General features: G+C 28.7%; 50 protein-coding genes and 3 pseudogenes (1 of these 53 running past the window's edge). 19 read left to right on the top strand and 34 right to left on the bottom strand.

Annotated elements, in window-relative coordinates; genetic code table 11:
• The 4 genes in view from BPP43_RS00255 to ftsZ are tightly spaced (at most 13 nt apart) and all read right to left on the bottom strand, a layout consistent with a single transcriptional unit that may run on beyond the window.
• A protein-coding gene (locus BPP43_RS00255) for an SPOR domain-containing protein (RefSeq protein WP_015273826.1) crosses the window boundary here: on the bottom strand, positions 1 to 733 show its 5' portion. 131 nt of this gene lie to the left of the window's left edge; only the first 733 of its 864 coding nucleotides appear in the window; it begins with the start codon at positions 731 to 733; the stop codon falls past the left edge of the window.
• Positions 684 to 1,301, bottom strand: coding sequence for a dephospho-CoA kinase (coaE, locus tag BPP43_RS00250; protein ID WP_015273825.1), 618 nt, complete (start codon positions 1,299 to 1,301; stop codon positions 684 to 686). The genes BPP43_RS00255 and coaE overlap by 50 nt, the downstream gene beginning before the upstream one ends.
• A gap of 9 nt (positions 1,302 to 1,310) precedes the next feature.
• A complete protein-coding gene (locus tag BPP43_RS00245; protein ID WP_015273824.1) occupies positions 1,311 to 3,206 on the bottom strand; it encodes a tetratricopeptide repeat protein in 1,896 nt (631 codons plus the stop codon).
• A gap of 13 nt (positions 3,207 to 3,219) precedes the next feature.
• Positions 3,220 to 5,016 carry a cell division protein FtsZ gene (gene ftsZ / locus BPP43_RS00240; RefSeq protein ID WP_015273823.1) on the bottom strand — a complete coding sequence of 599 codons (1,797 nt, stop codon included), beginning with the start codon at positions 5,014 to 5,016 and terminating at the stop codon, positions 3,220 to 3,222.
• Between the two features lie 183 nt (positions 5,017 to 5,199).
• On the opposite strand from ftsZ, the pseudogene mtaB reads away from it, so the two are divergent.
• A pseudogene (gene mtaB / locus BPP43_RS00235) lies at positions 5,200 to 6,446 on the top strand (tRNA (N(6)-L-threonylcarbamoyladenosine(37)-C(2))-methylthiotransferase MtaB).
• Between the two features lie 18 nt (positions 6,447 to 6,464).
• Here the strand turns inward: mtaB and BPP43_RS00230 are convergent.
• The 10 genes from BPP43_RS00230 to ileS form a co-directional block, all read right to left on the bottom strand.
• Positions 6,465 to 7,271 carry a TP0443 family flagellar-associated protein gene (locus BPP43_RS00230; protein ID WP_013243506.1) on the bottom strand — a complete coding sequence of 269 codons (807 nt, stop codon included), beginning with the start codon at positions 7,269 to 7,271 and terminating at the stop codon, positions 6,465 to 6,467.
• A 35-nt stretch (positions 7,272 to 7,306) separates the two neighbouring features.
• Positions 7,307 to 9,706 carry a GAF domain-containing sensor histidine kinase gene (locus BPP43_RS00225; protein WP_015273821.1) on the bottom strand — a complete coding sequence of 800 codons (2,400 nt, stop codon included), beginning with the start codon at positions 9,704 to 9,706 and terminating at the stop codon, positions 7,307 to 7,309.
• Between the two features lie 6 nt (positions 9,707 to 9,712).
• Positions 9,713 to 11,071, bottom strand: coding sequence for an alpha-amylase family glycosyl hydrolase (locus tag BPP43_RS00220; RefSeq protein WP_041752797.1), 1,359 nt, complete (start codon positions 11,069 to 11,071; stop codon positions 9,713 to 9,715).
• Positions 11,072 to 11,397: 326 nt separating this feature from the next.
• Positions 11,398 to 11,589: a hypothetical protein gene (locus BPP43_RS00215; RefSeq protein ID WP_015273819.1), complete on the bottom strand. Its 192-nt coding sequence runs from the start codon at positions 11,587 to 11,589 to the stop codon at positions 11,398 to 11,400.
• Positions 11,510 to 13,141, bottom strand: a complete 1,632-nt coding sequence (locus BPP43_RS00210) for an RNA-directed DNA polymerase (protein ID WP_015273818.1) — start codon at positions 13,139 to 13,141, stop codon at positions 11,510 to 11,512. Before BPP43_RS00210 ends, BPP43_RS00215 begins: the two co-directional genes overlap by 80 nt.
• Positions 13,141 to 16,179, bottom strand: a complete 3,039-nt coding sequence (locus tag BPP43_RS00205) for an Eco57I restriction-modification methylase domain-containing protein (protein WP_015273817.1) — start codon at positions 16,177 to 16,179, stop codon at positions 13,141 to 13,143. The genes BPP43_RS00210 and BPP43_RS00205 overlap by 1 nt, the downstream gene beginning before the upstream one ends.
• 143 nt (positions 16,180 to 16,322) lie before the next feature.
• Complete coding sequence (locus BPP43_RS11465) at positions 16,323 to 17,288, bottom strand: hypothetical protein (RefSeq protein WP_015273816.1); 966 nt, start codon at positions 17,286 to 17,288, stop codon at positions 16,323 to 16,325.
• A gap of 19 nt (positions 17,289 to 17,307) precedes the next feature.
• The gene (locus BPP43_RS00195; protein WP_015273815.1) at positions 17,308 to 17,640 is read right to left on the bottom strand and encodes a PadR family transcriptional regulator; all 333 of its coding nucleotides are present in this window, start codon (positions 17,638 to 17,640) and stop codon (positions 17,308 to 17,310) included.
• A gap of 280 nt (positions 17,641 to 17,920) precedes the next feature.
• Positions 17,921 to 18,196, bottom strand: a complete 276-nt coding sequence (locus BPP43_RS00190) for a hypothetical protein (RefSeq protein ID WP_115600138.1) — start codon at positions 18,194 to 18,196, stop codon at positions 17,921 to 17,923.
• A 171-nt stretch (positions 18,197 to 18,367) separates the two neighbouring features.
• Positions 18,368 to 21,133: an isoleucine--tRNA ligase gene (ileS, locus tag BPP43_RS00185; protein ID WP_015273813.1), complete on the bottom strand. Its 2,766-nt coding sequence runs from the start codon at positions 21,131 to 21,133 to the stop codon at positions 18,368 to 18,370.
• 271 nt (positions 21,134 to 21,404) lie between these two features.
• On the opposite strand from ileS, the gene BPP43_RS11760 reads away from it, so the two are divergent.
• The 15 genes from BPP43_RS11760 (at position 21,405) to atpG (ending at position 32,996) form a co-directional block, all read left to right on the top strand.
• Positions 21,405 to 21,596 (top strand): hypothetical protein, encoded by a 192-nt coding sequence (locus BPP43_RS11760; protein ID WP_252832336.1) that lies wholly within the window; start codon positions 21,405 to 21,407, stop codon positions 21,594 to 21,596.
• A 2-nt stretch (positions 21,597 to 21,598) separates the two neighbouring features.
• Positions 21,599 to 21,928 (top strand): transcription antitermination factor NusB, encoded by a 330-nt coding sequence (gene nusB, locus BPP43_RS11755; RefSeq protein WP_252832433.1) that lies wholly within the window; start codon positions 21,599 to 21,601, stop codon positions 21,926 to 21,928.
• The gene (locus BPP43_RS11750) at positions 21,900 to 22,130 is read left to right on the top strand and encodes a hypothetical protein (protein ID WP_015273812.1); all 231 of its coding nucleotides are present in this window, start codon (positions 21,900 to 21,902) and stop codon (positions 22,128 to 22,130) included. The genes nusB and BPP43_RS11750 overlap by 29 nt, the downstream gene beginning before the upstream one ends.
• Before the next feature lie 116 nt (positions 22,131 to 22,246).
• Positions 22,247 to 23,791 (top strand): tetratricopeptide repeat protein, encoded by a 1,545-nt coding sequence (locus tag BPP43_RS00175; protein WP_015273811.1) that lies wholly within the window; start codon positions 22,247 to 22,249, stop codon positions 23,789 to 23,791.
• Between the two features lie 63 nt (positions 23,792 to 23,854).
• Positions 23,855 to 25,399 (top strand): bifunctional metallophosphatase/5'-nucleotidase, encoded by a 1,545-nt coding sequence (locus BPP43_RS00170; RefSeq protein ID WP_015273810.1) that lies wholly within the window; start codon positions 23,855 to 23,857, stop codon positions 25,397 to 25,399.
• Between the two features lie 156 nt (positions 25,400 to 25,555).
• The gene (locus BPP43_RS00165) at positions 25,556 to 25,891 is read left to right on the top strand and encodes an STAS domain-containing protein (RefSeq protein ID WP_013243518.1); all 336 of its coding nucleotides are present in this window, start codon (positions 25,556 to 25,558) and stop codon (positions 25,889 to 25,891) included.
• A gap of 103 nt (positions 25,892 to 25,994) precedes the next feature.
• The gene (atpB, locus tag BPP43_RS00160; RefSeq protein ID WP_373271299.1) at positions 25,995 to 26,867 is read left to right on the top strand and encodes a F0F1 ATP synthase subunit A; all 873 of its coding nucleotides are present in this window, start codon (positions 25,995 to 25,997) and stop codon (positions 26,865 to 26,867) included.
• A gap of 42 nt (positions 26,868 to 26,909) precedes the next feature.
• The gene (gene atpE / locus BPP43_RS00155; protein ID WP_013243520.1) at positions 26,910 to 27,131 is read left to right on the top strand and encodes an ATP synthase F0 subunit C; all 222 of its coding nucleotides are present in this window, start codon (positions 26,910 to 26,912) and stop codon (positions 27,129 to 27,131) included.
• Between the two features lie 48 nt (positions 27,132 to 27,179).
• A complete protein-coding gene (gene atpF / locus BPP43_RS00150; RefSeq protein WP_013243521.1) occupies positions 27,180 to 27,680 on the top strand; it encodes a F0F1 ATP synthase subunit B in 501 nt (166 codons plus the stop codon).
• Between the two features lie 39 nt (positions 27,681 to 27,719).
• Complete coding sequence (gene atpH, locus BPP43_RS00145; RefSeq protein ID WP_013243522.1) at positions 27,720 to 28,256, top strand: ATP synthase F1 subunit delta; 537 nt, start codon at positions 27,720 to 27,722, stop codon at positions 28,254 to 28,256.
• Positions 28,257 to 28,281: 25 nt separating this feature from the next.
• On the top strand, positions 28,282 to 28,908 hold the full coding sequence (gene atpH, locus BPP43_RS00140; protein WP_013243523.1) for an ATP synthase F1 subunit delta: 627 nt from the start codon (positions 28,282 to 28,284) through the stop codon (positions 28,906 to 28,908).
• Between the two features lie 31 nt (positions 28,909 to 28,939).
• The gene (gene atpA / locus BPP43_RS00135; protein WP_013243524.1) at positions 28,940 to 30,439 is read left to right on the top strand and encodes a F0F1 ATP synthase subunit alpha; all 1,500 of its coding nucleotides are present in this window, start codon (positions 28,940 to 28,942) and stop codon (positions 30,437 to 30,439) included.
• A 2-nt stretch (positions 30,440 to 30,441) separates the two neighbouring features.
• Positions 30,442 to 31,275, top strand: coding sequence for a beta-1,6-N-acetylglucosaminyltransferase (locus BPP43_RS00130; RefSeq protein WP_015273809.1), 834 nt, complete (start codon positions 30,442 to 30,444; stop codon positions 31,273 to 31,275).
• A complete protein-coding gene (locus BPP43_RS00125) occupies positions 31,268 to 32,113 on the top strand; it encodes a beta-1,6-N-acetylglucosaminyltransferase (RefSeq protein WP_015273808.1) in 846 nt (281 codons plus the stop codon). Before BPP43_RS00130 ends, BPP43_RS00125 begins: the two co-directional genes overlap by 8 nt.
• A 1-nt stretch (position 32,114) precedes the next feature.
• The gene (gene atpG, locus BPP43_RS00120; RefSeq protein ID WP_013243527.1) at positions 32,115 to 32,996 is read left to right on the top strand and encodes an ATP synthase F1 subunit gamma; all 882 of its coding nucleotides are present in this window, start codon (positions 32,115 to 32,117) and stop codon (positions 32,994 to 32,996) included.
• Here the strand turns inward: atpG and BPP43_RS00115 are convergent.
• The 9 genes and pseudogenes from BPP43_RS00115 to BPP43_RS00075 all read right to left on the bottom strand — a co-directional run bounded on the left by BPP43_RS00115 (position 32,989) and on the right by BPP43_RS00075 (position 41,525).
• On the bottom strand, positions 32,989 to 33,969 hold the full coding sequence (locus BPP43_RS00115) for an aminotransferase class I/II-fold pyridoxal phosphate-dependent enzyme (RefSeq protein ID WP_015273807.1): 981 nt from the start codon (positions 33,967 to 33,969) through the stop codon (positions 32,989 to 32,991). The two genes, atpG and BPP43_RS00115, sit on opposite strands and share 8 nt — an antisense overlap.
• A 42-nt stretch (positions 33,970 to 34,011) precedes the next feature.
• Entirely contained in the window at positions 34,012 to 34,626 is a 615-nt protein-coding gene (locus tag BPP43_RS00110; RefSeq protein WP_014935605.1) for an HD domain-containing protein, read from the bottom strand.
• Positions 34,627 to 34,700: 74 nt separating this feature from the next.
• A complete protein-coding gene (floA, locus tag BPP43_RS00105; RefSeq protein ID WP_015273806.1) occupies positions 34,701 to 35,702 on the bottom strand; it encodes a flotillin-like protein FloA in 1,002 nt (333 codons plus the stop codon).
• 35 nt (positions 35,703 to 35,737) lie between these two features.
• On the bottom strand, positions 35,738 to 36,442 hold the full coding sequence (gene pyrH / locus BPP43_RS00100; protein WP_013243531.1) for a UMP kinase: 705 nt from the start codon (positions 36,440 to 36,442) through the stop codon (positions 35,738 to 35,740).
• A 190-nt stretch (positions 36,443 to 36,632) separates the two neighbouring features.
• Entirely contained in the window at positions 36,633 to 36,914 is a 282-nt protein-coding gene (locus BPP43_RS00095) for a hypothetical protein (protein WP_252832335.1), read from the bottom strand.
• A 210-nt stretch (positions 36,915 to 37,124) separates the two neighbouring features.
• Entirely contained in the window at positions 37,125 to 37,439 is a 315-nt protein-coding gene (locus BPP43_RS00090) for a hypothetical protein (RefSeq protein ID WP_015273804.1), read from the bottom strand.
• A 3-nt stretch (positions 37,440 to 37,442) separates the two neighbouring features.
• A pseudogene (locus tag BPP43_RS00085) lies at positions 37,443 to 37,725 on the bottom strand (hypothetical protein).
• 16 nt (positions 37,726 to 37,741) lie between these two features.
• Positions 37,742 to 39,793 carry a ligand-binding sensor domain-containing protein gene (locus tag BPP43_RS00080; RefSeq protein ID WP_015273802.1) on the bottom strand — a complete coding sequence of 684 codons (2,052 nt, stop codon included), beginning with the start codon at positions 39,791 to 39,793 and terminating at the stop codon, positions 37,742 to 37,744.
• Positions 39,780 to 41,525 carry a SpoIVB peptidase S55 domain-containing protein gene (locus BPP43_RS00075; RefSeq protein ID WP_041752849.1) on the bottom strand — a complete coding sequence of 582 codons (1,746 nt, stop codon included), beginning with the start codon at positions 41,523 to 41,525 and terminating at the stop codon, positions 39,780 to 39,782. The genes BPP43_RS00080 and BPP43_RS00075 overlap by 14 nt, the downstream gene beginning before the upstream one ends.
• A 223-nt stretch (positions 41,526 to 41,748) precedes the next feature.
• On the opposite strand from BPP43_RS00075, the gene BPP43_RS00070 reads away from it, so the two are divergent.
• Both BPP43_RS00070 and BPP43_RS00065 read left to right on the top strand, forming a co-directional pair.
• Positions 41,749 to 42,306, top strand: coding sequence for a carboxymuconolactone decarboxylase family protein (locus BPP43_RS00070; protein WP_013243538.1), 558 nt, complete (start codon positions 41,749 to 41,751; stop codon positions 42,304 to 42,306).
• Between the two features lie 328 nt (positions 42,307 to 42,634).
• A complete protein-coding gene (locus tag BPP43_RS00065) occupies positions 42,635 to 43,474 on the top strand; it encodes a glycosyltransferase family 2 protein (protein WP_015273800.1) in 840 nt (279 codons plus the stop codon).
• A gap of 307 nt (positions 43,475 to 43,781) precedes the next feature.
• Here BPP43_RS00065 and BPP43_RS00060 read toward each other — a convergent pair whose 3' ends face one another.
• A complete protein-coding gene (locus BPP43_RS00060) occupies positions 43,782 to 45,479 on the bottom strand; it encodes a DNA repair helicase XPB (RefSeq protein ID WP_013243540.1) in 1,698 nt (565 codons plus the stop codon).
• 27 nt (positions 45,480 to 45,506) lie between these two features.
• Positions 45,507 to 46,202, bottom strand: a complete 696-nt coding sequence (locus BPP43_RS00055; protein ID WP_013243541.1) for a tetratricopeptide repeat protein — start codon at positions 46,200 to 46,202, stop codon at positions 45,507 to 45,509.
• 220 nt (positions 46,203 to 46,422) lie between these two features.
• On the opposite strand from BPP43_RS00055, the pseudogene BPP43_RS00050 reads away from it, so the two are divergent.
• A pseudogene (locus BPP43_RS00050) lies at positions 46,423 to 48,581 on the top strand (PTS sugar transporter subunit IIABC).
• Between the two features lie 284 nt (positions 48,582 to 48,865).
• Here the strand turns inward: BPP43_RS00050 and BPP43_RS00045 are convergent.
• The 9 genes from BPP43_RS00045 to dnaA all read right to left on the bottom strand — a co-directional run bounded on the left by BPP43_RS00045 (position 48,866) and on the right by dnaA (position 57,648).
• The gene (locus BPP43_RS00045) at positions 48,866 to 49,729 is read right to left on the bottom strand and encodes a thermonuclease family protein (protein ID WP_041752796.1); all 864 of its coding nucleotides are present in this window, start codon (positions 49,727 to 49,729) and stop codon (positions 48,866 to 48,868) included.
• Positions 49,696 to 50,385: a thiamine phosphate synthase gene (thiE, locus tag BPP43_RS00040; RefSeq protein ID WP_015273798.1), complete on the bottom strand. Its 690-nt coding sequence runs from the start codon at positions 50,383 to 50,385 to the stop codon at positions 49,696 to 49,698. Before thiE ends, BPP43_RS00045 begins: the two co-directional genes overlap by 34 nt.
• Positions 50,378 to 51,232 (bottom strand): AAA family ATPase, encoded by an 855-nt coding sequence (locus BPP43_RS00035; RefSeq protein ID WP_013243545.1) that lies wholly within the window; start codon positions 51,230 to 51,232, stop codon positions 50,378 to 50,380. The genes thiE and BPP43_RS00035 overlap by 8 nt, the downstream gene beginning before the upstream one ends.
• A 95-nt stretch (positions 51,233 to 51,327) precedes the next feature.
• Positions 51,328 to 51,678, bottom strand: a complete 351-nt coding sequence (locus BPP43_RS00030; RefSeq protein WP_014933545.1) for a tRNA-binding protein — start codon at positions 51,676 to 51,678, stop codon at positions 51,328 to 51,330.
• Between the two features lie 27 nt (positions 51,679 to 51,705).
• A complete protein-coding gene (locus BPP43_RS00025; protein WP_015273797.1) occupies positions 51,706 to 52,590 on the bottom strand; it encodes an Rpn family recombination-promoting nuclease/putative transposase in 885 nt (294 codons plus the stop codon).
• A 378-nt stretch (positions 52,591 to 52,968) separates the two neighbouring features.
• Positions 52,969 to 54,888: a molecular chaperone DnaK gene (gene dnaK / locus BPP43_RS00020; RefSeq protein WP_014933547.1), complete on the bottom strand. Its 1,920-nt coding sequence runs from the start codon at positions 54,886 to 54,888 to the stop codon at positions 52,969 to 52,971.
• A 57-nt stretch (positions 54,889 to 54,945) separates the two neighbouring features.
• The gene (locus BPP43_RS00015; protein ID WP_013243548.1) at positions 54,946 to 55,155 is read right to left on the bottom strand and encodes a hypothetical protein; all 210 of its coding nucleotides are present in this window, start codon (positions 55,153 to 55,155) and stop codon (positions 54,946 to 54,948) included.
• A gap of 23 nt (positions 55,156 to 55,178) precedes the next feature.
• Positions 55,179 to 55,820, bottom strand: coding sequence for a nucleotide exchange factor GrpE (locus BPP43_RS00010; RefSeq protein ID WP_014935591.1), 642 nt, complete (start codon positions 55,818 to 55,820; stop codon positions 55,179 to 55,181).
• Positions 55,821 to 56,289: 469 nt separating this feature from the next.
• Positions 56,290 to 57,648 carry a chromosomal replication initiator protein DnaA gene (gene dnaA, locus BPP43_RS00005; protein ID WP_015273796.1) on the bottom strand — a complete coding sequence of 453 codons (1,359 nt, stop codon included), beginning with the start codon at positions 57,646 to 57,648 and terminating at the stop codon, positions 56,290 to 56,292.
• Positions 57,649 to 57,671: the final 23 nt, after the last annotated feature.

Below are 57,671 nucleotides of genomic sequence, written 5' to 3'. Positions count from 1 at the left end.
CGTCAGAGCCTACTTCTTCTTTTACAAAAGTTTTTGGGTATTTTGCTTTTAATGTATCTCTTACAGAATATGTATTATCTTTATCAAAACCAACTGCTACTTGTATAAAATAAATAGAGTCTTGAGAAGAGCTTCTAGTATATGGTACAGTTGTAGTTACTTCTTTTTTCTCTATAGGTTTTACACTAGCTATCATTTGCTCTGGAGGTGTATATGTTGAATTTGGAGCTTGTTCGCCTTTAATATTTGCATTAATAGCATCAAGTTCTGAAGCTAAATTTTTAGTGTATTCATTATATCTATCTTCTGAAGATACACCCTCTCTAATAATACTGCTGCTGTTTCCGCTTGAAGCATTATTATTATTTAAAGGCTCAATATTATCTATATTTGAATCAACAATACTAGATTCTTGCATAGTGTTTTCTTGAGTATTTAAATCATTAGCCATAGCCAAAGTATCAGTAGTATCTAAATCACCGCTGTTTTCTCTCATAAGTATATCGCTTGAAACTTCTGCACTATTATTAGAAGCATAGCTAGTTTTAGAAGAACCTAAATGAAAACCTATAACAAATATAAATAATACTAAACTAGCGGCACTTACAGAAAATACCAATAGTCTTATAGGTGTAAAATTAACTATATATAATGTTCTTTTGTTTTTTTGATGATTATTGAGATTAGTAGAATAATCTCTTTCTTCCATGTTTTCTTTTTGATTCATTTCCATAATGCCATCCTAATTTTCGAGATATAATTACTAAATGATTATAATCTCTCATATTGTTAACAATAATATCGGCATCAAGTTTCTTATTTTTTACATCTCTTTGCATTTTTAATATCTTTCTTGCATGATGCTCTGATATGTTTCTAGTTTCTTGCATTCTTTTTAAGATACTAGAAGTTTTGGCATTAACAAAAACTAAACTATTACAAAGTTTATAAATATTGCTCCTCATAATTAAAGCAGCTTCTATAACAACATCTTTATCAGTGGAGTTTATCAAATTTTCTGTCTTTTTTTCTATATAAGAATAAGTAATATCCTGAAGTTTTTTAAGCTTGTTTTTATTAGAAAATACAATACTTCCAAGTTTTTTTCTGTCTATATTATTATTGGAATCTAATATACTATCAGAAAACTCTTTTACAATAATATCTTTTTTATTTTCTAAAGCCTCATGACCAAGCTTATCAGCATCTATATAAAACGCATCAAGCTCTTTTGCAAGCATTTTAGAAAAAGAACTCTTACCAGAACAGATAAGACCATATACACCTATAATGTTTCTCATAAATAATTATTAATTAACAGCAGCAATATTTGTATTTACTGTATTAGTAACATAAGGAACTGTTATTTGATTTATATTAAGTTTGCTTAAAGCTCTATTATCTATAAGTTTAATTAAAGATACATTCTCATCAACTGTTATTACTTTAGCCATACCAATACTTTCTGCATTAGTCATATTTAACTCTGCTTTAGTTGTGTTATATATCATCATATTCATATTATTGCTTAAGCCTTGAAGTTTGCCGGCATTAATATATATATTGTCATTATGTATTTTAATTATTTTAGAATAGAAAGGCACTGTATTATTAATAACATTTCCAGCCATAACAGCAGCAGTCATCATTTTATCTCTGCCTCTAGTAGTGATAGTAAAATTAGTAACAACTCTCTCTGTATTAACATCTACTAAGTCAAGCATTAAAGTAATATTGTCATATCCGCTAAATGTAGAGCCTCTTAAATAATAATCAGCATTTCTTCTTTTTAATTCTTGATATAAATCTCTCTCAGAATAATAAGTATTATAAATATCTACAACATTAAATCTGCCGTATTGAGGAAGAACGTATGATAATGTTTGATATAATGCAGTATTTAAAAACATTGGGCTGTCTTTTTGTATATTAATAGTATCAGCTATAGCAACTGTAAAACCCGGTCTTTCTACATTATACTGATTATCTATTCCCCAAGTTCTAGATATTATATTTTTATCTAATTTTCTTTTATAACTATCATATTTATAAACAATAGATTTATTAGTAGGATTAACATTCTTAGCAATCTCTAATTCTTCTAAAGCCTTTTCCTCTAACCCCATTCTTTTATAAACATCAGAAAGCATAAGTCTTGCATAAGTATTAGCAGGATTTAATTTTAACATATGTTTTAAATATGCTTGAGAGCGAACTTTATCAGCAAGTCTTGTATAGTAAGAAGCCTTATTAGCATAATATAAAGCAGCTCTGTCTCTCTCATAATCAGCTTGAGGATTAGTATTAAATAAAACTCTCTCATAAGCTAATCTGCCAAGCTCATCTTCTGGTTTTACTCTTAAATAATTTATATAAGCATTTTTAGCACTAGGAAAATTATTAGCCTTCTCATAAACATTGCCTATATAATAATTTTTAGTATCATCTCTAAAACTTGACTCCGGTAAATATTCCAATATAGCTATAGCATCATTATATCTGTCTAAAGCCATATAAACATTTGCCTGTAATATTTTAGCATCATTATAATTTGTATAATAATACAAAGCATTTTTTATTTCATTTAAAGACGCATTATAATTTCCAGTTATATAATAATAATTAGCCAAGTTATAATAAGACTCAGCCATTCTAGGGTTGTTTTTTACATTAAGATTAAATAAATCTAAAGCAGCATTTCTATCACCATTAGCAAGCTTTAAATATGCAAGTGCTATAGGAGATTCACTTCTAGTTCTGTTTATTATCATAGCCCTTTCATATAAGCTCATAGCAGTTTTATAATAGCCTACTCTTTCGCTTAATACACCTTCAGCATAATTAGCAAGATAATTTTTACTGTCTAATGCTTTAATTTGGTTAATTGTAGTTCTTGCTTCATTGTTTTTATTATTTAAAAGTTCTATAGTTAATTTTCTTTCCAAAACTCTATAATCTTTAGAATGATATCTATAAGCATCATCTATAAGAGTTTGTGCCATGGTATAATTTTGAAGTTTTATATAATTATCTATAAGCAAAAGATATTCATTGATATTACTAGGTTTAATATTTAGAGAATTTAGCACAGAGATAGATGCTTCATAATTTCTATTGTTATAGAGATTTAAAGCATCATCATAACTCTGTGCCAAAGCACTGCATACTGTTAAAACAAATAAACAAAAAATTTTATATATATTCAATGCTGCAACCCTTTTATCTATTAATATTTCTCACCTGCAATTGTCTTCTAAGAAATGCTGGTTTTTCATAATCAGTATCCACACTCTCATCAGCAAACGGCAATTTAGCTCCCAAATTATTATGTTTTTGCATCTCCTCTTCAGGCATAATCTCAAAAGGAGATATAGCTTTTCTCTCTGTATTAACTTCATCTTCTAATACACTGTTAAGCTCTACTGCTGCCATAGGTCTATAATCTTTAGCTTCCTCTTTACTACTCATTTTACTATGCTCTAACTCTTCTTCATACTCCGCAGCAACATCATCATCTCTCAATATGTTATCGCTAGATAAATTAATATCTAAATTATTTGATTTTAATTCATTCTCAAGATTTAATCTGCTAAAACCGCTTTTTACTATTACAGGTTTTTTCATCTCTTCTATTTTATTTTTAAAGTTGATAACATATTTATTGTTTGAAATATCATTATTATTTTCTATTTCTTCTTCTATATTATTGTCTGATTTTTTTATGTTTTTTATATAATTACCTATAATAGCGTCCATTTTGCTGCTTTTTATCTCGTCTAGATTTTCTCTATTTACTTCTATATCAACATTAGCTTTTTCTTCAATATCAACAACATCAGCAACATCAACAACAAAATCGCTTTTTTGAGTTTCTTGAATATTATTAGAATTATTTTCTATATTAGTATTTTTTACTTCATTAGAAACATCATTTACTTTATCATCTTTTATAGTATTAGATTCTTTATCTTCTATTTTTTTATCATCACTATTATTAGAGTTATTATCAAAACCAGTAGCAACTATTGTAACAATAATTTCATCTTTAATATCTTCTTTAGTACAAACACCAATTTTGATATTAGCATTTTCATTAGCATAGTTATTGATAATCTTGCTTGCCTCTCTATATTCTTTCATACCAAAATCTTTAGGACAAACAATATTAGCAAGTATTCCTCTAGCGTTTTTAATACTAGCAACATCTAAAAGCGGATTTTCAAATGCATTAGTAATAGCCTTATGAAGTCTATCATCACCTTTACCAACACCAATACCCAAATGAGCCCTTCCATTAGAAAGAGAAATCATAGTTTTTACATCGGCAAAGTCCACATTTATAAATCCAACCTGAGTAATTATATCAGAAATACCCTGAACACCCTGACGTAGTATATCATCAACAACAGCCAAAGCCTCTTCATATTTATAATTATCCATATCAACCATATCATAAAGGTTTTCATTAGGTATAATGATAAGAGAGTCTACTACTGTAAGCATTTTTTCTATACCAGCCTCAGCACGCTCCATTTTAAGTCTGCCTTCATACTCAAAAGGTTTAGTTACAACACCAATAGTTAAAGCACCAGCCTTTTTAGCAGCCTCTGCAACAACAGGACTAGCACCAGTACCAGTACCGCCTCCAAAACTGCTTGCAATAAATACCAAATTAGCACCGCTTACAATCTCTTCTATTTTAGCAACATCTTCTCTAGCAGCTTCAGCACCCTTCTCTGGGTCTGTACCTGCACCTAAACCTTGTGTAACTCTGTCGCCTAAAACTATTCTAGTAGGAGCATTAGAACGAGATAGTGCCTGTGCATCGGTATTCATAGCTATGAAATCTACATTTTCTAATCCTTCAGCTATCATTCTGTTTATAGCATTACAGCCGCCGTTACCGACACCTATAACTTTGATTACTGTGTCTAATGATGAGAGATTATTATAAGAATTCATTGCCATGCTCCCTTTGGAATTTTCATCTAATTCTATACGATACTTACTATCCATATATACTCCACTGAATATAATTTAATATAAAGATATTATCGGCATTTTACTAAACATAATTATATTAACATAATTAAAATTTTCTGCAAGTAGTAAAAATAAAAAAATATGTTATTATATAATTTGTTATTATTTATAAACAAAAAATAAATATAGTTTTTTTATTAATAAAGAGAGAAATAAATGAATATACACATACACACATTCGGATGCAGACTTAATCAATACGAAAGCGAAAAGATAGCCTACGAATTAAAAAACATGGGAGCAAATATCACAACACTAAAAGAAGCAGATGCTATAGCAATCAATACATGCACTGTAACAAATGACAGCGATAAAAAATTAGTGTCCTACTTAGAAAAATTGGAAGATATAGAACAAAAAAAATATTTTTAATAGGCTGTTATGTTTCAAAAAAAGGCTTTACTACAGAAAATAAAAATATTATCACAATTAATAATGACCATAAAGAAGAAGCAGCACAAATTATATTTAATACTATACAAAAAGATACAAACAAAGAAATAAAATCTCCAATATTTTTCCCGCAGGAGCAAAGCAGAGCATATTTAAAAATACAAGATGGGTGTGAAGTATTTTGCAGTTATTGTATAGTCTCAAGAGTACGCGGCAAACATAAAAGCCTTGAGCCAAATAAAATATATGAAGCTATAAAAATTGCTAATGATTATAATTATAAAGAAATAGTATTAACAGGTCTTAATTTAGGCTCTTACAACTTTAACAACGAAATAAAATTTGCTGATATACTAAAAAACATATTAGAACATTCTTCTAAATACGGCATTAGAATAAGGCTTTCATCTGTTGAGCCAATTTATTTTGACGATGAGCTTATAAACCTTTTTAAAAATAAAGATGTATTATGCCCTCATGCTCATATTCCTTTACAATCTGGAAGCAACAAAATATTAAAATTAATGAACAGAAGATATACAAGAGAAGAATATTTAACTTCCATAGAAAAGCTATATAAAGTTAATCCCAATATGGCAATAAGCACAGATGTAATGGTGGGCTTTCCAGAAGAAGAAAATGATGATTTTAATGATACATACAATTTATGCGAAAAATCAAAGTTTATAAAAATGCATGTGTTTAGATATTCAGACAGAGAAAATACACCATCATCAAAAATGCAAAATAAAATAGGATATAGAAGAAAATTAAAAAGAGCAAAACTTTTAAATGAATTAAACAACAAAATGAAAGATAATTATTATAATAATGCTTTAGGTAGAAAATTAGATGTTATTGTTGAAGAGGTTTTGGAGAATAATTATTATATAGGCACAAGCGGCGAATATTTAAAAGTAAAGTTTAAAAGTGATAAAACTCTAAATAAAAAAGAGCTTATAACTGTAAAATCTTTAAAATATGAAGATGATATTATAATAGCAGAGTAAAAAGAATATAAAAAATATTTAAGATGACATTTTCTTAATGTCGTCGTCCATTTTCTTTTTCCAAAGGTCATAAATCTTTTTCTGTGATTCTGCCTCTTCTGTTTCATTGAGATATACATTTATTCTTCTTAAAGCAGCCATTAAATTTAGAGCTATTTTCATATCGTCTAATCTTCTCTCTTTTAATTCATATTTTGTTCTATGCTGTTCTGCTGCTGCCGATAACAAAGACTTTGATAATCTCATAAGTTTCACCCTGTAAATATATCCTTCAACATCTGGGCTTAACTCTTTTATATAATTTTTGAAATCTATTATATTTTTTGATATTAAAGCAAAACGCCATTCTATCTCATAAAAATTTTGAAGCCATTTTGAGTTTTCACCATAACAGTACTTAAAAAAGTCTATAACATACCCAAAAGAACATATAAACTTATATCTCCATTCATCATTAAGCTTATCTTTTAAGTATTCATGTATATTTTCATTTAATGAAAGCGAATCATCAGAATGATTTCCTAAAGCCTCTTCAAGCAAAATAATAGCCTTGTTAATATATCTTCTTCCATCATTAAGCTGATTTTCTGACCTTACATCTATAGAATCTATTGCCACATAACAAGAAGTTGCTATTAAAGAAGAAGCATTAATATATAAAACTGCTAAATCTATTTTTTTATATGATGCCAATAGTTCATCATCAATAGTAGATATTTCTTTTTCTAATTTATTTAACTTAGACTCTACAACAGAAAGCAAATCTTTATATTTGTTTTGTCTTCTAATACATTCAGCCTTAGCTACTTCACTTATCTTTGCCATAAACTTACTCCAATACTATTATCGGAATACATTTATTAATTATTTAAAACCTCAGGAACTGTAATAGTAAAACTAGTAGCTTCAAATGGATTATTAATACTTTTTACATTCATGCTTCCGCCATGTGCTTCTACTATTCTTTTGGATATAGCCAAACCAATACCAACACCATGACTTTTTGTAGTAAAAAACGGCTTAAAAATATTCTCCATTACTTCATCTGAAATATAAGAATTAGTATTTTCTACTATTATATCTATCATTGAATCATTATATAAATTATTGCTAAACAATACGCTTATAATTGCATATTTTTCATTTGATATAGCATCTATCGCATTAACAACCAAATTAAATATAACCTCATTCATTCTATCATAATCCCAGTATACAGTATCTTTTTTACAGAAATTATGAGCATAAAATTTTATATCTTTGTTGCTCTTTTTTATATATTCTTTGGATATGATAGTAATATATTTAATAATATCTTCTATTTTGATTTTTTCTGTTTCTAGATTAATACTCTTAGCAAATGATAGGTTCTTTCTAATATAATTTTCTAAATTCTCAACCTCATCAGCTATAATCTGAGCATATTTCTTAATATTTTCATCAGTACTTACTCTTACAAGCCTATTAGCAAATCCCGCAATAGGTACAATGAAGTTCCTCAAATTATGTGCCATAGAAGAGCTCATCTCTCCTATAATAGCTAAACTCTTCATATCAAATAAAGTCTTTTGTGCAGTCTTTAAAGCACTATTATTCTTTTCAAGTTCATTATAAAGATATGAATACCCTAAAGCAACAGCAGCCTGCCTTCCAAACATTTTTAAATAATCTAAGTCATCATTAGGTATAGGTTTATTATTAAAAGGATTATCAACTAATATCATACCTATACATTTAGTAGCGTTCATTATTGGTATAATAGCAAAAGGATAATTACCAAATAAATCTGTATATTGCCTTAACTGTTCAACTCTATTATCTTCATTTATATTAGTAATATTAATAGTATCATGAGTATTGAAAACCTCAAAAAACAATTCGCAATTTTCATTATTAGGTATAACTGTATTAATAAATTGCTGATTCAAATCCCAAGAAGCTTTAATACTATTCATATTAAAAGAAAGCATTATCTTCTCTCTTAAAGCATACTTATCAATATTTTTCATATCATTCCATATATAAGCAGCCTCTTCTCCGTCTTTAGGAGCTATACACATACGCCCCCTAAATACATTAAAGCCCTCATCATAAAGAAAAGCAAATGCCCTATTAAAAGCAAAAACATCTCCTATCGTTGTAATAGTTAATAATAAAAATAATATATCCTCTGTCTTTGAACGCTCTACTAAAATATTACTCATATCATATAACGTATTTAAACGTGCCATATGACGCATATTTTTTTCATTAGCTTTGCTCAATTCTACTATGTTAAAATATTCTGATACCCTACTTGAAATGTTTAATAAAAGAGGCTTTAATAATCCAGCATCTTCATTGTCAAAATCACCTAATGGATTAACAGCATCTGGAATTCTATCTATTACTACAATATAAACATCAAAACCCTCTCTAATCATAACCCTATTAAACAACACAGACCTATTAATAATACCTACAAATCTTTCTGCACATTCTGTCTTTGCTATATTATTAATAAAACATTTATCGTCTTTTATACAATTAGATATATGATTTTCTTTCTCAAAAATAGTACAATCAAAATTATCATCAAAACCATATTTAGATATAGTTTCAAATCTAGTATTATTATCATAGCTAAACATCATAAATGCTTTGCGTGAACTGAATATATTTGCTATATCTTCTGAAATGCCTTTTAGATTAGAATCAAATTTGTCTATATCGCTTAATTTTATATAAAGCTCTCTAAGTAATTTTAATTGTTTATCTTTCTCTTTATATGTAACATTCTGTAAAACATTATTGGCATATACTGCAAAATGACCTATTATATTAAGTAAATCTTCTAATATAGTTTTATAATACTCTCTTTTATCCTCTTTATTTCTAAAAGCAATTAAACCTAAAGGATTATTATGCAAATAAATAGGCAAAACCATTAGTGAAGAATAATCATTAAAAACTTCAAACTCACTAATATTCATATTATTGCCGACATATCTCTTTTGCTTATATAAAACCTCTTCTATTCTATTTTTTGCTATAGGGAAATCAACTTTACAAACATAATACCTGTCAATGCCGTATACTCCCCTAAGTATTACATAATCCCCTTTAGAAAAATAAACCTCTCCGCAATCAAATCCATAAAAAGTACAAACCTGTTCCAAAAAAAAATCTACAACCCTATCTATCTCATAGGTGTTTTCCATATAAAGAAGCCCCATAGATAAGTCTCTAAAAAAAGTTTCTATAGATTTATGTTCTGACATAACAAATTAACCTTCTAAATTATAACTAATAGTTTTTACCACTTTAAATATCTTTAATTGATAAGGCAAAAACTCCACTACGCCGCTTTCAAAATTATTTACTCTATTATTAAATGATATATCTTCTATTATATTGTATTTATCTATTTCTAAAGTTTCTTTATCTTCACTTGTGTTAATTACTATTAAAACAACATCTTTTTCATCTAGGCTATATTTATAAAAACGCTTTAGAGGATTTTTTTTCTCTTCTTCTTCATTATCATTATTTATATTATTTTCTTCTTGTGAGTTTTCTAGTTTCTTTTTAAGCTCCTCTATTAGCTTCTTCTCCTGCAAATCAATAGACACTATTTTACCGCAATTAGCAAGTATATCATTATTTTTTATGTAATTACCAATATCTTTTATAAACTCGCTTAAATCATAGCTAATATTCTCAAACTCATTACCTTTTACAACATCGCATCTATTATAAAAGCCGTATTCATCGCCCAAAGTTATCATCCACATATCGCAAACTATAGCAGTAAACAAAAATCTCTGCATAACTTGCCATATATTACCGTTATATTCATTAATAAGTCTCAAAGTATCATGATTACTAGGGAAAGCTATCTGTTTAGATTTTTCTCTAGCCAAATCATACTGCTCTATAAACCATTCAGACTCATAATCCCACCACTTTGCACTGCTTGCCACATAATCAAATCCAGCCTCAATCAAAGACAATGTATCTTCCATAGAACAGCCTAAACTCTCAGCAAAAAACACAGTATCTTTTTTCTTAGTTTTAGCAATGCCAATAAGATATATCCACAAATCTTTATTAACCTTGTAAGCAGCATCACATCTAAACCCGTCAAAACCTAAACTCAAATTATGAAGTATTAACTCTTTCCAATAGCTCCAAATAGAATTATCACCATCTTCAGGCTTTTCATTGTTGAAGCTAGCCAAATCGCCCCATTCAATCCACACACCATTATCCCAAGCACCAGGGGATTTTAATTTACCTTCATCATCTAACAAATACCATTCAAAATGCTCATCAACTAATACACTATCCTTCGAAGAATGATTGATAACTAAATCTATCATAACCTTAATATTATTTTTTTTACAATATTTCAAAAAATCTTTTAATTCTTTTTCAGCAATATTAGCCTCAGCACTTGAAAAGAAGTTTTCATTATATTTGTAATAATCTTTCGCAGCGTACAAACTACCGCTAAAGCCAGGATATGTAATAGGGTTTATATAAATCCATTCAAAACCCATGTATTTAATTCTATCAATATGCTTATACCAGTTGGAGATGTGCCCCAAAAGAGGAGGAAATAGATTGTAAATAGAAGTATTCATGTATATATTATATAAAATTAATACAAAAATACAACTAATAATTATTATTATTAAAGAAAAAAGGAGGCTTTTTGCTTATGTACAATCGTAGGTATTCGCCACTACTAGCTGTAGCACCACTCCGCAGTATTCGCCACTACTAGCTGTAGCACCACTCCGCAGTATTCGCCATACGGGCTTTCCGCACGGCATAGTTTAATATTGTAGAATATGTAACAGTGTGCGGTTCATTATCGCATATTAGAGTAGCATAAGTTTTCGTCAATAGACTATCTAACATAAATTAAATAAAGAACTCAATTAACAATTAATAATTCAATTATTTTTTATTTTATTTTCTTACCAAAAATTGTAACATAATTATATATAAAATCATCGTAATTGGTATCTTTATATATAATTAATCTATCATCTTTATAATCAAATATTGGTTTTTCATTATCTATATATTGTATAAATGGGTCTGTTTTTAATATTTTTTCTAATTCTTTTTCTTTTTGAGTTAATTCTTCTTCCATTAATTTTACTTTTTTCTTCTATTAACTTTTCTTTTAACTCTATTAATTCATCTTTTTTATTTTCAAATTCTTTTTTATTTTCTAATTCTCCTTTACTTTCTAACTCTTTTATTGTATTCTCAAATTCTTTTATTGTCTTCCCAAATTCTTTTATTGTCTGTTCCAATCCTTCTTTTTGTTTTTTTAGTTCTTCCTTTTTTATATTTAACTCCTCATTTATTTCCAATATAATATTATGTTTTTTAGCAAAATAGTATACCCATATAAATCTAAATATGTCTACTTTTTTATTTATAATTATATGATAGTACATTTTATTAATAAATTGTTTTATAAAATTATTAAATTCTTCTGATTTATCATGTAATATTAATAATTCTATAATAGAAAGTAATTGTGGTAAAATTCTTGGAGAATAATCTACTAATAACGATAATAAATTAATTACTTTAATTTTATTCATAAGGGCAAATTTACTAAATATTACATTTCCTTTTTTATCAATAAGACTATCAAAGAATTTAGATAACATAGCTGTACCGGGATATTTTTCTTCTATTTCTATTAAATAATTATAAGCATCTTGAAATTTACTCATAGTTATTTTATTTGATAATACACAATTCGTATTATATTCTTTTTTCCACTTTCTTTCTAAACCTGCAGGCATTTTATAAATATTAGTTTTTTCTTTATTAACCCATAAATTATATTTTTGTAATTCTCTTTCTAATATTTCTAATATATATTCAGCATCTTCTTTTGTATTAACCAAAAATCTATAATCGTCTTTATATCTTATTGAAATAAAATCCATTTTTTTTATTTCTTCATTTTCAGAAAATGATTTATCAACTCCTGCTAAAACAATTTCGGCTATTATATCAGATACAACGGGACCTATAGGTATACCATTAGTCTGTTTATGATTAGCTTTTTGAAACAACATATCTAATTTATTAGGTAAAGCACTTTTATCTTTTCTATTTTCATAAGCTTTTTCTCTATCACCATATAAAGCCCAAGCTATACTATGCGTATATATAGAATGATAAAATTTAGATATATCTGTTATCAAAATATATTTATAATTATAGCTATCGTAAGCTATCTTTTCTTCTAAAGTTAAAAAATTATAAATCATAGTTTTAGACTTTTTGAAATCTATCTTATTTTTATTTGTAATAGTAATTGGAAAACTATAAGAATATACTTTTAAATTATCATTATATATATGGTTTATTATTTTAACCCAATTATTAACAATTTCATCAACAATCTGACAATATATATCTGGGTGAATTAGAGAAAATATTCTCTTTGCAGTTTCTGTATGTCTTACTTCAATATTTAGTAAATCATAATGGTCTATGTTTTCGGTATTAGAATTCAAATTATTTTCGTTATACTTTAATACATTAAATATTGGAGGATATGTATATCTTTCCCCATAATATCCATTATAAAAAAGATAATTATAAATATCTTTTTTTTCCAATTTTAATAATTTTGATTTTTTATCAAAAAATTCTTTTTTGGCATTAGATTCCATTATTCACCCTCAATAATCTTTATTTCCTCATCGTTCAAATTATATAACTTGTACACTAAAGCATCAATCTGCTTGTCAACAGCATTTATTTGCCTGTTGAGCATAGTAATAGAATTAGGATTTTTTTCAGAAGATAATTTTTTATTAAGCTCCATAATATTATCAACGAGTTTAATTAAATTTTCTTCTGTATTTTTATCAATATCTGGAATAGGAAAATCATTTATATATTGAGGTTTAAATCTTGTTGTATTGCCTCTTAATATAGTACCTGTTTTTTTAACATAATAAGTAAATAACTTACTATTAAAAATTCCCATATAAACATTGATGTTATATATAGCTTTTTCATTAAATACAATACTGTAAATTGTAGTTGTATGATACAAATTTTTATCATCAATAACAGCCTGCATTCTCATATTAATATCAGGAAAAGAAATTTTCTTATGCTCAAATTCATTAAGATTTTTAGGATATATATATGCATAAAATTTTTCATTTCGCATTTTACCATTTTCTCTATTTTCTAATGCTTTTTTATTCTCTTTTAAATATTCCCAAGCCTTTGGAAACTGTTCCTTTATTTCTTTTTGAGAATATAATACTGCAGAATCAGATACTAATTTATATGGAAATATAACCCATTTAGTATTTATAGGTGTACAATATCTTTTAATATCTTTACCAAATAAAAATGGTTTTATAAATCCTCTTTCTATCTCAATTTCTCTATCTAATGATTTAGAATAAGTTTTAACAATTCCGTTATTTTCTTCTCCTCCATGTAAAACATAAATAATGTCAGAACTAGTTTGAAGTCCAACAAAAATTTTACGAGATATGTCTTTTAAAACTGTTTTATAATTTTTTAACTTTTCTATTATAGATAAAGTATTATTACTATAGAAATTCCAATTATCTTTTGTTATTATACTAATAGGAAAAGTTTCAAAAGTAGCGTCAATCAATTTTTCTTTTACATCTACATTTTCATCAAATCTCAATAATTTAAAATTATCTTGTTCTTCATTAGATAAAAATAATAAACAAGTATATGTAGTAGCATTATCAAATATTTGGTTTTCTCCAAAATATACAACTTTTTTTAATGCCTTCTTATTAGATATTATTTCTCTTAAATTCTCTCCCATATCTACTTTAAAAAATTTATGCGGCAAAATATAGCCCATTTCACCTGTAGGCTTTAATAACTCAAAAGCTTTTTCAACAAAACATAAATAAATATCTATATTACCGCTGCTTGCACTTTTATAAGTTTGTTTTAATGTTTCAACAGATAAAGGACTTGACTCCATCATAGTTTGAATTTTTACATACGGAGGATTGCCAATAACTACATCAAAGCCGCCGCCTTTAAAAATGCTTTTAAACTCTTCCTCCCAATCAAAGCAGTTTATTTTATATAAAGTGGCATCGTCCAAATCTAAATGGCTCTCGTAAAAATCATTACCTATCAAGCTGTTACCGCACTTGATATTGTTATCCAAACTTGGAAGGATTTTCTCATTAAGTAAAGAACCTTGCCCGTATTCATTAACATTGAAAGAATCTTCAAAACTTTTTAATAAAAGTGATAATTTCGCTACCTCTACCGCATTGCTGTCTATGTCTACACCAAATATGTTATTAATTAGTATCTGCTTACGTACCCATAATGCTAAATTACCGCTCTCGTCTATTATCTCATATCTTGAACCCATATATTTCTTTGTCTTATTCTTCAAAAAATATTCCTTATGATAATTTAGCAAATATTTATACGCCCCAAGTAAAAAACTTCCGCTGCCGCAAGCTGGGTCCAATATCTTTATATTTACTATCTCATCGGGTGTCTTACCCTTTATAGCCTCCCCTACCGTATTCGCTACTATGTAATCTACTATATACTCAGGCGTATAATAAACTCCTCCCGCCTTGCGTACCTCAGGCTTTAATTCTATAACCGCCTTGTGATTCTTATCTATACTAATAGTCTTGCCCAAAAACTGCTCATAAGCATTACCTATTATCTCAACTGGTATCACTGAAAACTGATAAGGATTCTTAGGTGTATAAAGCTCATCTATAATATCTTTTATTGTTTTATCATCTATATTTAAATTTCTTACTATCGCATCTTCATCAAATAACCCCGAATTATATTTCTCATTAGCCCTATCAAAAATATAATTCAAATTCTCATAATAACTATTCTCCCCATTAAAACCGTAATTTTTAAAATCATCTTCATTTTTATTTTTAGGATTAGCCAAAGCAAGAAGCCCATAATTCTCAACATTCCTATCCTCAGCCACCCTCAAAAATATAATCCTGTCAATAATCTGCTGCACCGCATAATTTATATCTTTCTCGCTCATCTCCCTATTAAGCTTACTTATCACAACAGCCAATTTCGTCCTAAGCTCATCTAAAGTGCTAAGAAAATGCACATCAACTGTCTCGCTCCCCTTTCTATTGCATAAGTTCTCAGAATAAGCATCTAAAGAACCATTAGCAACATTATCTCTTTCAAATAAATCATATATATAATCAAAAACACCCTCTTTCAAATAATCTTCATAAGTAAAATACTTTATTCTAGCCGCCTCAGTCCTATCATTTTCTTTCGGACGCACAGTACAGTCATAAACGGCAAACTCCTCAAAATCCGTCAAAATACTCACACCAAGTTTTGCACTCCAAGCATAAGACCTCAATTGAAATGCAGGCCTACTGTCATTTTTTATATCAACTTTAGTATCTTTCGCCTCCACAAAAAATACTCTCTTCCCCTTAAAATAAAAGCCATAATCAGGAAATTTAGTCTTCCCTTTCACCTTCACTATATCCTCATGTATAACTTCCCTTTTACCTTTTTCATTACCAACATCCCACCCCAAAGCCTCAAAAAACTTATCAATATAATACCTTCTAGTCTCCGTTTCATTTTTACTTTTTATACCATTTTGAAAATTATCCACCAAATGCAAAATAACATCATAAGCTTTCTGTTTAGCTGAATTATAATTCGCCATAAACACCTCATTTTCACAATACTTTTTATATAGTATATAAAATTTTACTTAAATATTCAATAATAATAAAAAGGACAGTCAGCAAATACTAACTATCCTCTCATATCTTCTACATTTTTATTTAGTTATATAAATATACAAATTTAACAGTTACGCCTAAATTTTAATATTTTATCAATACTATCTAAAACCAATGCTAATAATATCATAAAAAAACAAAAAATTTGAAAATTATTAAATATAGATAAAATCAAATTATTGCTTGCATTTTTTATCAAAGAATCAATAAATACTTCATTTATTAAATTATAATTAAAAAACCATACAAAAGAAACAACGGCAGAAAATATATTAATAGCTATAAATAATATTGTGTTTCTAATATTATAACTATTATCAACTATCTTTATTATCTCTCTAAATATTAATAAAACAATAAAAAATACAGCAAATAAATATGATGATTTTATAATATCAGTATTAAATAAATTTATAAACTTACCATCTATATTAAAACTAAATATACTTGGAGATAAAATAAATAAACTTAAAAATATAACAGCAAATAATATTGATAATAAAGAAAAATATTTATTTGTTTTTATATTATTATTTGGAAGTTTTGGTAATTTATCAAAATCAATATCATTGTTTAAAAAATCAATATTAAACTTATACATAAAAATAAATATTAAAGTAACAAAAGAAAAAGATAATATAGCAGCAAATATTATATCACTAATAAATTTTGATATACTCTGATTTCCAATATTAACTATATAAGACAATACTATTCCAAAGATAGTGCATGTTAAAACAATCTTTAATATATCTTTATAATAATTATAATAAGGCTGACCTATTAAGCATTTATCTGAAGAATTATCATATTTTTGATAAAGTTGATTAGGGCTTCCCAATTCCATTAAAACGATTTTTGCATCTTTTAAAGTTATTTCTTTATCATTATATCTTTCTTCTATTGTATCATAAATTAATGTCTTTAATTCATCAGCAACATCATTTCTAATTTTTGAAGACATTTTCTTTGTAACAGCATAAATATATCTTTCTATTAAATCATTTACATCTTTACTAAGTTCTTTCATAATTTTTCCTTTAATTTAATTATTTTTCAAGAATTTTGTTTATGGCATTAGAATACTCTCTCCAATGTTCTTTAGATTTTTCTAATACTTTCAAACCATCTTTTGTTATTAAATAATATTTTCTGGGTTTTTCTTCATTTGTTTTCCACTCACTTTTTAAAAGCCCCTGATTTTCCAATCTTCTTAAAAGCGGGTATAAAGTATTAGACTCTATTGTTATCCCATTTTCTTTTAACTTATTTATTAAGCTGTATCCATATTCTTCATTTTTTAGCTGGCTTAATACAACCATTATTAAAGTTCCCCTCCTTAATTCTTGCACCAAACTAGAAATTAAATCATCATTATTCAAGCAGACCTCCTTATTAGTTATTACGCTATAGTGTGTTATACACAGTATAGTACATCATATACATAGAATTGTCAAGTAGAAAGATAATTATTTTTTAATATTTTAATAGAATAATGATTATTAAAACAAAAAAGTATAGCTAGCAAATACTAACTATACCATTATATTTACATTATAATAAAATATTTATTACTTATATATAAATTTAACAGTTTATTTTAAATTTTAATAATCAATAAAAGAATTGATAATAAATAATTTTCATCATACAAAAATATATTTACTGATTAAGTCTAAGCAAATCCATTTCTTCTACATTCATAGGTGATTGGTTATAAATATGATTACATTCTTTGCACAAAGGTACTATGTATATTGTATCATGTGAATAATTAGGATAAACATGAGCTCCAACTTCAGCATCATTATTACATAGCAGATTAGAACACTTTTGAAATTTTTTCCCTTTTTTATATTCCCAATATTCTTTCCAAGTATTATAACCATTTGGAGGATTTTCGTTTGAAGTTCCTATTTTATTATATACTGTCATCATTATAACTCCTTTTTAATTCTTAAATTATAATAATATAATAATTTATTTAAACCTCTTATAGTTCCATTTTACTGCTATCAATAATTAATATTATATTTTAACAAATTTATAAATAAAAAAAGGCAGCCATTACAGCCGCCCTTTTATAATATCTAAATATTAATTATTTTTTTATTTTACTGCCTCAGCACATCTAGTACATAACTCTTTATGCTCACTTCCTACACTGTCATAATGTCCCCAACAGCGTACGCATTTTTCATGACTAGCTTTCTCTGTCTTAACAAAAGAAACGGCGCCTTCTATAAATGTGTCATCTTTGCTATCAGAAAGTGTTACTTTACTTACGATGAAGATTTCGTTTAAATATTTTTCGTATTTAGCAAGCAAGTCTTTAGTTGATGATTCTTTAGTGCATATTGTGATATAAGCCTCTAAAGATTTTCCGATTGTGCTGTTATCTCTAGCTCTTTCAAGTGATAATAATACATCATCGCGTACTTTAAGAATTGAAGCCCACTCGCTTTCTAACTCTAAATCAATTAAACTCTCATCAGCTTTAGGATATAACTCTAAATGTACAGAAGAAGCATTTTCACCTTTGTAGTACCCCCAAACCTCATCGGTTGTGAAAGGAAGTACTGGAGCTATTAATTTTACTAATACATCTAATATCTCAACAAGTACAGTCTGAGCACTTCTTCTTGAGAGAGAATCTTTTCTATCACAGTATAATCTATCTTTTATAATGTCAAAGTAAGTAGCAGAAAGCTCAACAACACAGTAATTTATAAGTCTTTGATAGAATAAATGGAACTCATAACCATCACAAGCCTTATCAGCAACTTTTATAAAACTATGAAGTCTTGATAAAGCATATCTGTCTACAGGAAGTAAATCTTTAACTTCAACCTTTTCTTTGCTGTAATCAAAATCAGAAATATTGCCTAACAAATATCTGAAAGTGTTTCTTATTTTTCTGTAGTTGTCAGCAATAGCCTTCATCATGTTATCACCAACACGTGCATTGTGAGTGAAGTCTTCGCTTATACACCAAAGTCTTAATATATCAGCACCATATTTGTCAATAACTTCTAAAGGTGAAACAACATTACCCGCACTTTTATGCATAGCTCTGCCCTGCTCGTCTAAAGTCCAACCATGAGTTACAAGCTCTTTGTATGGAGGTATTCCTCTTATAGCCATAGAAGGCCAAATTGCAGCTTGGAACCAACCTCTGTATTGGTCGCCTCCCTCTAAATATATATCAACAGGGAAAACTCCGTCCAAATCTTTGTTAGTTTTCTGTGCTGCAAAAGATGATACACCAGAATCAAACCAAACGTCCAAAATATCTTGCTCTTTATCAAAATCACAGCTTCCGCATTCACATTTAGTGCCTTCAGGAAGTAAATCTTTAGCCTCTAATTCAAACCAAACGTCCATTCCTTTAGTTTTTACTATTTCAGCAAAATGTCTTGTAGATTCAGCAGTAAGTAAAGTTTTTCCGCAGTTTTTACAATAGAATGCAGGTATAGGAACTCCCCAAGAACGCTGTCTTGATAAACACCAGTCAGGGCGATTTTCAAGCATTTTTTTCATTCTGTCATGTCCCCAAGCTGGATACCATTTAATATTATCTAAAGATTTAACTGTTCTTTCATCTATATTATCATGAGTCATATTCATAAACCACTGAGAAGTAGCTCTGAATATTAATGGATTTTTACATCTCCAACAAATAGGATAACTGTGAGTAACTTTCTCTTTATGGTATAATGAACCGTTATTTTCAAGTATTTCTACCACTTTAGGGTTAGCATCTCTTACTTTCATGCCCTGCATTTCTGGAAACTCGCTTGTATATCTTCCAGCTTTATCAACCGGACAATATATTTCAAGCCCATAATTCATACCTGTCTGATAGTCTTCCATACCATGACCAGGAGCAGTATGAACAACACCTGTACCAGCAGTAGCCTCAACATAATCAGCAAATACAACAGCAGACTTTCTGTCTTTTATAAATGGGTGTGCTATTTCAAGTTTTTCAATCTCTTCTATAGATATAGGAATAATGTCTCTTCCCTCTGCTTTCATTTCTTTCTTAGATAAAACTGTATCAACCAAAGAAGTTGTCATTATCGCATATCTTCCATCTATTTCAACAGCAACATACTCTAAATCTCTATTGAAAGCACAAGCCATATTTGAAGGCAATGTCCAAGGAGTAGTAGTCCATATCATAACATCAACATTGCCGTTTAATTTATCATTTATTTTATTTAATACAGGAAATCTTACATACACACTTGTAGAAGTATGGTTTTCATCATATTCTATCTCAGCAGCAGCCAATGCAGTTTCACACTCCATACACCAGTGAATAGTTCTAAGTCCTTTATATATGTAGCCTTTCTCTACTAACTGTGCAAATACTTCAACTATTTCAGATTCATATTCAGGAGACATTGTAAGATAAGGATTTTCCCAATCTCCCATTACTCCAAGTCTTTTAAACTCTTTTCTTTGAATATCAATATATTTTTGAGCATAAGCACGGCATTTTTTTCTCATTATAAATTTAGAAGTTTCTTTATATTTATCTCCTAAACTTTCTTGAACCTTTAATTCTATAGGCATACCATGACAATCCCAACCAGGAACATAAGGAGAATCAAACCCCTTAGCAGATTTATATCTTACAATAATATCTTTAATAATTTTATTTAATGATGTTCCAATATGAATGTCTCCATTCGCATAAGGCGGTCCATCATGTAAAATACATTTAGGAGCACCTTTTCTTAATTCTCTAAGTTGTTGATAAAGTTTTTCATCTTCCCATTTTTTTATTATTTTGGGCTCTTTTTCCTTTAAACCAGCTTTCATAGGAAAAGCGGTTTTAGGCAAATTGATAGTAGAACTATAATCCATCTTATTTTTGCTCCATTTTTTTATTTTCTTTAATATTTTTTGAATATACAAAGATATTCAATTTTATATTAGAAGCTAATTTTTTACAAGTTTTTATTTTATCTTAATATTTTTTATTTTAAATTAATAAAAATAAAAACTATTAATTTGCACTACTAATTTTATGAATATTTATTAATATTTATATATATAAAATATTATTTGCTATTATTTTTTAAGCATATCATTGCCGAAAATAATAACAGAAAATTAATTTTTTGCTGGGATATGTATGTCTGAAGAAATAAACAATAACGAAGAAGTAAATACTGAAGCACCTAAAAAAGCTATCAAGAAAAAAGTAATTGTAAAATCTAAAGAGAAAATAAAAGATTTAGATTTATCAAAATATGGAACAAGAAGACAGGCTAGAATATATGCTGTTATGGCTTTGTATTCGTATGAGATAAATGAAAAAAAGTAAATATAAATGAGCTATTTAATTTTGAATATGATGACAAAAAAGCTGCTAATAACAGTTTTACAAAAGAGCTTGTTGAAGGCACTATAAATAATTTACAAAAAATCGACAGTATTATAGAAAAATATTCTAAAAACTGGAACATTTCAAGAATACAATATGTAGATAAATCTATAATAAGAATGTCTATATATTCACTTATATATTTAAAAGATATACCAAAGTCTGTAATAATAGATGAGGCTGTAGAAATAGCTAAAATATTTGGTGATAAAGATTCTTATAAATTTGTTAATGGGATTTTAGATGCAATACAAGAAGAAGATATACAATAAAAAAATTGAAAAAAAATTTCAAAGTATACGAATCTTTGTATTTATATTATCTATAGGAGCATTGGGCTTAATATCTATAATATCTTTAAATGTAGCTATTAATCAAGGCAAAATAAGATTAAACCCAAGAATAGTAGATGAATATACTTTAGCACAAGAATATTATAGAAAAAAGATTATAATAAAGCAAAATCAATATTAAAAAAAGAAATAGCAACAACTATAGACCCAAAAAAAGAATATGAAGCTAATATTTTATTAGGAAAAATATACAATGATACAGAAAATTATGAGGAAGCTTTAAAAATATTTAGTTCTGTGAGCAATTCTTTGTATTTTGATGAAGAGTTGAAGCATAATATAGGAATAACATATTTAAATATGGAGATGTATGATGATGCTTTGGTAACATTTGAAGAGGCATTATCTATTAATTCAAACTATGTGCCTACTCTGCTTACTATTGGTAAATTTTATATGGATAGGGATTTACCGCGTTTAGCTAAGGGGTATTATGAAAGAGTATTAAAACTAGAAGAAAATGATGAGGCTATGTTTAATGTTGGTATAATAGCCCTAAACGAAGGAATGCAAAGTTTAGCTTATGATACTTTAAGTAAGCTAGTGAGAAAGAGCAATAATGAATATGCTGATATGGCTGCTAATGTGCTTGGCGATATATATGTTATAGCTGGAGATACTGACAGTGCCATAGAAATGTATTTAAAAAGTTTAGCTAATTCAAAGACACAAGTAGAGTCTGTAAAGAGATTAGTAAAGGTATATGAACAAGTTGAAGACTATGACTCTATTAAAAAGGTTTATGAACAGATATTATATCAAAATCCTAATGATATTAATACAATTATAGCTTTGGGTAATTTATATGAAGAAGAAAATGATTATGATAAGGCTATAAAGTATTATTATAGATTATCAAAAATAAAAAATTATACAAATGCTTATGAGGCTATAGGTTTACTTGCCAATGCCTACTATAAAGGAAGCAAATTAGATGAAGCTGAAGATAATTATAAAAAAATAATCATGCTAGATAAAAAAGATGATTTATATAAAACAGCTTTAGAGAGACTTGGAGATATCACTTATAGACAAAAGTCTTTTACTGCTTCACTAAAATATTATAAAGAAATATATACAATAGAAACAAATAATGCAATATTCAAACCAAGATTAGGCGAATTAGAATTATATTACGGCAACTCAGACAGAGGAATTAAATTACTTGAAAACTCAATAAAAGAATCTATAGGAAACGCTTTTCCTAGCAGAACTTTGGCTATATATTATGAAAGTATAGGTAATTATAATGAAGCTTTAAATTATTATAATTACACATTATCAAAATACCCTAATGACAGAGAAAGCTTATATAGGGCTGGAATGCTATATTACAGAAACAGAGAATATAAAAAAGCAAATGAATCTCTATTGGCAGCGGCTAATGATGAAAACAACAATACTTTTATAAGAGAAACAGCTTGGAAAACATTGGCTACTATGATGGAAGAGATTCGTTCATATAATGAAGCAAACTCATATTATAGACAGCTTGTAGAAATGTCTCCTAAAGTAGAAAACTATATGCTTTATGGTAATTATTGTTATAGAAGACTTCAATATAATGATGCTATATATGCTTATAGTGAGGCTTTAAGTATGGCAGAAGAGAAAAAAGAAATGTTTGATATAAACTTGGCTTTGGGTAAATGTTATTTCAGATTAAATGAATTGGATAATGCAGAAGAAAGCTATAGAAATGCTTTAAGCTATAATGGAGGAGACTACCAGGCAAAAGAGGGTTTAAGACAGGTACTAAACAAAAAAAATAATTTATATTAATAATTGACAATAATCATTAGTAAAATATACTATATTATATATAAAATATTGGAGTTTATATATATGAAAAAAATTAGCATTATTTTACTAATGATTTTTTTTGCTTTATCATCATGCAATAATAACACAGCAAAAAAATCTACAAACAGCGGTGAATTAACTATTATACATATGAATGATACACATGGAAGAGATGAAGAAGAAATGATAGTTAATAAAGAAGTAACCCCACCAGAAACTAATTATATGTATGGAGCTGCAAGAAGAGCTTCATATATAAAAGATGTAGAAAAAACAAATAATAATGTTTTAATTCTTCATGCAGGAGACACTATCACAGGAAGCGTTTATTCTACAGTATTTATGGGAAGAGATGAAGTTGATATTATGAATATGATAGGAGTTGATGCTGCTGCTATTGGAAACCATTTTGTAGATTATGGACTTGATAATTTTACAGCAATAATGAAAGAGAGGAAATTCCCTACTCTATCTATAAATATAAAAAATAAAGAAGACAATAGTTATTATGCTTTACCATATATAGTTACAAATGTAAATGGACTTAATGTAGCTATAATAGGAATTACAACAACAGATTCTGTTTATAATCCTAAATATGTTGAAGGTTTAGTATTTGAAAAAGAGATAGATTCATTAAAAAGTTTCTTAAAGTCTACACCTCTTAATACAACAAACGATATTACAATACTTTTAAGCCATGTAGGTTATGAGGGCGATAAAAAAATAGCAGAAGCCTTCCCTAAAACTTTTGATGTAATAGTTGGAGGACATAGCCACACTGTATTAGAAGAGGCAGACATTGTAAACGGCACGCCTATAGTACAGGCTGGATATTATGGAAGATATTTAGGACAAATAGATTTATCTGTAAATAGCGGAAAAATAGAAAAATTTAATTATAAACTCATACCTATGGACGGTAATATAGAACAAGATGCTGATATGCTTGCATTTATTGATGAGATGAAAGGCACTGTGGATAAAGAGTTTAATGTAAGAATAGGAACTTTGCCTGTAGAACTTCTACATGACGGAATAAGGTCTAATTCTATGGCTATAGGAAACTTTGCTTGCGATTTGGTATTAGATTCTTATGATAATTTGGATATGGTATTGATGAACTCTGGCGGACTTAGAACTCCATTAAAAAAAGGCGATATAACATTGGGTAATATACAAAATGAGTTTTTCCCATTTGATAATGAGGTTGTATTAGTAACATTAACAGGAAAAGATGTTATTGAAATGCTAAAAATATCTGGACAAAAGAGAGGTGCTGGTGCTTTTCTACAGTTATCTAGAGGAATGGAAGTAAAATATAATGCTAATGGAGAATTATTATCTGCTGCTTTAGATGGTGAAAATATTGATGAAACAAAAGATTACACTGTTGCTTTATCTAGTTTTGTATTTTTGGGAGGAGACGGTTATCAAGACAGTGAAGGAAAAGCTATAGGAGAAAAGGGCAAAAATATAGTTATGACTGGCAATGATATGCGTGATGCTATGATAGCAAAAATTAAAGAGCTTAATAATATACCAGAAAGCTATATAGATAATAATCCTAGAGTAATATTTGAATAAAATAATTTAGTATTTAATTTTTTAAGAGAGTCTGTTTTTTTATAAATCAGGCTCTTTATTTTTTATATGGTGCTTTTTAAAATATTGTTGTAAAAAATTGGCATATATGTTAATTTTTATATATATAATTTTATATAATTTTATTGGAGTAAAAAAATGGAGATAAGTGTCGAAGAATTAGAAAATAATACTTCTGTAATAAAATTAGTGGGAGATATTGATGTTTATACTTCTTCAGATTTAAAAGATGCTATAAACTCTCAAATAGACTTCGGAGCAAAAAGAATAATTATAGATATGGAAGATGTATATTATATAGACAGCAGCGGAATAGGAGTTTTTGTATTTGCAATAGGCTCTTTTAAAAGGGTAAATGGTAAAATAGGTATAGTAAAAATCACAGAAAATGTAAGAAAGGTTTTTGAATTAACTAAAATAATAAGCTTCTTTCCTATTTTTATGACTGTATCTGATGCTATAGAAAAGTTGTAAAATAATTCTTGATTTTTTATTTAATAGTTATACAATTAATATCAAATTATATTAAAGAAAAGAACTTATGAATAGATTAATTTTTATTAGAAATGTTTTTATAATGTTTTTAATTTGCTTCAGTGTTTTTTCAAATACTAAAGTGTTTGCTGCCGAAAGTATTAATGACTATATTATGGAAGAGATTGGAGATAATACAGAACACCCTTTCTTCTCTATACCTATAAAATTAGGACATTATATAGATTTCGACTTTAAAATAACAAAACATATTATTTTAGTTACAATAGCAGGTATTTTATCAATACTTAGCATGAAATATTTGGCTCATAAATTAAAAAGACCATTTAACAAGCCAACATATTTACAAAACCTATTAGAAATTATAATAGACTATATGAATAAAGATGTTATAGGGGCCGCTTTGGGTGAAGAAGGCAAAAAATATGTACCTTTCTGCTTAACTGTATTTTTATTCGTATTATTCTCTAACCTTCTAGGACTTTTACCTGCACTAATAAAACTTCCTACAGAAGATGGACATTATGCTTATTTGGCAGGCGGTTTAGGAGCTAATATTGGTTTTACCGGTGCTGTTGCTTTATTAGTATTTATTGTCTATATATTCGCAGGAATAAGGAAAAAAGGAATAATAAAATACTGGGTAAAATTAGTACCAAAAGGTCTCCCAATACCTTTAATACCTATAATATGGGTTTTAGAGTTTATTACTTTGTTTAATAGAGCATTTGCTTTAACTATTCGTTTATTTGCGAACATCACAGGCGGACACATAATGATGATAGTAATACCTTATCTTATCATTATGTCTGGAAGTTTATTGGTATCGCCTTTTGCAGTATTATTCTTAAGTTTTATATATGTACTTGAGATGTTTGTTGCTGTTTTACAAGCTTATATATTCTCATTGTTATCGGCGGTTTATATACAGATTGCCATTAGCGATGAGCATTAATTATAAATTAAATTATATTTTTTAATAAAAAGGAGTAAAAAAATGGAATTTGCTATAATAGGAGCTACTATAGGAGCAGGACTTGCAGCTATTGGAGTTGGTTTGGGTATAGGTTTTATAGGTTCAAGAGCAGTTGAGGGTATTGCTAGACAGCCTGAGGCTTCTGGTAAGATACAAACAGCTATGCTTATTTCTGCTGCTTTAATAGAAGGTGTTGGTTTATTTGCTTTGGTTATATGTATTTTAGCTTTATTTACCAAATAACATTTAATAATACTGATTATAATAAAAGATAAATGGGGGTAAATACCTATGGCACTTTTAAAAATAGATCCGGGTATTATTATATGGACTTGGATAACATTTTTACTAGTTCTTGCTGTGCTTGGAGCTTCTACTTGGAAGATTATTCTTAAAGGCTTGAATGCACGTGCAGATAAGATACAAGAGGACTTGGAAGAGGCAGAAAAAACTAGGGAAAATGCTAAGAAATCTTTGGCTGCATATAGAGAGCAGATTGACAATGCTAAAGCAGAGGCTAGTTCTATAATAGAAAATGCTAGGATTGAGGCTAATAGGGTTAGAGATAAGATTATTGGCAATGCTCGTGAAGAGGCTGAATCTCATAGAAATAAAATACTCTCTGAAATTGATAGAGCTAAAGATGAAGCTATGGGAAATGTAAGAAAACAGGCTGTGGATATTGCCGTTGTTATGGCTGAAACTATATTAAAAAGAAATATAGATAAAAATGATAATCAGGCTTTGATAAATGAGTTTGTGAATAATTTTGAAAAAGATAACAATAAATAAAAAATATGTATCTCTATAAAGATAGGGCTTTATTAAAATATGAATAGTAATGAAGAGAAATTATTAACACCGGCTGCCAGTGCTATATTTAACATAGCTAAAGAGGCTGGTTTAATAAATGAAATATATAAAGAACTTAAAGAATGCTCTAAATTATTTGAAGATGAGGAAATAAAAAAATATTTTGATGATAAAAAAATAGATAAAAGAGAAAAAACAAAACTTGTAGAAAAAAAATTAAAATCAATATTTTCTAAAGAGATTTTTTCTTTTATCAATTTACTCATAGAAAATGAGCTTATAGATGAATTAGCAAATATAGCAGATATTTATGGTAAAATGCTTGATGAATATAATAATACTGTGAGGGTAAAAATTATAGCTTCTTGCAGCATAAATGAAGATACTATAAAAAAAATAATAGATACTATAAAAACATTTTCTGATAAAAAAATAGAATATACTATAGAGGTAGATGATAGTTTAATTGGCGGTATAATAGTTAATATTGGCGACACGGTTTATGATTATAGTATAAAGAATCAGATAAATATGATGAAAAATAGATTTGTTTAATAATTATTAGTTTATAGAGGAGAATATGAATCCTATAACTGCTGAGATTTTTACAAATTTAAAAACTGAAATATTCAATGAAGTTCAGAAAGAGAAAACTGCTAGATTTAAGCGTATAGTAAAAAACGAGGCAAGTGCTAAAAACTATGCTAAGGCTATGTTTGATGCAGCTAATGAATTAAAAAAGATAGATATTATTAAAAAAGATTTTGACATTATTTATTCATCTTTATTTGAGGATAAGGATACTTTTTCTTTCTTTACTTCAAATTTTATAGATGGAAACGTAAGGGTTGATGTTATTAGGAGGGTATATGAGAATAAAATATCTCATGAGGCTCTTAATTTATTATCTATATTAGTTGAAAAGGATTTATTTAATATTTTGCCTGCTATAATAGTAGAATATGAAAACTTATGTAATGAGTTTTATGATATACTTTCTGTAAGAATTACCATTGCCAAAGAATTGGAAGGCATTGAAGAATTGAAGAGAGATATTATAAAGATGGTTAATAAGAATGTTCATTTTTATATTGATATTAATGAATCTATTATAGGCGGTATTATAGTAGAGATAGAAGATATTATATATGATTATAGTATGAAGAGACTTTTAAATAATGTAAAAGATTCTCTTCTTGCAGAATAATTTTTGCGAATAATTTTTAAGGAAACGTTTTATGAATATAAAAGCTAATGAAATTGCTGCTTTACTTAAAGAGGAGATAAAAAATTACAAAGCAGATTTTGCTCCTAATGAGGTTGGTGTAGTAGTAGAAGTTGGTGATGGTATAGCAAGAATAGTTGGACTTCCGCATATTATGGCTAATGAGATGATTAAATTTGAATGCGGTGCTATAGGAATAGCTTTTAACTTGGAAGAAGAGACTATTGGTGCTATTGTTTTAGGGGACTATGTCGGCATCAAAGAAGGAAGTAAGGTTAGCAGATTAAAAAGAATATTAGAAGTTCCTGTTGGTGAAGAGCTTTTAGGAAGAGTTGTTAATCCTTTGGGAGTGCCTTTAGACGGAAAAGGTGATATTAATACAAGTAAAAGAAGAGTGATTGAATACCCTGCTCCTGGAATTGCAGATAGGCAGGCTGTAAAACAACCGCTTCAAACTGGTATAAAGGCAATAGACTCTATGACTCCTATAGGAAGAGGACAGAGACAGCTTATTATTGGAGACAGAAGCACTGGTAAAACTTCAATTGCTCTTGATACAATTATCAATCAAAAAGATACTGGTGTTATATGTGTATATGTAGCTATAGGTCAAAAGGCTTCTACTGTTGCGGGTGTTGTTGAAACTTTGAGACAGCATGGTGCTTTAGATTATACTATAGTAGTAGCTGCTACTGCTTCAGATTCTGCTCCGCTATTATATATTGCTCCTTATGCTGGTTGTGCGATGGCAGAATATTTTATGTATGAAGAGAAAAAAGACACTCTCATAATATACGATGACTTATCTAAGCAGGCTAATGCATACAGACAAATATCACTTCTTCTTAGAAGACCTCCTGGAAGGGAAGCTTTTCCTGGTGATGTATTTTATTTGCATTCAAGATTATTGGAAAGAGCTTCAAAACTTAGCGATGAATTAGGAGGAGGCTCTCTAACTGCTTTGCCTATCATTGAAACTCAAGACAATGAAGTATCTGCATATATTCCTACAAACGTAATATCAATTACAGACGGACAGATATATTTGCTTCCTAGTTTGTTTATGAGCGGTGTTCGTCCTGCTATTGATGTTGGTATATCGGTTTCTCGTGTTGGAGGTAATGCTCAAACTAAGGCTATGAAAAAAGTTGCCGGTACTTTGAGGCTTGATTTGGCATCATATAGGTCTCTTGAGGCTTTCTCTCAGCTTGGTATAGGTCTTGACAAGGCTACTTTGGCTCAATTAGACAGAGGTGCTAAAATGGTTGAGCTTCTTAAACAAAAACAATATAGCCCAATACCTATGGAAGAGCAAGTTGTTATATTATTTGCTGCTACAAAGGGATTTTTGGATAATATTGAATTAGAAAGAGTGCCTGAATTTGAATGGAGACTGCTTCAATATATGAAGGCTGATAAACAGTATATATTGGATAATATAAAAGAGAAAAAAGATATTGAAAATATTGATGAACTTAGCAGCGTAATAGAAGAGTTTAAGGCTAAATTCTAATAATGAATAAAAATTGTATTTTAATCTTAGCACATAAGAATCATAATCAGATAATGAGATTAATTAATCATCTTAAAACTGATTTTGATTTGTATGTGCATATAGATAAAAGAAATAAATTAAACATAAAAAGCTTTGATAATGTAAATGTTTATAAAAAATTTAAAACTTATCATGGCGGTGTAAGTTTAGTTATAGCTACCCTATTTTTAATAGAAGAAGCTTATAAAAACAACTATGATAGATATATATTTATTAGCGGTCAAGATGTGCCTCTAAAAACAAATAAAGAGATTATTAACTTCTTTGATACAAACAAAAATAAAGAATATATTTCATACGAAAGCATTAATAATAGTGAAGCTATGTATAAAGAAATGTCTTTTAGATTAAATTCCTATAATTTTGGAAAACTATATAGACTAATTTTCCATAGAAATATAAGAGAATTATTATCTAATTTTCCTCTTATAAAACGCGCTACTCCAAAAAATATTTATTATGGCTCTCAGTGGTGGAACTTAACTAATAATGCTATTAAATATATATTAGATTATACAAAACAAAATCCTAATTTTCTTAAGAGATTTAATTATACTTGGGGAAGTGATGAGTTTTATTTTCAGTCTATACTTCTTAATAGCGAGTTTAAGAATAATTGTATAAATGATAATTTAAGATATCTTATATGGAATGGCGGAACTCCGTTTAATTTACAAATGAAAGATTATGAGAATATAAAAAACAATATTAACAACAATATATTTGCACGTAAATTTGATGAAGATATTGATAACACTATAATAGATAAATTGTATGAGGATTTAAATGAGTAGGATTTGTTTTATTATTATAGCACATAAAAATTATAATCAGACTATGAGATTAATTAATCATCTTAAAACCGATTTTGATTTGTATGTGCATATAGATAAAAAAAGCAAATTAAACATAAAAAGTTTTGATAATGTTTATATATACAAAAAATATAGTGTTTATTATGGAGGATTTAGTCAGATAACTACTACTTTATATTTAATGAAAGAGGCTTTTAAGAATAATTATGACAGATATATTTTTATAAGTGCTCAGGATATACCTTTAAAAACTAATAAAGAAATAAATGAGTTTTTTAAAAATAAAATAAATAAAGAGTTTATCTCATATCAAGATGTTGAAGCTGATGAAAACATGTATAAAGAGATGTGCTATAGATTTAACACTTATAATCTCGGACCTTTGTATAGAAAATGTTTACATGCTAAGGTAAGAGCTTTTATATCAAATATACCTTTTTTAAAAAGAGAGATGCCTAAAAATATTTATTATGGTTCATCTTGGTGGAACTTAACTAATAATGCTATTAAATATATATTAGAGTATATAGAAAAAAATCCTAATTTTCTTAAGAGATTTAATTATACTTGGTGCGGTGATGAGATGTTTTTTCAATCTATATTATTAAACAGCGAGTTTAAGAATGATTGTATAAATGATAATTTAAGATATATTGATTGGAGTGAGAAAAAGGGCTCTTCTCCAAAGACTTTTAATATTAATGATTATAATATTATAAAAGAAAATATTAACAATAATTTATTTGCACGTAAATTTGATGAAAATTTTGATAATGATATAATAAATAAGCTATATAAAGATTTAGAGGTGAAATAATATGGCAGAGAAACTTAATGTATTAAAAGCAAGAATTAAAGCTGTAACAAGCACACATAAAATTACTAAAACTATGGATATGATAGCTCGTTCAAAAACTGCTAAAATACTTACAATAGAACAAGGCATGAGACCTTATACACAAAAGCTAAACAGAATAGTAGAAGAGCTTTCACATTCAGATATGGACCATTTGCATCCGCTTCTCTCTCCTAAAAAGACAATAAAAAATATTATCTTATTTGTAATAACATCAAGCAGAGGATTATGCGGTTCTTATAATACAAAAATATTAGATGAAGCAATGGAGAGAATTAGACACCATTACAGACATGGAAGAACTGTTGAGCTTCACGTATTGGGTAAAAAAGGCGAAGTATACTTTGAAAAACAAAACATACCAATATCCCGTAAATATCCGCGTATAGATGAAGAATCTACTTTTGATGATTGTGCTACTGTTGTACAGCGTTTCATGCATGATTATGTTGTGGACAATGCTTCAAGGGTGGAAGTTATATATACAAGATATTATACAAGAGTGGTGCATATACCTAAAATTAAAAGTTTAATTCCTATGATTCCAGATGAAGAAGATATTGAGGGAAGAAAAGTAAAAAAACAGATTGATTATTTGATAGAGCCTAATATTGATGATGTATTAAAAGAAGTTGTTCCATTAGCTATAAAAACTTATTTTTACTTTATGATTACTAGTTCTTTTTTATCAGAGAATGCTGAGAGAGCTATTGCTATGAGAAATGCTACTGATAATGCAGAAAGGCTAATAGAAGACTTGAAAAATAAAGCTAACAGAGCTAGACAAGAACATATTACTAATGAACTTCTTGATATTATAGGCGGTTCTGAGGCTATTAATTAATTATATCGCATAAAGTTTTTAGAAATATATTGTTTGTTTTGCTGTCTGATATTGTAACTCTTAAGAAATCTTTTAAGACATTACTATCTTCATAGCTTTTTACAAATATATGATTCTTTTTAAGTTCATCATATATATACTTAGAGCTTTTATTTGGGTGCTTTATAAGAAGGAAATTTGCTTTAGAAGGAAGTACTAAAAAACCTTCTTTGCTTAATAAACTCTCCATTTTATCTCTTTCTAATATTATTGAGCTTATATTTTTTATAGAAGTCTCTTTATCATTAATTGAAGATATTGCTATTTTTTCTGATAATTTATTTATGCCGTATTTTTGTCTTATATGAGAAAACTTTTCTATATTAGTTTTATTTGATATTAAAAAGTTTATATTAAGTGCTGAAAGTGAATGAGAGTGAGCTATCGATGATATTATTACTAAATTGTCGTATTTATCTATTAATCTTAAAGCACTATTCCAAGCAAAACTTATATAGGACTCATCTATTATATATATATTATTATTGTTTATATATTTTTCTATATTTTCTACAAAAAGCCCTGTTTCTGCATTTGGGTTGCTTGTTATTATAATGCTTTTATCTATATTATTAAAACTCTCTAAATCTATATTATAATCTTCTTTTATTTTAATAGTATCATAACTAATTTTTGAATATTCTAAAATCTTTTTATACAAATCCCTATAAGGCTCTTGTAATAATATTTTTTTATTTTCAAATGAATTTAATATACAGTAAAAAGCCTCATACATACCATTAACAGATATAATATTATCCTTATCAATATTAAGATTATTCGCCATAGCTAAATCCAATTCTTTGGCACTATAATCTGGAAAAAGCCTAAAAGATTCTATATCAAAACTTTCAAGCTCTTTTATAATATTTTTTGAAGGTTTATATGGGTTTTCATTTTTATCTAAATAAATTTCTTTTCTTTCTTTTTTCATGATAATTATTATATATTAAAAGAAATATAAAAACAAATTAGTTTAATAAATATTAATATTTGGAAGTAAATTATATATTGAAGTAGAAATAGTATCTTCAAAATATTTTTTTATTTCAAATACTTTTTTCCATCTTAATGCACTTTGCGGAAATGTACCATATCTCAAAGCAACATCAATAAATCTCTTTTCTAATAAACAAAAACCATCAGGCAAAGCAAGACTATCGCATAATTGAATAAGTAAATCATAATCATCATATTGAACATTTTCTAAAAACTCTTTAATAAAATTATAGTCTTCATCACTCATATCAAAAGCACCTATTGCACTATTAATATCTTTTATCATAAAAGCATGACTTATACATATCTGAGCCATCTTCTCCCAGCCATAATTAATGCAATATTTATATCCATCAATTAAATGCCTCTCAGCACTTATGCCTGTATATCTGCCTATATCATGCAGCAAACCAAATATATACGCATTATCTTCATTGAGTTTTTTATCAGAAGGACTTTTTTTATTATATTCACTTGATATAATCCTAGCAGCCTTTGCTACATATCTTGAATGATTAGCCCAAGGAGTTGGATTTAATTTGTAAGCCTTATTTAATTCATACTCGGCTCTGTCTAAATCTAATATTTCCATAAATGTTTTTATTAATTTAATAAATAAAAAAGCGAGCTAAAAATTAATAGCCCGCTTATTTTATAAAAAATAAATTATTTTGAATTTTTGCTTGTTGTATCCATTCCAGATATACTGTAACGCATTTCAGTATCAGCCATTACATTTTTCATGTTGTAATAATCCAATACTCCAATATTTCCTTTTTTCAAAGCCTCAGCAATAGCAAGCGGCAACTGACTTTCTGCCTCAACAACTTTAGCCTTCATCTCTTCAACTTGAGCTTTCATCTCCTGTTCACGAGCAATAGCCATAACGCGTCTCTCTTCAGCTTTAGCCTGAGCAATTTTCTTATCAGCCTCAGCTTGGTCAATTTGTAAAACAGCACCAATATTGCTTCCAACATCAACATCAGCAATATCTATAGAAAGTATCTCAAAAGCAGTACCAGAATCAAGCCCCTTAGCAGAAACGACCTGTGATATTCTATCAGGATTTTCTAATACCTCTTTATGTGTAGCAGCACTACCAATAGTAGTAACAATACCCTCACCTACTCTAGCAATAATAGTCTCTTCTCCAGCACCGCCAACAAGTCTGTTAATGTTTGTTCTAACAGTAACTCTAGCAGTAGCTTTTACCTGTATACCGTCTTTAGCAACAGCAGCAATTAATGGAGTAGCTATAACTCTAGGAGAAACTGATGTTCTTATAGCATCAACTAAATCTCTTCCAGCTAAGTCTATAGCAGCAGCTCTCTCAAAGCTTAAATCTAATGAAGCTTTATCAGCAGCAATCAAAGCATCAGCAACAGCAGTAGGGTTACCGCCAGCTAAATAATGTGCCTCAAGTTCATTACTGTTTATTTTTAATCCAGCTTTCCATAGCTTAATTTGATTCAATACTATTAAAGAAGGATTAACTCTCCTCAAACGCATAGTAAGTAAAGTAATGATACTAATTCTTACCCCAGAAAATAAAGCAGTAATCCATAAACCTAATGGGAAAAATCTAAAGAAAATAATTAAAAATATTACTATAATTATTATTCCAACAAACATAGGTGCCACTCCAGCCCCCCAAAATAAATCAAACATCATAATCTCCTTAATTTTATTTTGAATTTTATTTTTTAATTATGAACATAAGTTCCTATATTTTCGCCTTTAATAGCCTTTGTAATATTGCCCATTTTATTCATGTTAAATACTCTAATAGGCATATTATTATCATTAGCCATAGCAAAAGCAGTCATATCCATAACGCGTAAGTTTTGATTAATAGCCTCTTTAAAAGTAATATCATTATACATAACAGCATCTTCATTAGTTTTAGGGTCTTTATTGTAAACCCCATCAACATTAGTGCCTTTTAACACTATAGAAGCACCAATCTCTAAAGCTCTCAATATAGAAGTACTGTCTGTAGTAAAGTAAGGGTTAGATGTACCTCCTGCTATTATAAGCACATTACCTCTTTCTAATATACGAATAGCCTTATCTCTTTCAAAGCCCTCAATCATGCCTTCAATATTGAAAGCAGAAAGTATCTGTGTAGGAGTGCCGGCAGCCATAAATCTGTCTTTTAAAGCAATAGCATTCATTATAGTAGCAAGCATACCCATAGAGTCTGCTGTAGCTCTTACCATACCTGTCTTACTAGAAAGCTGCATTCCTCTAAATATGTTGCCTCCTCCCACAACAACAGCTATTTGAGTATTATTTCCAGCCTCTTTCATCTCCATAGCTATTCTGTCTACAACATTATTATCTATACCATAGTCCTTTTCGCCAAGCAAAGCTTCACCTGATATTTTAAGAAGCACAGTTTGTTTCATAAAACAATTTTCCTTTTTTTGTAATTAAATTTATATGATTATACTTTTATTTTTTTTCTATTATCAAGACAAAAAAGTTATTATAATTTGTTTAGGAGTATATATTTTAATATTTATTTGAAATTATTTAAAATATAAAAAGTGCCTGAAATATGATATCAGACACTTTTTTAAATAAACTAATTAACTATTATTTTTTCACAATTGAAATAGTACTGCCTTCTTGTCCTGATGCTGTTACAGTACCAGTTGTATCACTAGTAAAAACAAAAACAACTTCTTGGCTTTGACCATTTGCTGAAAAAGTAGCTTTAAATGTAGTATCATTTTCTTTTACAACATCAGTTCCGTTTACAGTTGCTACCACTGTTGTTCCATTTAAAGTATCAATACTTCCATCTTGTTTTATTTCAAATACAGGAGTATCCACGTTTACTTCATACCATTTTCCTACATATTGAGAATCTTTCAAAGGTGCTACTGGATCTGTAGTTTTGTTGTTACAAGACATTGCAAAAAAGATTAATAATAATGAAAAGATAGTTAATAATTTTTTGTTCATAATATAATTCTCCTTATAACAAATATTAATAATATTTGAAAATTTTGCCGTATTATAACATATTACTATTAAAAATTAAAGCAAAAAATATGAAAAAATTATATTTAAAAAATGTTTATTCTATAATTCAGGAGCATGGTCGCCCTTGTATTCTCCGTCTGGGTGTTTGATGCATTTTAATGAAGTGAGAAGCCTTATCGTTTTATACTGATAGCCGCAATATTTACAAGTGTACATCTCTTTTTCTGTGCCTTCATAAAGTTTATGTCTATTTAAATAAGGTCCTTCCAAAGCTTTTTCACATCTTTGTGATAATAGTTCGTTTAAATTTTTAAAAGTTAAACCGCATCTTTCACAGTAGAGAGTCTCTTTATTTCTAGACATAGATAAAATAAAAAAAATAGATAATATAAATAATAATAATTTTACTCTCATAAATTATTCTGATAAAATATCTTTATATTTAGAATCCTTAAACTCAATACAAGGCTTTGAACTTAGCATATGTATAGCAGTTATAAGTGAATAGCTAATCCAAGCTTTTTTTTCTATCTGGCTTAGAGGAAGAGGATTCATTTTTTTTAAGAAGCTCATTTAATGACTTTGCTATATCATCAATATGCTCTTCAAAAAACTCCTCGCACTCATCACAAGTGTCCATTGTAGCCTGTCCTGCAACATCATCTATTTTCTTGCCGCACCATACACAATTAACTGCCATTATACACACACTCCTATTATATTAAGAAAGAATAATATTTAACATTACCCTCAACGTCCATAGCCTCTATAGTAATAGATGATATATTTTCATCTTCTATAGTAATAGTAAAACTCTCATTCATAGAATCTAATATTCTATCATCTGGAACTATATATAACCATTCATTGTTAATAGTAGAATATCTTACTGTTTTTAAGAATGATAATTTGTCAGATAATTTAAACGTAATTTTTCTTATCTTTCCTTCAGAAACAGATTTAAAATCAAGCAACTCAGGAGCTTCATTATCATATTTTATATTAAATACCTCAAGAGATTTTGTTTTAATATCTCCAACAGGATTATCATACTTATCGCTTGCAGTTATTCTAAAGTCATAAATACCAGAAGGAAGCAAATAAGACTTAAACTTATAATATTGATTTTCTATATTGTCAGCAATAAGCTTATAATTTTTCTCGCCTTTTAATCTATATTCTAAAGTATATGTTAGTTTATCTCCGTTAGGGTCAGTTCCCTTCCAATATACCATAGCCTCATTCTCTTCTAATTGAGGAGTTTTATTTTCAGCAGAATCATTTTGCTGTCTGTAATATGTAGCCAAACCTCCATTAATAACATCAGGAGCTAAATTATTTTCTACATAAGTAAAATCCATAGAACTTAATACAGGGCTTATCTCTGGATTTGTAGTTTTCATTGTAACTTTGTATTGCAAAAATCTTCCGTCAGGAGCTTCTATTTTACCATTATTGTTTATAGGCTTAAACTCGCTCCATGTCTCATCAACTCTAGCAACATTTCCGCTTCTCATCTCTATAGTAATGCTAGAACCATCTGGTGTAGTAGTTACAGCATTTAAACTTCCAAATTTGCTAAGCACTCTCAAATCTAAAGTATCGCTTGTAAAAGTGCCTTCTGTTGGATATTCATTGTCCATTTTATATATTTCACCAGTTTTTGATATTGCAAAATAAAGTCCATTATCTGTAGCAGCAAAAGTGGATAATATCTTGTTTCTTAAGCCGCCTATATATGATAATAAACCGTCATTTCCATTTATTCTATAAACATCAGCAGAATCGCCTGTAATGAAATATATATTATTGTTGTTATCGCTGCTTAAAGCAAATACTAATGTTTGATTTAAGAAGAAAAGTCTCTGAACTGTACCGTTTGTATCTGCCTTATATAGAGAGTTTCTAAACTCTTTATCGCTGTCTTCTACTGTTTTACCGCTATCTATTATGGAAGGAAGTATTAAATATGAAGGCTCTCTTGTAGCTGTACCAAAATATAAATTGCCTATATTATCCATAGTGATAGCATATACTTCGTTTTGTGCTGTATCATAAAGCACATTATATGAAGGGTTTTCAACATTTGTAGATAAATCAATATATAATACTAAGCCTCTTCCAGCAGTGCCTACATATAATTTGTTTTGCTTTTTATCATAATATAATGACATAGCATGCTGTTCTTCTGTTTTTAATATTTCAGTAATCTTTCCGTCGGCAACAGATACTTTTAATACTCTTGCATTGTTTCCGCCTGCAGCTAAATATAAATTACCATTAGCATCAAACTTCATGTCCCATATATAAGTATCATCAACATCTTTAGACCAAATCTCTTTTCCGTTACTGTCATATTTCATAATTTTAGCATAAGGTCCAACTGCCGCATAAACATTGCCGGCATCATCTGTAATTACAGCAGTAAAAGCATTGTCATTATCAGATTTTACAAAAAGGCTGAAATTAGTTTCATTAGCACTTTTTTTATATAACTCAGCTCCATTTCCGCTTATAGCAGCATACATACTTCCGTCTTTAGCAGGATAGATTTTCCATATATATTTGCCGTCTATAGAACTTTCTTTCTCTATTAGAGGAGCTAAACTCAAAGAACCTTGCTCTGTAAGCATTATTCCATTGTAAAGTCCATTATCATAAAAACCTTTTTTTGTGCTTGCATAACTTCTTGTTACAACAGCAAAAACATTCGAAGATGATAATATTAGTATAGTTTGCAGTATAAAAATTATCTTAGCGATTTTCATATTTTTTAGCCCCTTCAATTATTATATCTATTTTCATTAAACCAAGTATAGAATATGGCATATTATAATTTCCATTTATATCAGTAATAACAGCCGCCTTGTCTGATGTAGCATCTTTTGCCATTACACCATATTTAGACATAGGAAGCGTTGGGTAAGAATACTCCCCTATCTGAACTCCTCTCGATGATGAATACAGCCAAACCTTTAATGCCTTATCATCATAAGACTTGTTATAATATTTCATTACATCATCTAAACTTCTAATTTTATATTTACTCGGCATAAACAATTTTTGTGCATAAGCATATATATATTCATTGGCAGCATATATAGAATAAACATCAGTATTAAGATTAACAGGCAATTTTACAGGTATATCTACATAAGTTTTTTCTTTGCCGTAAGGAGTAACACCAACTCTTAAATGTATAGTCTCTCCTGCAACAGCTCTAGGCTCTAATAATGTAATATCATTAATAAAACCATATTCCAAATTGCTTCTTTTTACAGATAATTTAATAGATTTTATAGCTACCCTATTAAAGTTATTGTATATAAAGAAATCTATAGGAGCTACAAGCTGATTAATAGCCTCTCTAAAAGCATCTTTTGAAGAATAAGAAAGTATTCTCTCTTCTATTTTATAAGGCTCATCAAAATAATCAGTTTCAATCTCATAGCTTATGCTAAACACCCCTTCCTCTTCGCTTCCTGCAGTAGAACTAATAGCCTCATATATAGCCATAGAAAGAAGCTGTGAAAAATATGTAGGGTCATTTAATACTCTTAAATTAAAATCTCTATTTAAAAAGTTCTGGTCTTCAACTTTAAGACTAACAGGTATCATAGTATCTTCAGGTACTTCACCATATACACCAGACACCCCAAAAGTACCGTCATAAACAGTATAACCTAAATAATTAGAATAAGCAGCACCAATCTTAAAAGAAGAAGCAACAGATGCCACTATATGATTAATATAAGCCCTTGAAACAGGAGCTCTCAAATGCCCTTTGCCCCACATAGAGTGACCAAAAAGCAAAAACTTCTCATCATCAGTATGAGAAACAGTACCAACTCCCGCTATAGATAAATCTCCATCAACCAAAACTATAGCAACAGAATCTCCAAATAAAAACTTACTGCTTTGATTAGTGTCTGATACAGTTCCGCCAGCTTGCATAGGGTAAAAGCCCATCTCTTTAAACTTTGAAGAATATTCATTAAAAGAATTAGCATTAAATCCAGAAAACATTAAAGGAGTCTGTAAAGCATTTCCTCCCTTTGATCCTGTAGGTCTTACATTAGTGTCATTATATAATTTATACATCTCTTCTATAGGAGTAACACCAGCAATAGGGTCTTTAGAATAATTCCAGCCAAAAGCTAAAGCACCTGCTATTTTACCGTCAAAATATATAGGAGAGCCGCTCATTCCCGCAACAGTGCCAGAATGCTCTAAATTAAGCCCCTCTAGCTGTATAAGTATAGCGTCGCTTCCATTCCACATCTTTCTTAATACAGATATTACTTTTACTTTAAATGGCTCTACATTTGTACCATGTATTACAGTGTAGCCTACTCCTTCCATACCCTCTTTTATTTCACTCATAGGTATTACCTCTGGATTATCTGGAGGCATTGGAGGAAGCTTTTCTTCTTCTTGTGCGAATAATAAATTAAATGATAATACAAAAATTATAAATGCTATTTTTCTCATAATGTCCATATCTAATAATTTGAATTTTATAAATAATAATAACCTATATTTTACATAATAATAAAAAATTATATAATAGTTTTTTATTTTATACAAACACTTTTAAACAATAATAAAACTGCTTGACTTAGTTATAAATGTTGTTTATCATTGCATCATTAAAAAATTATATTAAATTATTTTCTTATAATATAATATTTTTTTATAAAGCTTTTATATTAGGAGTAAAATTATGGCAAGAGTGAAGTTTATGCAATATGAAGAAGCTCAAGGCAAAGTAAAAGAGGCTTTTGATTATCAATTAAAAAAAAGCGGTAATGTTACAAACATGAAAAAAGCACTTTTAAATGATTATGCAACATATGAAGCATTTATGGGTTGGTATGTATCTTTTGAAAGATTGGTAGAAGTTGTAGGAAAAAGAGCTGCTATGATACTAGCACATAGTGTTTCTACTACAAATGGCTGTATGCTTTGTTCTTTATTTTTTATAAGAGATTTGAAAGCTATAGGCGATGACCCTAAAAATCTTAAATTAGATGAAAAAGAAAAATTATTATCAGAATTAGGCAAACAAATGGTAAAAGACCCTAATGGTGTAACTGATGAACTTATGAATAACTTAAAAAAATATTTTAATGATTCTGAAATAGTTACTATAGTAGGTTTTGCAGCTCAAATGATGGCTACTAACAATTTTAATGCTGTACTTCAAATAGATTTAGATGAATCATTGGTAGGTATTGCTAATGAATTTGAAAAAGAAACTTGGAGAGCTAAGAATAATTAATTTTATTTTTTGAAATTAAATAACAAGAGCTTTTATTAATAACTCTTGTTATTTTTTTGTATCATTTTAAGTTTATGTTTTTTTGTTGTTCTTTTTCCCGCAGCTCGCACCCACAGGCACTTCCTTCGGTCGCGGTGCGGACTTCGTCAAAAGAACCAAAAAGTGCAAGTTAAAAACAATATCAAAATAATTATACTTTATATGGAAGATAAATTATTAGATTTGAATATAGCTTTACATACAGTTATAGTAAAACTCTAGATTTATTTTTTATAAAATATAGTTATTTATATATATAACTTTTTAAAAAATACTTTTGGAAATACTAATGGTAAGCATAATCATCACAACAAGAAACTCTGAAAGCTTTATTGCTGATTGCATAAATGCTGTAAAAAACTCTAATTATAAAGATACAGAAATAATATTAGTAGACAACAACTCAACTGACAGAACCGTAGAAATAGCAAAAGAATTAGGAGCTAAAACTTTTATTAAAGGCCCTGAACGCTCTGCTCAAAGAAACTATGGAGCTGAAATGTCAAGCGGTGAAATAATAGGATTTTTAGATGTTGATATGACTCTCTCAGAAAATGTTATAACAGAATGCTTGGAAGTTTTTAATAGCAATAAAAATATTCAAGCATTATATATACCAGAGAAAATATTTGGAAATAGTTTTTTTAATAGAGTGAGAAGTTTTGAACGCTCTTTTTATGATGCCACTGTAATAGATGCTGTTCGTTTTTTTAGAAAAGAAGCATTCATAAAAATAGGAGGTTTCGATTCAAATTTAAACGGCACAGAAGATTGGGATATTGACAGACGCATAAAACAAATAGGAGATGTTGATATAATAAAATCTCCTCTATATCATCATGAAAATCATACACTCAAACAATATATAGTAAAAAAAAGCTACTACGCTTCAAACTTTAATAATTACTTTGATAAATGGGGATATGATGAAACTACCAAAAAACAATTTGGATTATTTTATCGCTATTTTGGTGTATATATAGAAAAAGGCAAATGGAAAAAATTACTACTTCACCCTATTTATACAACATCTATGTATTTTTTGAGATTTCTAATTGGAATAGTTTATATATTATCAAAATTTAATATTTCAAAAAAAGAAAATGTTTATAAAAATAAAAATCAATAGTATTAATATTTTTGGCTATTTTACCTAAACTAAATTATTGGGTTATATAAGTATAACTAAAAGATAAGTAATTATTCATTATTATCAGACTCCTAACACTATTATGAAGGGCTTATGATGTTTTCATAAGCCCCATTTTTTTTTATGTTATTTTTCCATAATATTTTACTATTTTTATTATAATATGTTTATATAAATAGCACAAACGTCATTTGTTGCACTCTTAAGATATATATACAAACCCATTACTTTCACTCTATAGGTTCTCTATAGAGTGTTTTTTTATATTTAATTAATAATTTAAATTTTATTTTGAAAAAGTAAGCTCTTCAAAAGAAGCCATATCCAAAAGCTCATAATGATATCCCTGCTCTGTAAGAAATAATTGTCTTTTATGAGAGAAATCTTCTTCTTTTGTATCGCTTGTAATAACCGAAAAGAAATAGCTTTTATTTTCACCTTTTTTCGGACGAAGAACACGTCCTAACCTTTGAGCTTCTTCCTGTCTAGAACCAAAAGTACCAGATATCTGTATTAATACATTAGCATCAGGCAAATCAACTGCCAAATTAGCTACTTTGCTTACTATAAGTATTTTTATTTCACCAGACTTAAACTTTTTATAAATCTCATCTCTTTCAGCTTGAGGAGTTTTACCTGTAATGATTGTATATCCAGTTTGTCTTTTCATCTCATTAAGCTGATTTAAATACTGCCCTATAATTAGTATGTTTTTGCCTTCTAGTTTTTTGATGATTTTTTTAACTATTTCGTATTTAAGTATATTTTCGCTTGCAATTCTAAACTTCACTTTATCGCTAGAAACCACATAATCAGCCCTCTGCTCATTGTCAAGCGGTATTCTCAAATCATAACAATAAGCCTCAGCAATAAACTTCTTCTCTTCAAGCTCCCTCCAAGGCATATCAAACTTCTTAGGTCCAATAAGACAAAATACATCTTTTTCAAGCCCGTCCTCGCGCACTAAAGTAGCAGTAAGCCCAAGCCTTCTCATACTCTGAATCTCACTTGTAAGCTTTATTATAGGAGCAGGAAGCAAATGAACCTCATCATATATTATAAGCCCCCAATTATGCTTAAAAAATAATTCAAAATGCACAAAAGGAGATTCTTTGTCTTTTCTATATGTAAGTATTTTGTATGTAGCTATTGTTATAGGTTTTATTTCTTTGTTGAGTCCATTATACTCGCCAATATCTTCTTTTGGTATATCTGTTTTATCTAATATCTCATCTCTCCACTGTCTGCAAGCTGTAACCCCTGTAACTATTATAAGAGTTTTTGTCTGCATCTTACTCATAGCAGCTATTCCTACAACAGTTTTACCAGTACCGCAAGGCAAAGCTATAACACCAGCCCCACCCTCAGGACGCCCATTTGCATAAAAAGCTTCTATCGCATTTAATTGATACTCTCTCAAAGAAAAATCTTCACCATTAGATAAAAGCTTGTTTCTTAAATTAAAATGATACTCTTCTCCTGTTTTATAACCAGCTAAATCTTCTACAGGGTATCCTATATTTATAAGAGCTAATTTTATATGACCTCTGTAAATTGGGTCTATCTCTATTTTATTGTCATTAACTTCTCTTTTAATATATTTTACCATTGCCTTATAATGCAATACTTCTTCTATAATGCTTTCATCATCGCTTACAAGATAATATTTATCATCATCTTCTTTAATAATTTTTATTCTTCCGTATTTTGATATACTGCTTTCTATTTGTTTTACAATGTTTTTTGGTATATCATAAGAAGAATATTTCTTTAAAAAATCTATTATAGACTGAGCTGTATAATTCAAACTAGCAGCATTCCATAATGATACTAATGTAATTCTATATGTATGAATATATTCAGGACTCTTTACAAGCTCTGCAAATACAAGCAAAAAATTTCTTATTTCTTCAAAATGCTCTGTACTTACATCTAATAAAATAGTACCATCGCCCTGAACTATGATAGGAGCATTATTATTCAATGTTTTTTCCTTAAAATTAATAAAAAATTAATATATATTATTTTCTATAAGAGTGATAGTTTCATTAAATATATTAAAATATTCTGTATTATTAGTATTGTTGTTTACCCAAGTTCTTAATACATTAATAGCTTTAGTTTTATCATTTTGTTTTCTATATACATCAGATAATGTTAAAGTTGCTTGAGGAGTTAAATAATTTTTAGGATATGCTTTAGTGAAGTTTTCTAAAACAGTAGCTGCTTCTGTATAATTAGTTTGCTCTATTAATACATTAGCCAAATTGTATGAAGCTGCTGGCTGTAAATAAAAACCTCTAGAGTTTGCCACTTCCTGATAATATTTTTTAGCTTCATTATAATTAGCAACATCAAAATAAAGTCCGCCCAAAGTGAAAGCTGCTCTAAGTTTTAGAGTTTTACCTTTAGCATCATTATAAGCCTTTTGAACTCTTGTAGTAATATCTACTATTAAAGCAGGGTTGTTTAATTGATCCTGAGGAATATTTGCTGTTTGATACATACCGTATAAAGCCAAAGCTTCTTCAAAATTTGCTGCTGTTTCTTTATCAGCATTTTCTATATTCATATTATAAATTAAAATACCAGCTATAATTGCTATTATCAACACAAAACCAGAGATAAAAATTACTTTATTGTTATATACATAAGTAAATATTAATTCCGCATTTTTTTGAAGTTTAGATGTAGTATTTTCAGACATAATATCCTCTTATTAATTTCATTATTTTTAGTATTTAATTATAATAGTAAAAGCGAAAAAATCAAGCATTTATTTTCAATATTTATTATAGTTATTAGAAGATATTTTAGTGATATTTGCCCTTTTTTGTGATAATAGTATCGTTAAAACAAAATAGCATTTGACATATAAAAAAATATTGATAATATTATATATATCAAAAAAATTGGAGTTTTTACATATGAAGGATAAACTTTTTGGAGTATTGCAAAGAGTAGGAAGGTCATTCATGCTTCCTATAGCGGTGCTTCCTGTAGCAGGGCTCTTTTTGGGTATAGGTAGTTCTCTTACAAACACTACTATGCTTGAAACCTATAATCTTATGGGGATTTTAGGACCGGGTACTATTGCTTATGATATATTATCAGTATTAAGCGAGGCTGGTAATATTATATTTGGAAACTTGCCTATTATATTTGCTATGAGCGTAGCTATTGGTATGGCAAAGAAAGAAAAAGAGGTTGCTGCTTTATCTGGAGCTATAGCATTTTTTGTAATGCATGCTTCTATTGGTAAGATGATAACAGTTATGGGAGGAGCTGATAAATTATTGGCTGGTTCTACTACTAATGTTGTTGGTATATTATCACTTCAAATGGGTGTGTTCGGCGGTATAATAGTGGGACTTGGAGTAGCTGCTTTGCATAACAAATTCTATACTATAGAGCTTCCTCAAGTATTATCATTCTTCGGCGGTACAAGATTTGTTCCTATAATATCTGCTATTACTTTTTTGGTAGTAGGTATATTAATGTATTTTGTATGGCCTCCTATACAGGTTGTAATGAATAAACTCGGTGATTTAATAGCTGGTTCTGGTTATGTGGGTACTTTATTCTATGGTATCATAGAAAGAGCATTAATACCTTTCGGTCTTCACCACGTATTCTATACACCTTTATGGCAAACTTCACTCGGCGGCACTATGATGATAGACGGCAATTTGGTAGAAGGTGCACAAAACATATTCTTTGCTCAATTAGGCTCTCCTACTACAACTGCATTTAGTGTTGATGCTACTCGTTTTATGACTGGTAAATTCCCATTCATGATATTTGGTTTGCAGGTGCTGCTTTGGCGATGTATAAAACTTCAAGAGCAGAAAAGAAACAAGTTGTAGGTGCTTTGCTTTTCTCAGCTGCTTTAACTGCTATGCTTACTGGTATCACTGAACCTATAGAGTTTACATTCCTTTTTGTAGCTCCAATATTCTATGCTATACACTGTGTACTTGCTGGTATATCTTTCATGCTTATGCATATACTTCATGTTACAGTTGGTATGACATTCTCAGGCGGTTTAATTGACTTGCTTTTATTTGGTGTAATACAAGGAAATGCTAAAACTAATTGGGTTTGGATTGTAGTAGTTGGTGCTGTTTATTTCTTTATTTATTATTTCTTATTCTCTACATTGATTAAGAAATTTGACTGGAAAACACCAGGAAGAGAACCAGACAGTGAAGAGCCTAAACTTTATAAAAGAGCAGATGTTGAGGCTGCTAAGGCTTTAGCTAAAGGAGAAAATATTGATACTAATCCTTTATTTAAATATGAAGAAGCTCCTTTAATCACTTCAGGACTTGGCGGAAAGAAAAATATAAGCGATGTTGACTGCTGTGCTACAAGACTTCGTGTTACAGTGTTTGATGCTTCTAAAGTTAATGACACTATGCTAAAACAAAGCGGTGCTGCTGGAATCATCAAAAAAGGTAATGGCATACAGGTTATATACGGACCTAAAGTTACAGTAATAAAATCAAGACTTGAAGAGTATTTACATGACCCTATAAGCGACAATGAAGATAATATGACTGCTTCTAATGAAAACACTTCTGCTAATGAACCTCAAAAGCAAGAATCTGCAGCTTCTGGTAGTAATGAACTTGTTGACACTGTTTATGCTCCTATTAAAGGAAACATTGTTAAACTTGAAGATGTTAAAGATGAGGCATTTTCTTCTGGTGCTATGGGTAAAGGTATTGCTATTGACCCAGCTGAAGGCAAAGTATATGCTCCTTTTGACGGAATAATAGAAACTGCTTTTCCTACAAAACATGCTATTGGACTTAGTTCTGATAAAGGTGTTGAGTTGTTAATACACATAGGTATGGATACTGTTAAACTCAATGGTGAGCATTTTACTTCACATATTGAAGATGGTCAGAAGATTAAGAAAGGCGATTTATTATTAGAGTTTAACATTGAGGGAATAAAATCTGCAGGCTACCCTACAGTTACTCCTGTAATTATCACTAACTCTGATGATTATGCAAATATAGAGCCAACATCATCTCTTAGTATAAATGCTTTAGACAAACTCATTGATGTTAAAAAATAATAATTAATAAAAAATAAATATAAAGGGGCTTAATATTTTTTAAGCTCCTTTTTTATATACTTAATTTTTTTAACTTTGTCAAAAAATAAATTTATATTTTTGTTTTATATCTGGGGCTTTGACCCAGACCCCACTTCTTTTGCGACCGAAGGAAGTGCCGGCGGCGTGACCCAAAGAAGCAAAAAGGCTATTTTTTAGCTAAAATATATACTTTATACTACATTTAAAATAAAATTAATATAATTTTTATACTAATATTCATAATTAAAAAATGCTAAACAAAATTAGCGGTTCTCTCTTCTGTATCTAGATGGGTCTATAAACTTTCTCCTGCCCTGAAACTTCGATAAATAAACTATATTACTAGCAATCTCACTAAAACCATTATCTCCATATTTTAATACAGTCTCTTTTGCTAATTTTTCTTCTATCATATAATAAGCTAAAGGTACATCATCAATTAAAACATGGCATAATATTCTATCAAATATATCATAGGAAGAAACAAGCATAGAAACTTTATCGCTGTCTTTTATTAAATTAGAAACATAGTCCCTCGCCTCTTTGCCGTAAACTTGTTCTAATTCTGGTGCGTCAATTCCTATGAACCTATAAACATTATTATTATACGATATGGTGTCTCCGTCCAAAACTTTTATCAAATCTTTATCAATATTATTTTCACTATAATTATTATTTGTAACAGATAAAAATATTTTTGAATTATTAAAATCTCTTAATGTAATATATTCTTCTTTTTTTATGTCGTTAATATTTAGTACAACTTTATAATAGGTTATTTTGTTTTTATACGCATATTCTATTAGACTATCATCGCTAAAAAAACATAATATATTTTTTCTTAATCTTGAATATATTCTAAAACGAAACTCGCTTATAAACTTAATACTTGGGAAAACATTTTTTATATAATCTTTATTATTATATCCAACAACAAAAACATCTTCTCTAAATTTTATATAATCATATATTATTTGAGTGTTAGAGTTTTTAATAAATGCCTCAATAGAAACATCATCTATAAATAACGCTTCTTTATCATCAAATAAAAAATTACTTAAAATAAATAAAAAAACAAATGAAATTATTATTATTAAGAGTGCATTTTTTTTATTAAAGTTTCGCATTTATTTTTAATATCATCAGAAGCAACAATCTCAGTAAGCATGCATAAACATTTTGCATTATGCTCTATAAGTAAATCCATATTATTAAGTTTAATACCACCAATACAAACAAAAGGCATATCAATATTTTTAGCAATATAATCTAAATACTCAATACCCACAGCACTATTAGCATCAATCTTAGTATTAGTATCAAATATAGGACCAACCCCAATATAATCAGCACTGCTATTAAAAGCCTCATTAGCTTCATCAATATTTTTTGTAGAAAGCCCTATAATCATATCATCGCCAACAATCTTTCTAACCACTTCTATTGGCATGTCATTTTGCCCAATATGCACCCCATCAGCTTCCACTGCTAAAGCCAAATCAGCATAATCATCTACTATAAATAATGCATTACTCTTTCTTGTCATCTCTCTTATCTTAACGCACTCTTTATACTTCTCACGCATATATTTTTTAGGGTTCTCTTTTTCTCTATATTGAATAATCTTTATACCCGCATCAAGCATAGAGCCTACTACTTCAATATTATTTCTGCCCTTAGAAAAATCTTCAGCAGTAACGCAGTATATAGACTTATTAAAATAATTCTCTTTTAAATAATCTCTTTTATCTTTTTTGTTTTTTAAATTTTTAAAATTATTCATCTTTGTTATTCTCATCAATATTAAGCGATAATATTCTAATACCTTCACTTCCAAGCACAGATTTTAAAGCTATTAAAAAAGCGGAATCTTTACTATGAGCAATATTGCTGTTATAAAGCTTCATAGCATACCTTGCCATACTAATACCATCTCTCACAGAAAAAGAAGCATTATGTATATGCGACTTCTGTAGAAAACCAACAGTAATTTTTAATATTTCATCATCAGCAAAAGGAAGATTCATTTTTAATATATCATACTCTTCTTTAACATCTGGAAAAGGAAGCTCTATTGTAGGCTGCAAACGAGAATGTATATATTCAGGAAGCTCAAAAGTGCTCGCATCATCATTCATTGTAACTATCACTCTAAAATCTGGGTGAGCTTTTATTTTTATGCCGGCAATAACACTTTCAACATATCTTCTGTCATCAAGAAGCGGAGCAAGAGAAGCCCAAGTTTTCTCACTCATTCTGTTTCCTTCGTCAAGTATAGCAACGCCGCCTTTAATCATAGCAGTAACCAAACTTGAAGCATGATAGCTTATTGTGTTATTTTCTGATATTACAGGTATTATTATTAAATCCTCTGGTCTAGTATCCACTGTACATTGAAATATATAAACATCTCTTTTAAGAAGCTCTTTAGCTACATAATAAGAAAGAGTAGTTTTTCCAGCACCAGGTTTTCCCACAATTCTAGGGTTTAGTGGTATATCATCTTCAGATATTATATGCCAAGAAGCCATTATCTGCCTTACTAAATCATTTTGTCCTGTCCATTTTATATTTAAATTATCTGGGTGAGATAATGTAAGCTCTACATTTTCTATTTTTATCTTTTCCATATTTTCCTCTAATAAAAAATATTTAATAAATGTATTTGGATATAATGATAAATCAATTATACAAAAAGTCAAATTATAATTAGTATGTTAAAAAATTAGCCTATAGGAGTGCCGTTTTCTGCTTCTTCATTAATGCTAAGTAAAACAACTTCATTATTTTCTTTTACAGCACCAAGGACAAGACATTCAGAAAAAAAGTTAGCAATTTGTTTTTTTGGGAAATTCACAACAGCAATAATTTTTCTTCCGATTAAATCTTCTTTTTTGTAGAGTTTTGTAATTTGAGCAGATGACACCTTTATGCCCAATTCTCCAAAATCAATTTTTAATTTGTATGCTGGTCTTTTAGCCTTTGGAAAATCCTCTGCCTCTATGATTGTACCTACTCTAATGTCAAGTGAAAGGAAATTGTCAAAAGTGGTTTCATTTTTAATATTATTTTCCATAAATAAATCCGTTTGCAAATAATTGAATTATAAATTATCAATTTCTTCTTTGCTTAAACCTGTTATTTTGCTTATTAAATTAATATCTATATTTTCTGTTTTCATATTTTTAGCTAATGCATATTTTTCTTTTTCTACACCTTTTTCAATACCCTCTTTTATACCTTCTTTTATACCTTCTTCTCTTTCTCTCTTTAGCATTACTTCCTGTCCATATAGAAAAGCCTCACGAGCATTATAAACTTGCATACTCTCTTCATCAGAGGTAAATATTTTATATTTTTCTATAACTTTACTCATAATAATGTTTTCCTCCTTTAGCTTATCTATAATTTTATTTAAATCATTCGATGTAAAAAACTCTATCCAAGAAAGTAATTTATTTTTCTTTATTTCTTCAATAGTTGAAGCTTCTAATATTTTCTTAAATCTTTTTATCTCTATTAAATGTATTTGAATCATATCTAAACTTATATCATGATTATCAGTATCTATAAGCTTAAAACATCTATGCTCTTTTCCGTTATCATTAAAGTTTAAATTAAAATCCAAAAAATTTATACTAATTATTTGACTTATATCTCTGTAAGCCTCATTAGTTTTTAATTCTAAAGCTATATTTTTTGATATATAATAATAAATTCTTTTTAAAAAATCTATATTTCCAAAGAGCTGAAACTCTATTATGATTTTTTTATTATCATTAGTTTTAGCTTTAACATCTAAAATAGATTCTTTTAAATATTGATTATCTTTAAGATTATAAGGATTAATTATCTCTAAATTATGAACCGTCTCAAAACCAATATTAGTAAGTACAGCATTCACTATATTTTCAAGTATATCCTCATCACCTTTAGAAGCTAAAAGATACCTAATAAAAAAGTCATTTAATAGATTAATCTTGTTCATATATATATTATACTAATGTTGGAGAAAATTGTCAAAGAGTGATTCATTTGATTATTTAGGCTTATGCGTTGAAAATATGTTTTTTATTTTGCAGGGCTTTGTATAGTAATGTACTTTCTTATAATTGCACTTTTGCGAAGCGTGCCCGAAGGGCTAAAACTTTGACGAAGTCCGCAGAGCGTATGCTACGGGAAAAAGTTGAACAAAAAACTTGTATGATGAAATATAATTGCATATTCTAATATCATAGAAAAATCGTCAAATAATATTTTGTTATAATTTAAAAAAACATAAGCGGCTAGAAATTAACCATTAAAAATTAACTTCCAACCGCCTACTAGACTTTATATATTCAACTTTTACTTTTTATCTATATTATTATTTATTGTCATCAACAACCTCATAGTCAGCATCAACTACGCCGTCATCTTTTCTGCCTGAATCTTGGTTAGTGTTTTGCTGTGCTTGCTGCTGTCCTGCATCAGCTTGTCCTTGCTGTGCTCCTGCTTGTTTGTAAAGAGCCTCTGAAGCTTTGCTCCATGCTGCTTGTAAATCATCTGTAGCTTTTTTAATGCTGTCTGTATTGTTAGATTCTACTGCTGATTTTAAAGCACTCATTTTTGACTCAATCTCTGATTTATCTGAAGGCTGTAATTTATCGCCATTTTCTTTTAACAATTTTTCTGTTTGATAAATCATATGGTCAGCATTGTTTTTAGCTTCAACTTCCTCTTTTTTCTTTTTATCTTCTTCAGCATGTTTTTCTGCATCCTGAACCATTTTGTTTATTTCTTCCTCGCTAAGTCCGCTTGAAGAAGCTATTGTTATTTTCTGCTCTTTACCAGTACCCAAATCTTTAGCTGTAACATGTACTATACCGTTAGCGTCTATATCAAATGAAACTTCAATTTGTGGTACGCCTCTTGGTGCAGGTGGTATGCCTACTAAATCAAATCTTCCAAGCTCTCTGTTGTCATTAGCCATTTTTCTTTCACCTTGTAATACTCTAATAGTTACAGATGATTGATTGTCTGCTGCTGTTGAGAACACTTGTTTTTTGTTTGTAGGGATAGTAGTGTTTCTGTTAATTAAAACAGTCATTACTGAACCTTCTGTTTCAATACCAAGTGAAAGCGGAGTAACGTCAAGAAGAAGAACGTCTTTAACATCACCTTTAATAATACCGCCCTGTACTGCAGCACCCATTGCTACTGCTTCGTCTGGGTTTACGCTTTTATTTGGGTCTTTTCCAAATATGTTTTTAACTGTCTCTTGTACTAAAGGTATTCTTGTAGAACCTCCAACAAGTATAACTTCATCTATATCGCTAGTAGAAAGTCCTGCATCTTTCAATGCTTTTTCACATGGGATACGAGTTTTTTCTACTAAGTCTCTTACTAAATCCTCAAATTTTGCTCTTGATAAAGATACATTCAAGTGTTTAGGACCTGATGCATCTGCTGTCAAGTATGGCAAGTTGATATCTGTTTGAAGTGAGCTAGAAAGTTCTTTTTTAGCTTTTTCAGCAGCTTCTTTTAATCTCTGTAAAGCCATTTTGTCGCTATTTAAATCAACGCCTGTATCTTTCTTAAACTCTTCTATTAGCCAGTTAATTATAGCTTGGTCAAAGTCATCACCGCCTAAATGTGTATCACCGTTTGTACTTTTTACTTCAAATACTCCGTCAGCTAATTCAAGTATAGATATATCAAATGTACCGCCGCCCAAGTCATAAACTGCTATTTTCTCATCTTTCTTTTTCTCCATACCATAAGCTAAAGCAGCAGCTGTAGGCTCGTTTATTATTCTTAATACATTAAGCCCAGCAATTCTTCCAGCATCTTTAGTTGCTTGTCTTTGGCTGTCATTAAAGTATGCAGGTACTGTGATGATTGCATCTGTTACAGTTTCTCCTAGATACTCTTCAGCTGTTTGTTTCATCTTTTGAAGTGTTCTTGCACTTATCTCTTGAGGAGTAAAGTTTCCTTCAAGTGTTTTAATTTTTACTTTTCCGTCTTCCTCTATAACTGTATAAGGCATTCTTGAACGCTCTTCTGTTACTTCAGAATAAGTGTTACCCATAAATCTTTTTATAGAAAATATTGTATTTTCTGGGTTAGTTACCATTTGGTTTTTAGCAGGCTGACCTACTAATACTTCCCCTTTATTTGTAAATGCTACTATAGAAGGTGTTGTTCTGTTTCCTTCGCTGTTTGTTATTACTACAGGTTTTCCGCCTTCCATTACTGATACACATGAATTTGTTGTTCCTAAATCTATTCCAATAATTTTGCTCATTATAAATTTCTCCTTAAATATTAATTAAATGTTTATGTACGATTAAAGTCTATAAGTCTAATTCTTCGTTAGAACGCTTACAATATATTCAGTATGCCCATTGCCTAAATGTGATGTATTAAGATCAACATTGATAACTTCTCTGTTTTCTATATGTCTGTTAATCTCATCTGTTAAATCTTGCAAAACCTTATTAATATGATTTATGCTTTCTTTCTTTGAATCTTTAGGTTCAAAATAAGCTCTAAAAAGTTGAATATGTGCCATAAAAAAAATCTCCTTATAAAAATTTATTGTTCAGCTTTCTTTGGTTTTCCAACCACAACCTTAGCTGTTCTCAAAAGTTCATCATTTAATTTGTAACCCTTAGCATAAACTTCTACAACCTGCTCTTTATCAATATCAGGAACTTCTAACATAGTTAATGCCTCATGCAAGTTAGGGTCAAACTCCTCTCCTAATGCCTCTATTTCACTCACGCCATTATCAGTTAAAAAATCTATAAACTGTTTATGTATTAATTCTATACCCTTATAATATTCGCTTCCCTTTATAGTTTCATCATTATCAAAAGATTTTAATGCCCTCTCAAAATTATCCATAAAATTGATAAGAGATAATAATAAACCTTTATTAGCTCTCTTTATGCCGTCAGCTTTTTCTTTGGCAGTTCTCTTTCTAATATTTTCTGCCTCAGCCATAGCACGCATATATTTATCTTTCATATCAGAAACTTCATTTTCTAACTCTTCTACTCTCTTTTTTAGAATGCTAATTTCATCTTCATTATTTTCTAAATTTTCTTTTTCTTCTTCATTAACTTCATTAGTCTCATTAATTTCATTAGCTTCTGCATTAGAATTGTTTTCTGCAATGTCCTCACTACCATTACTAGCAGCTTCATTGCCTTCTTTCATTTCTTCTTCTTGCATTTAATCTCCTTTTTGTTTCCTTTTTAATTTCCTCTTAATTATTTACAGAAGTTACACCTATAATATATGCAATAATCGTGCCAAAGATATTATTTTTTATTGTTATATCTATTTAAAACAAAAGAAAATAATTGAATAAAACATTGATATGAGCTTAAATTATATAGTTTATTTAATAGAAGATGCCATAAATTAGCGAAACTACACATATATATTATAATTATAAAAAATAAAAAACATTAACAATTTATTATGTTTAATAATAACACACAAAAGCGAATAATAGATGTTTAATAATTATACAGTGAATTATAAAAAGGTGTTTAAAAAAGTATCACCCCGAGAAAGGATCTGCAGGGTGATAAGGAGGTTTATGAAAAATTGTATTATTTAACAATACAATTAATATTATATAAGAATTTAAACAAATGTCAAGGCAAAATATCAAAATATCATACTTTTTTATTAATCATGATATGCTTGATATTATGTCGTTAATTTCCCTTGCTACATGAGAATCTGCTTTAAGCTCTTCTTTAATTTTTTCTCTCGCATGTATAATAGAAGCATGGTCTCTATTAAACTCCAAGCCTATTTCTGTAACAGATTTCTTAGAATATTCACAAGCTAAGTATACAGCAACATGTCTTACTTTAGCTATAAACTTTGTTCTGTCTTTACTGTCAAAAGCATTCATCTCTATGCCGTAATAATCAGCAACTATTCTTTTTATTTCTTTTATAGTAGCATTTTTTAATTTTGGCTTATTAGTAAAATAATCTTTGAATATATTTAACTTATCGCACTCTTCAACATTAGGAGTTATTTTCATCAAATCTCTCACAGACAAATAAGCCCTAATAGCTCCTTCAATCTTACGAACATCTGTTGTAATATTTTCTGCCATATATTTAACTACTTCTTCATCAATAGTTGTATTTAAATCAATTAATTTTCTTTCAATTATGGCAAGCCTAGTTTCATACTGCGGAGGCTCTATGGATAATATCAAACTCTTTTCAAATCTGTTTTTTAATCTTGCCTCTATGTTTCTAAGTTCCTTCGGAGGCTTATCACTTACAAACACCATCTGCTTACAAGCATTATCTAAAGCCTGAAATATCTCAAATAACTCTTTAGAAGTCTCCTGAGCACTTTCTAACAATTGCAAATCATCAAGCAAAAACATGTCTAAAGATTTATATTTCTTTTTGAAGTTGTCTGACTTTTTAGTTTGAAGGCCATATATATATTCATCTCTAAATCCGCTTCCGTCTATATAGTTTACTTTTGCATTAGGGTTATTCTCTAAATAATAATTACCAATAGCTTGAAGTAAATGCGTTTTACCTATACCAACACTTCCATATATATAAAGAGGATTGTATTCTCTGCCTGGTTTTTCAGCAACTAACTTAGCAGCTGCAAATACAAATTTATTATTGCTTCCCTCTATAAAGTTGTCAAACTTAAAATATTCGTTTAAATTGGATTTACTTTTTGTATTATTATTATTATTTTCTGTTGTTACTGTTATTTCTGCAGCATCATCAATATTTTCTTCTTCATTATTATTAACAACATTTACATCAACTAGTACTTCTACATTTATATCATGCCCGCACTTATCTTTTAAATAAGATTTTATACGCTCTAAAAAATCCTTCTTTATATGATTAGCTGCAAAATCCCCAGAACAAATAATACTTACATTTTCCTCATCATCAACCCTAAAAAAACTGCCCTTGAGTAAAGCTACCCCAGCATATTCTCCGTTTTCTGATATTATCTCTAGAAATTCATTGAAATATTCTTTTATCTTTTCCATTTATCTATCTTTAAAAAAATTAA

It is taken from the genome of Brachyspira pilosicoli P43/6/78, from assembly GCF_000325665.1.
In the GTDB taxonomy this organism is placed as follows: domain Bacteria; phylum Spirochaetota; class Brachyspiria; order Brachyspirales; family Brachyspiraceae; genus Brachyspira; species Brachyspira pilosicoli.
The sequence above is the reverse complement of the archived record's forward strand: the minus strand, read 5'-3'. Positions and strand labels throughout refer to the sequence as shown.

Coding starts and splice junctions, on each gene's coding strand:
- coaE (WP_015273825.1), bottom strand. CDS start 1,301: ATGAGAAACATTATAGGTGTATATGGTCTTATCTGTTCTGGTAAGAGT.
- ftsZ (WP_015273823.1), bottom strand. CDS start 5,016: ATGGATAGTAAGTATCGTATAGAATTAGATGAAAATTCCAAAGGGAGC.
- BPP43_RS00230 (WP_013243506.1), bottom strand. CDS start 7,271: ATGGCAAAGATAAGTGAAGTAGCTAAGGCTGAATGTATTAGAAGACAA.
- BPP43_RS00225 (WP_015273821.1), bottom strand. CDS start 9,706: ATGTCAGAACATAAATCTATAGAAACTTTTTTTAGAGACTTATCTATG.
- BPP43_RS00220 (WP_041752797.1), bottom strand. CDS start 11,071: ATGAATACTTCTATTTACAATCTATTTCCTCCTCTTTTGGGGCACATC.
- BPP43_RS00215 (WP_015273819.1), bottom strand. CDS start 11,589: ATGGAAGAAGAATTAACTCAAAAAGAAAAAGAATTAGAAAAAATATTA.
- BPP43_RS00210 (WP_015273818.1), bottom strand. CDS start 13,141: ATGGAATCTAATGCCAAAAAAGAATTTTTTGATAAAAAATCAAAATTA.
- BPP43_RS00205 (WP_015273817.1), bottom strand. CDS start 16,179: ATGGCGAATTATAATTCAGCTAAACAGAAAGCTTATGATGTTATTTTG.
- BPP43_RS11465 (WP_015273816.1), bottom strand. CDS start 17,288: ATGAAAGAACTTAGTAAAGATGTAAATGATTTAATAGAAAGATATATT.
- BPP43_RS00190 (WP_115600138.1), bottom strand. CDS start 18,196: ATGATGACAGTATATAATAAAATAGGAACTTCAAACGAAAATCCTCCA.
- ileS (WP_015273813.1), bottom strand. CDS start 21,133: ATGGATTATAGTTCTACTATCAATTTGCCTAAAACCGCTTTTCCTATG.
- BPP43_RS11760 (WP_252832336.1), top strand. CDS start 21,405: ATGTCTGAAGAAATAAACAATAACGAAGAAGTAAATACTGAAGCACCT.
- BPP43_RS11750 (WP_015273812.1), top strand. CDS start 21,900: ATGCAATACAAGAAGAAGATATACAATAAAAAAATTGAAAAAAAATTT.
- BPP43_RS00170 (WP_015273810.1), top strand. CDS start 23,855: ATGAAAAAAATTAGCATTATTTTACTAATGATTTTTTTTGCTTTATCA.
- BPP43_RS00165 (WP_013243518.1), top strand. CDS start 25,556: ATGGAGATAAGTGTCGAAGAATTAGAAAATAATACTTCTGTAATAAAA.
- atpB (WP_373271299.1), top strand. CDS start 25,995: ATGTTTTTAATTTGCTTCAGTGTTTTTTCAAATACTAAAGTGTTTGCT.
- atpE (WP_013243520.1), top strand. CDS start 26,910: ATGGAATTTGCTATAATAGGAGCTACTATAGGAGCAGGACTTGCAGCT.
- atpF (WP_013243521.1), top strand. CDS start 27,180: ATGGCACTTTTAAAAATAGATCCGGGTATTATTATATGGACTTGGATA.
- atpH (WP_013243522.1), top strand. CDS start 27,720: ATGAATAGTAATGAAGAGAAATTATTAACACCGGCTGCCAGTGCTATA.
- atpH (WP_013243523.1), top strand. CDS start 28,282: ATGAATCCTATAACTGCTGAGATTTTTACAAATTTAAAAACTGAAATA.
- atpA (WP_013243524.1), top strand. CDS start 28,940: ATGAATATAAAAGCTAATGAAATTGCTGCTTTACTTAAAGAGGAGATA.
- BPP43_RS00130 (WP_015273809.1), top strand. CDS start 30,442: ATGAATAAAAATTGTATTTTAATCTTAGCACATAAGAATCATAATCAG.
- BPP43_RS00125 (WP_015273808.1), top strand. CDS start 31,268: ATGAGTAGGATTTGTTTTATTATTATAGCACATAAAAATTATAATCAG.
- atpG (WP_013243527.1), top strand. CDS start 32,115: ATGGCAGAGAAACTTAATGTATTAAAAGCAAGAATTAAAGCTGTAACA.
- BPP43_RS00115 (WP_015273807.1), bottom strand. CDS start 33,969: ATGAAAAAAGAAAGAAAAGAAATTTATTTAGATAAAAATGAAAACCCA.
- BPP43_RS00110 (WP_014935605.1), bottom strand. CDS start 34,626: ATGGAAATATTAGATTTAGACAGAGCCGAGTATGAATTAAATAAGGCT.
- floA (WP_015273806.1), bottom strand. CDS start 35,702: ATGTTTGATTTATTTTGGGGGGCTGGAGTGGCACCTATGTTTGTTGGA.
- pyrH (WP_013243531.1), bottom strand. CDS start 36,442: ATGAAACAAACTGTGCTTCTTAAAATATCAGGTGAAGCTTTGCTTGGC.
- BPP43_RS00090 (WP_015273804.1), bottom strand. CDS start 37,439: ATGAGAGTAAAATTATTATTATTTATATTATCTATTTTTTTTATTTTA.
- BPP43_RS00080 (WP_015273802.1), bottom strand. CDS start 39,793: ATGAAAATCGCTAAGATAATTTTTATACTGCAAACTATACTAATATTA.
- BPP43_RS00075 (WP_041752849.1), bottom strand. CDS start 41,525: ATGGACATTATGAGAAAAATAGCATTTATAATTTTTGTATTATCATTT.
- BPP43_RS00070 (WP_013243538.1), top strand. CDS start 41,749: ATGGCAAGAGTGAAGTTTATGCAATATGAAGAAGCTCAAGGCAAAGTA.
- BPP43_RS00065 (WP_015273800.1), top strand. CDS start 42,635: ATGGTAAGCATAATCATCACAACAAGAAACTCTGAAAGCTTTATTGCT.
- BPP43_RS00055 (WP_013243541.1), bottom strand. CDS start 46,202: ATGTCTGAAAATACTACATCTAAACTTCAAAAAAATGCGGAATTAATA.
- BPP43_RS00045 (WP_041752796.1), bottom strand. CDS start 49,729: ATGCGAAACTTTAATAAAAAAAATGCACTCTTAATAATAATAATTTCA.
- thiE (WP_015273798.1), bottom strand. CDS start 50,385: ATGAATAATTTTAAAAATTTAAAAAACAAAAAAGATAAAAGAGATTAT.
- BPP43_RS00035 (WP_013243545.1), bottom strand. CDS start 51,232: ATGGAAAAGATAAAAATAGAAAATGTAGAGCTTACATTATCTCACCCA.
- BPP43_RS00030 (WP_014933545.1), bottom strand. CDS start 51,678: ATGGAAAATAATATTAAAAATGAAACCACTTTTGACAATTTCCTTTCA.
- BPP43_RS00025 (WP_015273797.1), bottom strand. CDS start 52,590: ATGAACAAGATTAATCTATTAAATGACTTTTTTATTAGGTATCTTTTA.
- dnaK (WP_014933547.1), bottom strand. CDS start 54,888: ATGAGCAAAATTATTGGAATAGATTTAGGAACAACAAATTCATGTGTA.
- BPP43_RS00015 (WP_013243548.1), bottom strand. CDS start 55,155: ATGGCACATATTCAACTTTTTAGAGCTTATTTTGAACCTAAAGATTCA.
- BPP43_RS00010 (WP_014935591.1), bottom strand. CDS start 55,820: ATGCAAGAAGAAGAAATGAAAGAAGGCAATGAAGCTGCTAGTAATGGT.
- dnaA (WP_015273796.1), bottom strand. CDS start 57,648: ATGGAAAAGATAAAAGAATATTTCAATGAATTTCTAGAGATAATATCA.